Here is a 57,671-nt window from a genome sequence, read left to right as displayed (position 1 = left end):
GCTGTCCCCGCTCGCCGGCATGCTGGGCTCCTCCGAGGATGCCTCCCGCCTCGTCCGAGGCCTCGCCGAGGCCGTCGAGACGACGGTGCACAGCGACTGCCTGCGCGGCATGGGTCCGCCCGCACACCACTGACATGAGCGCCCCCGCCCGCACCGCGACGGGGGTCGCGGTGATCGCGGGGTCATGCGGGAGTCGTGTAAATCACACTATGAGGCGGGCTGGCGCAGACGGCGGCCGATGCGGACAAGGCGGGCAGCGGCACGGTGCTGACCCGGGTCGCCGACCTTCGCGAACCCGCGCAGTGCCGCGCCGCGGTGGCGGTGGCGGAGTTCGGCCGGCTCGGCGTCCTCGACAATGTCGCCGGCGTCCTGCGCATGGGTCACGTCACCGACGTCACCGAGGAAGAATACCGGCTGACGTTCACCGTCAACCCGGATGCGTACTTCTTCTGCGCGCAGGCCGCGACACCGCACCTGCTCGAAACCGGCGGCAACATCGTCAACGTCGCGTCCAACGCTGGGACGCAGGGCGGCGCGGGCAGGCACCCGCCCGCTTGTCCCGGGCATGTTCGACGTATCAGTGAACACCCGATGAAATGGTGGAGATCGGGCTGTGCCGGACACCACCTGTTCGTCGCTGACGCATACGGTGTCGCGATCACACCGGTTCGAGTCGCGTCCGCGGGGTCTGAGGTGGCAGGTGGGCTGGTTGAGCGCCGGCAACGTCATCGCGGTGCTCACCGCGCTGATCGGCCTGGTCGCGTCGTTCGCGGCGGTCTGGTACGAACGCCGGCCGCGCCGACGGCTGATCGGCTACCGCGTCCAGATGGCGATCCGGGTCGGCAACGGTAACCGACGCAGGCGGACGCAGGCGGCCTTCGGCCTGCTCAACGACCTTCCCGGAATCTCCGACGCCTCGCTTGTCCTGCTGCGCGTCGAGAACTACGGCGCGCAGAGCATCGTCGAGTCCGACTACACCAACAACGGGCCGTACGGACTCACCGTCGACGCCGCCGACATCTTCGTCCGCAGCGTCGTCGTCATTCCCGACGCCGGGCAGGAACACCTGCTCGGCCATTTCGCCGGCCCGGACAGCATCCGTTACCACGACAACAACATCTATCTGCCGCGCGTTCCGCTGAACCCGGGCCAGCACTACAAGCTGCTCGTCCTGCTCGACGGCGATGGGTCGGGCGACGACATGCGGGTGCGCGGCGGCATACGCGACGGCGGGATCGTCGAGACCGAAAGCATCTCGGTCGACGACCGGCCGTCGAAGTTCAGCCGGCCGGCCCGCCTGATCACGGTGCTGCTCACCGTCTGCGTCGTGGTGCTGGCCGCCATCATTCTCCTGCCCGGCCACGCCCGCAGACCCGTCGGTTGTGCCACCGGCGCGCTCACGGTGGCGGGCTCCACGGCCTTCGCCCCCGTGATGAGGACGGTCGCGGACCGGTATGAGGCGGACTGCCCCGACTCGACGATCACGGTGGCGGCGCAGGGCAGCGAGGCCGGTCTGCGCGACGTCGCCGCGTCCCCGTCGGCGAACCTGACAGCCATCTCCGACGGTCGCGTGAACGCGGGCGGGAGTCCGAACCTGTGGGGGCAGGCCGCGGCGCTGTCCACCTTCGCGCTTGTCGTCAACGACCGGGTTGGCGTGCGGAACCTCACCGCGGACCAGATACGGCGGATCTTCTCCGGCGGCGTGACCGACTGGAGCGGCATCGACCCGGGAGCCCGCGGCCCCATACAGGTCCTGAGCCGCACGACGGACTCGGGCAGCCGGATGGCCTTCGACCGGCTTTTCCTCGGCCAGTCGTCGGAACCCGCGAACAGTTCGCCGGGCTGCACCCTGGCGAGCTCCTCGGGCAGTGAGTTCTGCCTGCTGTCCAGCACGAACGAGGTCGTGGCGAAGGTCGCGGCATTCTCGGGCGCCATCGGTTTCGTCGACCTGCGCGCGGCCAGGAAGGCGCCGAACGCGCACACCGTCGCCATCGACGGGCACCAGCCGTCCATCCACGACAGCGCCTACCGTTTCACCGAGGTCGAGTACGCCTACACCCACGACCGGCCCGTCCCCCGCTCCCTGGTCGACTCGTTCCTCAACTACCTGATCACCGGCCCCGGCCGCAGCAACGTGATCACCGACGACGACCAGCCCTGCTACACCCCCGACAACCTCCTCCGCTGCCGCGGCTGAGCTCCCGGACGGAGCTGCCTGCCAGGCAGGTAGCTGAACAGGTGGACGCCGGCGGCCGCGAGCGCTGTTCCGTCGGGATGCCAGGCGATGCCGACGAGCGGACCGGTCACGCGCAGCGCGCAGCGGCAGCGTCCGTCGGTGACGTCCCAGATCCGGGCGTCTACCTGGCGCCGCTGCCGCCGGCGGCCGGCTGCGCGGGTGCGGGCGCAACCTTGCCGGCGGCGGGCGCGGGGACGATCTTGCGGCTTCCCGGTTGATGACTCCAGGCCGGCGATCCCGATGCTGACGACGGTGTCGGCGCCGCCGAGCCAGGGGATCCAGACCTTCTTCAGGTCGAAGTACGCGTCATGCCGGAAGTTGTGCGGGACCGCGTGAATGGTGGCCATGAAGATGGACGTGATGGCCAGGGTCATGTGGCCGCCGTACAGGCTCGCCCGGTCAACGTGCCTTGTCAGCCGGTCAGCTCACGCCGGGACGGTCCGGGAGGCAGGGGAAGGGGACCGTCGGGAGGAGTAGGTTCGTCCGGGGGAGGTGGCGGGACCGGACGCCGGCGTCCGACGCGCCCTCGCGCGATCCACAGCGGGACGAGGAGCAGGAGCAGCGCGACGGGCAGCAGGTTTCGATACCAGAAGCTGTCATACCAGGGCCGGGGACCTTCGCCGACGGGAAGATAGTCGGCGGAGGGAAAACCGGCGGCCTGGATCAGGCGATCGCCCATCACCCGCCTGGTATCCACCACGTGAGTGGTGACGCTGGGCCGGTCTCGCGCCGTCGCGGACAGGTAGGTCCCAGCCGTGTAGATGCCGTCATGTTTCCGCTGGTCGTGCTCGATGCCGTCGTCCACGAGCGTTACCTGGACCGATGTGTTTCCCGTCCTGACGTCGGCGACGACCTCGTGGTGTTCCGGCAGCTCCTGGTCCGGGACGGCCACGCCCCGCAGGTTGGTCAGCCGCGCCTGGATGACGTAGTACTCACCGGGGCTCGGTTGGCTGGGCACTGTCCGCGTGGTGTAGGTGAGCCGGGACTGCGAGACGAGGGTGACGGTCGCCGTTCGAGCCGCGGTTCCCGGCGGCATGGACAATTTCACCGTCCAGCTCCCGGCACGGGGTCTGGAAATCCGCAATGACTCGGTGCGCCCCGGCCCCGACACCAGTTCGAAGGTGGATCCGCCGCGCTGGTGGGCGGTGGTCACGTCGTGGTTGTCCGGGTCGATGAAGGAGACGTCCGTGTCGTCCACTGGCTTGATCACGTCGATGGAGGCGCTCGACGATGCAAGGGAGACGGGGACGGTGGCGGTGGCCTTCCCGGTGGCCGGGTTGATGGTTGCCTGGTATTGATCCACGGTGTTGCAGGTCGCCACCGCCAGGACGTCCGCGACGGTCTGGCTGAACTGCGCACTCCCGGCCGTCTGGGCGTTGCGCGCGACCGGCCTGGGGCAGCCCGAGTCGACGGGGGGCTGGTAGCCGCCGCTGGCCAGCGTGGCGAGCGTGGCCATTCCGTCCTTGTCGGCCGCGCCGCCGAAGCCGACCGGCCAGATCTGCGCGTGGACCCGCCTCGCCTTGGGCACCGTCACCGACGTGAGACGGGCGAGCGCCTCGGAATTGCGCTGTTCCGGCGTCGAACCGTACCCGGGGCTGTTGCTCACGTTCTGGTGACCGTCGGTCAGAAGAATGATGAGCCGGGGAATGTCGGCGCTGTCCGGACCGTCGAGGATACTGGTTGCTCGCCCCAGCGCGGCGACGAAGTCGGTGCCGTTCGCGTCGTGGTCGGTGGATTCCGCCGCATTCCTGGGACCGCGCCTTTCCAGGTTCGCGATGCAGGCGCCGAAGGCAGGATCACCTGGCGGCGATGGCTGGCAGAGGTCGTCGGTGGGATTCTGTCCGTCCGCATCGGAACTACCGAAGCCGACCACTGCGATTCTCGACCCGTCGTCCAGCGAGCTCGTACCCTGGGCGAGGCGCCGGACCGCGAGTTGTTCCTGGTAGACGTCCGCAGGGCTTAGGCTGCCCGACTCGTCGGCCAGCAGCACCATCCGGACGGGCCCCGTGCCGGACGGTTCCGGCACGGGATGCCGGCCTGGTGGGGTGACCAGAACGAGCGTCGGTGTCGCGGCGAGCAGGAGAATGACGAGTGCTATTCCGGCGGCCCAGCGCCACCGTCGACCGAACCGCGCTGCCAGCTGGTTGCGCCACAGCCAGGTCAGGCCGAGGTCCAGCAGGACATACGCGACGGTGAGGACGAGCGCCCAGTACAGACTGACCGCGCCCGGCACCAGCACTGCGGCGGCGGCCAGACTCACACCAAAGGCGGTGGCCAGCCGCGTGGCTCCCGCCGTCATGTCAGGCCTGGCTGGACACTGGTGCATTTCCCACGGTCGTCATCCGTCACGCGTAATCGCCCCCGAAGATAGCGTGATGATCGGTTGGAGATTACATCATTCGCTGTCGTCCGAACATTGACGAGACCTGCCGGATTGGCGACAGGGCGAAAACGTGTCCTGGCACGGTGCCCGCACGCCGATCATGCGCACCTCAGCCGGGAGTTCCGCCGGGCGTTCGGCGCCTCTCCGCAGGCCTACCGCGCGAGCTTCCCGCCCGCGCGGCGGCTCATCCGCGTCCCCGACTGCGTGGCCCGCGCCTTCGGCCGGCCGCGGAACCGCACGTTTCGAGAAGTCGAGGAGCCGCCCGGGTCATAGCGTCGCCTCGGCCACCGAGGAGAGGTTCAACGATGATCAAAATTGCCAACGCCCAGTTCTGGGTACACGACCAGGACGAGGCGCTCGCCTTCGCCCTACGGCATCGACACGTCGTTCCGTGACCCGTCCGGCAACAACATCCGCCTGACGCAGGTCCTCGAGTTCTCCATGGACCGCCGCTGGCCCACGAAGGCCGCCGGGTCGAGGTGGCGCAGCAGGTCCGGGTTGGTGTGGACGCTGATGGCCGCGATGCGTCCGCCATGGACCGTGAAGGCGAGGACCGCGACGACCGCCTCGCCGCCCGGCACGACGACGATGCCCGGCAGGCCGTCGACCAGCGCGGGGCGGCCGTGCGGCGCCATCGGTGCGAACGTCGACACCCGGGCGGCCACCGCCCGGGCCCCGCGCACCTCGCGCGCGGCCGGTGGACCCGCGTCCGCGCGCAGCACGACGTCGGGGTCGAGCACCGCGAGCAGTCGGGCGAGGTCGCCCTCCCGGGCGGCGGCCTGGAACGCCTCGACAACGCGGCGCTGCTGGGCGGGATCGGCCGCGGCCGCCCGCTGCGCGTCGGCGGCATGCGGCACGGAGTCCGTGGCCGCGCCGCCAGCGCGCAACCGGCGCCGTGCCCGGCTGGCGAGCTGCGCCGCGGCCGCCGGTGACCGTCCGACGATCGGCGCGATCTCGTCGAACGGCACGCCGAACGCGTCGTGCAGGACGAAGGCGATCCGCTCGGGCGGCCCGAGGGTGTCGAGCACGGCCAGCAGCGCCCGGCCGACGGCGTCGGCGAGCAGCGCCTGCGCCTCCGGGTCGGAGGCGCCGGTGGACCCCGGCAGGGGGGTGACCAGCGGCTCGGGCAGCTGGACGCCGGCCGGGTCCTCCCGGCGGGAGCGCCGCGCGCGCAGCTGGTCGAGGCAGATCCGGGCCAGCACCGTCGTCAGCCAGCCGGGCAGGTTCTCGACGTCCGACCGGTCGGCCCGGCCGAGGCGCAGCCACGTCTCCTGCACCGCGTCGTCGGCGTCGTGCGCCGAGCCCAGCATGCGCAGCGCGATGGTGCGCAGCCGGGCCCGCTGCTCCTCGAAGATCTCGACGAGGTCGTCGGTCATGGTTGTCCTCCCCGGTACGTCATACCGAATGACGAACGGCGACCGGCCGATCTGACGGCACCAGCCAGGATCGGTCGCCGCCCGACCCGGAAGGTGCATCGGATGAAACTGACGATCTTCGCCGCTACCGGCGGCATCGGCCGGCTGCTGCTCACGCGGGCGCTGGCGGCGGGGCACGACGTGACCGCCGTCGCCCGCCGGCCCGAGGCGGTGACGCCGTCCCCCGGCCGGGTGATCGCCGCCGACCTGGCGACCGTCGACCCGGACGCGCTCGTGCCGGCGGTCGTCGGCGCCGACGCCGTGCTGTCCGGCCTCGGTGGGCACAGCCGGGCGGACACCGACATCGCCACCCGCGGCACGGAGACGATCATCGCGGCGATGCGGGCCGCCGGCGTCACGCGGATCATCGTGGTCAGCGCCGCGCCGATCGCCACGGTCGCCTCTCCGGCGCGGCCGCACCCGCCGCGCCACGACCCCGGCGACGGCCCGCTCACCCGCCACCTGCTGGCCCCCGCCATCAAGTCGGTGCTTCGCGGCCACTACGCGGACCTGGCCAGGATGGAGGACGCGCTGCGCGCCAGCGACCTGGACTGGACGATCGTGCGCCCGCCGCGGCTGACCAACGGAAAGTACACCGGGTCCTACCGCACGGCCCACGGCCGCAACCTGCGCGGCGGCACGTCGGTCTCCCGCGCGGACGTCGCCCACCACATGCTGCGCGCCGCCGAGAACGGGACGGGCGTGGGGGAGACGGTCGGCATCGCCCGCTAGCGGAGGCACCGCCGCGGCGACGCGATCCTGGTCCGGACCCGGTCAGTCACCCGGGCATTCCGAAGATCCACCGCTGTGCTCCTGGCAGTGCACCGGGGCAGGCGCGGGACGCCGCGCCGGGCTCGGCGGGAAGGTGAGCCCCGCGTAGAGGAGGAACGCCTGGTCCGCAACCCCGCCACCTGCGGCACCGGCCGGGCCGCCCAGCGCGGAGCGTAGCCGGCGGGCGCGGCGCCCGGCCCAGGCGCGGCGGTGCGCGTCAGGTCAACGCGCGGACCTCATGCGGGTTCGGCGGTGTCCGGCGTTGGCGGACCTGGCGCCGGTCGTCCGTGTGCCTCGTCAGGAGCGGGGTCGGCGACGGCCATCTTTTTCGATGCCCGCGAGGCGCGGAAGTGATGCCGTTCCCGATCGGCCTTGGCGACGTCGGCATGAAAACGCCGGGCGATCCGCAGCGGGCTGTCCGCCACTGTCACCCGGCCCCACAGCACGCCGTCGAGCTCGCCGAAGCGCGTCTCGCGGGGCAGCCGCGCCAGTGGTTCGCCGCCGGCGGGTAGATAGGGCCACCAGTTGCGGGTGCGAAGCACCAGCACACCGCGATCGGTGACGACGACGATGCGGTGAATCCCGGTGTAGTAGAGGATCGGCATCAGCGCGACGAGATACTGCGAGAGCGTCTGCGCGGGGAAGACCTGCCGGATCTCCTCGCCGGGTTGCAGGTAAGGCTGTGCCCGGGAGGCGAGTTTCTCGCGAATGTTCATCTCGATGTATCAGGTTAGTGCTGGCGGTGCCCGGTGCGCACTGCCGAAAGTCCTTATGCTGGCGTTCCCGCCGTCGTGCGACAGGCCGGACGGACATGACCGCCGCCCGTCACCGGGAGGCGATGGCGGGCGGCGAAATCCATGCTGGCGACCCTGATCCGGGCCGGCACAGTCGGTCAGTAGCGGGCAGCGGACGTCGAGCGGTTCCGCGGCCGCCGGCGCAGCCGACGCAGACCCCGGGCCGCCGACCGGTCCGCGGCATTCACGTCACGGCGGGCCTCATGGCGCAGCCTCCGTAGCAACTTCATCGTTTCCTCCTCGGCTTCGTCGTGTCCCTGACCCGACCTGTCGTCCTGAGTCGATCATGCCCGCCGGTCCGGTGACAACACCTGCCCCGGCGAATCGCTCGTAGACTTCGCGCGGGCCGCCGATCCGCGGTGCCGTGTACCGGCCGTTCACGGGAAACCGAGACGTGTTCGCGGAAGTGAGGGACGTCTGACGATGGCTGGTGCACCGGCTGCCGTGCTCTTCGACATGGACGGTCTGCTTGTCGACACCGAGCGGCTGTGGAGCGTCGCGCAGTCCGAGCTCGCCGTGCGTCTCGGTGGCGTGCTCACACCGGAAATCAAGACGGCGATCCACGGCCTGGGCGGCGGCAACGGGCTGCGGACAATGCTGTCGATGATCGGCGCTCCGGCGTCGGCCTTCGACGAGTCGATCGTGTTCCTGCGGGCGCGCATCAGGGAGCTGTTCGCCGCGCCGGGCGCCGTCGTGACCCGGCCCGGCGCGCCGGAACTGCTGCGCGCGCTCGCCGCCGAGGGCATTCCCATGGCGCTGGTCTCCTCGTCGCCGCGGGCGCTGGTGGACCTTGTCCTGGCCGCGGTGGGGCACGAGTACTTCGCGGTCTCCCTCGCCGGAGACGAGGTGCTGCACGTCAAGCCGCATCCGGAGCCGTACGTGACCGCGGCGCGGCTGCTCGCCGTCGAACCCCATGAGTGCGTGGTACTGGAGGACAGCGAGTCCGGTGCGCGGGCGGGGCTCGCCGCGGGGTGCACCACCGTCCTCGTCCCGTCGATGGAGGTCACCTGCTCGCTTCCGGTCGCGGCGGTGGTGGCGAGCCTCCAGCTGCTGTCGATCACCTCGCTGCGAGGTCTGTTCCGGCCGGTTCCGGGGGTTCGGAGCGCCCCCTAGCCGGGGCCTCGCGGTGCGGGGAAGGCTTTGTGGCGGTTGGGTTTCCGCTGGTCCGCAGCGGCCGCGCCGGATTGTCGGTGGGGGCTGATAGGACGGTGGCGACGAAGGCCGCTGAAGGGAACCGGATGACGATCTACGAGCATCTCGCTGAACTGGCCGGCAAGCCGGTGGCTGAATTTGATCACGAGTCGGGCGGCGCGTCGGTGGGAGCCGGAGACGTCGCCTGGCGGGTCGAGACAGTGTTCGACGGGCCCGAGTTCGGCGAGGTCCTGAGGGAGTTCGTCGACCAGGTCGACGCGGCCGCCGTGACCCATCTGGTGATCGGCTACTGGGGCGCGTCCTACGACGACCACGGCAACGCCGACCCGGTGGACCTGCTGGTGGGCCTTGCCGGGCGGCTGCCCCGGCTGCGCGCGCTGTTCCTCGGCGACATCACCCCGGAGGAGGCGGAGATCTCGTGGATCGAGAACTCCGACATCACCCGCCTGTTCGACGCGTTCCCCGAGCTGGAGCACCTGGAGGTGCGCGGCGGCAAGGACCTGGCGCTGCGGCCCGTGCGCAGCCGGGTCCTGCGCACGCTGCGCTTCGAGTCCGGCGGGCTGCCCGCCGAGGTGGTCCGGGCGGTCGGTGCCAGCGACCTGCCGGCGCTGGAGCACCTTGACCTGTGGCTCGGCGTCGAGCTCTACGGCGGTGACACCACGGTGGACGACCTCGCCGGCATCCTCGGCGGCGAACGGCTGCCCGCGCTGCGCCACCTGGGCCTGGAGGACGCCGAGATCGCCGACGACCTGGCCGGGGCCGTCGCGGGCGCGGGCGCGCCGATCGTCGCGCGGCTGGAGTCGCTCAGCCTGGCGCTCGGCACGCTCACCGACACCGGCGCCGAGCTGCTGCTGGCCGGTCGGCCGCTGACCCATCTCAGCCACCTTGACCTGCATCATCACTATCTGAGCGACTTGATGATGGACCGGGTCCGGGCCGCGCTGCCCGGAGTCAACCTCGACCAGCAGGAAACCCCGGACGACGACTGCTTCTACGTCGCGGTCTCCGAATGAGCGCCTGATGTTCACGCTGGTCGGGGCGCCGCGGGATCGGCGCACGGCGCTGTTCGCCGGCGCGTGCGCCGCGGCGGGCCTGGCACCGCCCCGCGTCGTTGCCTGGACGGACGTGCTGCGCGGCGCCGAGCTGGCGATCGTGCCCGGCGCCCCGCTGCGGATCGACTCGCCCGGCGAGGACGCCGAGGTCGACGCGCTGCTGCGCGGCCCCGGCGAGCCGGCGCGGGTCGGCGGGGGCGCGCGGTGGTACGCGTCGTTCACCGCGGCGCTGGAGCGCGTCGCCGCCGCGGCCGCCCGGGTGGGTGCCCGCCCGCTCGCCGACGTGGACGAGATCGCCGTGATGTGCGACAAGCGGCGCTGCCACGCCCGCCTGCGCGCGGCGGGTGTCACCGTCCCCGAGGGGCTGGGGTCCGTGGGCGGCTACGCCGACCTGCGCGCGCGGATGGCGGCCGCGGGCCTGCACCAGGTGTTCGTCAAGCCGGCACACGGCTCGTCCGCCAGCGGCGTCGTGGCGCTGCGGGTCGCGCCCGGCGGGCGGGTCCGGGCCGTCACCTCCGCCGCGCCCGCCGGCGCTGGGTACGCCAACGCGCTGCGGGTGCGGACCTACGAGCGGGAGGCGGAGGTGGCCCGGCTGATCGACCTGCTGGCGCCGGACGGGCTGCACGTCGAGCGGTGGCTGCCCAAGGCCGCCCAGGGCGGGCGCGTCCTCGACCTGCGGGTCGTCGTGATCGCGGGGGAGCCGACGCACGTGGTCGTGCGGACCAGCCGTTCCCCGCTGACGAACCTGCACCTCGGCGGCGTGCGCGGCAGCGTGCCCGCGGTGCGCGACGCGCTCGGCGCCGCCGGCTGGGCGCGGGCCCTGGACACGTGCGCGCGGGCCGCCGCCTGCTTTCCCGGCAGCCTGATGGTCGGCGTCGACCTGCTCGTCGAGATCGGCTGGCGCCGCGTCGTGGTCGGCGAGGTCAACGCCTTCGGCGACCTGCTGCCCGGGATCACCGGGCTGCCCGGCACCTGGGCCGCGGGCCTGGACACCTACGCCGCCCAGGTCCGCGCGGCGCTGGCGGCACCGCTGGCCGGAGGGGTGCGATGAGCCGGGACATGCACGGCGTCGTCGGCAGCCACGACCTGCTGCTGATCACGCTCGACACGCTGCGCTACGACGTCGCCGCCGAGCTCGCCGCCGCCGGGCAGACCCCCACCCTGCGCGGCCTGCTGCCCGGCGGCCGCTGGGAACGCCGCCACACCCCCGGCAGCTTCACCTACGCGGCGCACACCGCCCTGCTCGCCGGCTTCCTGCCGACCCCGGCGAGTCCCGGGCCGCACCCGCGGCTGTTCGCCGCCCAGTTTCCCGGCAGCGCCAGCACCGCGCCCGGCACCTGGACGTTCGACGCCCCCGACCTGCCGTCCGGCCTGTCGGCCGTCGGCTACCACACGGTCTGCGTCGGCGGCGTCGGCTTCTTCAACAAGCTCTCGCCGCTCGGCTCCGCGCTGCCCGGGCTGTTCGCCGAGAGCCACTGGGAGCCGCGGTTCGGTGTCACCGACCCGGACTCGCTCGCCCACCAGATCGACCGGGTCGGCGAGGTGATCGCCCGCCTGCCCGCCGAGCGGCGGCTGTTCCTGCTGCTCAACGTCGCCGCCCTGCACCAGCCGAACTGGTTCTACCTGGCCGGCGCCAGCCGCGACCACGGCGACACCCGCGAGTCCCACGCCGCGGCGCTGCGCCACGTCGACGGGCACCTCGGCCGGCTGTTCGCGCTGATGCGCCGGCCCTGCTTCGTGATCGTCTGCTCGGACCACGGGACCGCATATGGCGAGGACGGCCACACCGGCCACCGCCTCGGCCACGAGGTCGTCTGGACCGTCCCCTACGGCGAGTTCGTGCTGTCATGACCGACAGCCCCTACCAGCACTACCTCTACGCCTACCCGCACAAGACGGCGTACCGCCCGCTGTCCCCGCCGCCGCGGCTGCGCGACGTGTGGGCGGGGGAGGACCGCTCCGCGCTCGCCCTCTACCTGCACGTGCCGTTCTGCGAGATGCGCTGCGGCTTCTGCAACCTGTTCACCCGCACCGGTGCGTCCGCGGACCTCACCGGCCGCTACCTCGACGCCCTGGACCGCCAGGCCACCGCCGTCGACGCCGCTCTCGCCGAGGCCGCGGCGGCCGACGCACACGGCGAGGTCTCCGTCGCCACGACCGCCATCGGCGGCGGCACTCCGACCTACCTGACCGCCGCCGAGCTGGACCGTCTCGGCGCCATCCTCGCCCGCTTCGCCGCGCCGGGCACCGTCCCGCTCAGCGTGGAGACCTCCCCGGCGACCGCGACCACCGACCGACTCGCCGTCCTGCGCGACCTCGGTACGACGCGCGTCTCGATGGGCGTGCAGAGCTTCCTCGACACCGAAGCCCGCGCCGCCGGTCGCCCGCAGAAACGCGCCGACGTCGAGTCGGCGCTCGACCGCATCCGCGTCGCCGGCTTCCCCACCCTGAACATCGACCTCATCTACGGCATCGGCGGCCAGACCGCCGACACGTGGCTGGCGTCCCTGACGGCCGCGCTCGCCTGGCGCCCCGAGGAGCTCTACCTCTACCCGCTGTACGTCCGACCGCTCACCGGCCTCACCGGCCTCGCCGGCCGCGACCTCGACTGGGACGACCAGCGCCTGCGGCTCTACCACCTCGGCCGCGACCACCTGCTGTCCCACGGCTACGAGCAGGTCTCGATGCGCATGTTCCGCCGCCCGACCGCCGACGCCGCCGACGCCGGCACACGGTACTGCTGCCAGACCGATGGCATGATCGGCCTCGGCTGCGGCGCCCGGTCCTACACCTCCGAGCTGCACTACTCGTTCGACTACGCGGTCGGCGCCCGCCACGTCCGCACGATCATCGACGACTACGTCCGCGAAACCGACTTCGACCACGCCCAGGTCGGCTTCACCCTCGACGCCGACGAGCGCCGTCGCCGCCACCTCATCCAGTCCCTTCTCCAGGCCGACGGCCTCGACCGCGCCGCCTACCGCGACCGCTTCCACACCGACGCCGCCGCCGACGTCGACCTCGCCGGCCTCGCCGAACGCGGCTGGCTGGCGGAGGAGTCCCCGAGCACGATCCGCCTGTCCCCGGAGGGCCTGGCCCACTCCGACGCCATCGGCCCGGCCCTCCTCTCAGCCCGGGTCCGCGCCCTCATGACCGACCACACCGCGCGCTGATGATGCCCACCGACGACAGTCGACGCGGCGCTGACGGCCGCGACGACCAGGGCCGCCGGGATGCTCCGGCCGTCCCGGCCGACGACGACCCTTCGCGGCAGCTGACGATCCTCTACCGCGGGCCGCTGGCCAGCTGCGACTACGACTGCCCGTACTGCCCGTTCGCGAAGCGGCGCGACACCCCGGAGCAGCTCCGGGCCGACCGGGCGGCCCTGGAACGCTTCGTCGACTGGGTCCGCGCCCAGCGCCACGGCGTGTCGGTGCTGTTCACCCCGTGGGGCGAGGCGCTGGTCCGCTCCTGGTACCGGCGGGCGCTGGTCGAACTCAGCCAGCTGCCGCACGTTGGGCGCGTCGCGATCCAGACCAACCTGAGCCACCGCGTCGACTGGACGTCCGACGCCGACCTGGGCCGCCTCGCGCTGTGGACGACCTACCATCCGAGCCAGGTACCCCACGAGCGTTTCCTCGGCAGGTGCCGCGACCTCGTCGACCGCGGTGTGCGCTTCAGCGTCGGCGTCGTCGGCCAGCCCGAGCATCTGCCCGCCGCGCGCCGCCTGCGCGCGGACCTGCCCGCCGAGGTGTACCTGTGGGTCAACGCCGCCGAAGGCCACACCTACACCGCCGCCGAGGCGACCGCCTGGACCGCGATCGACCCGCTGTTCGCCCACAGCCGCACCCCGCACCCCAGCCGCGGCCTGCCCTGCCGCACCGGTGACACCGTCGTGTCCGTCGACGGCGCGGGCACCGTCCGCCGCTGCCACTTCGTCCCGACGACCCTCGGCAACCTCTACGACGACTCGTTCCGCGCCGGGCTGCGTCCCCGGACCTGCCCACTGGACCGCTGCGACTGCCACATCGGCTACGTCCACCTCGCACCGCTCGGCCTCTACGACACCTTCGCCGGCGGCATCCTCGAACGCATCCCCGCGGACTGGCTCAGGACAGGTCGCCGTGCAGGTGCAGCGCCGGAAACACGTGGTCCTGCCAGATCTGGCGGGAGCTGTCCTCCGGATAGGCGGTGACGGTCGGGGTCGCGTCGAAGACCTGCGCGAGGCGCTGCTCAGGGTCGTAGGGCGGCCAGCCGGGCTCGCCGTGGGTGGCGAATGCCGTCCAGGCGGTCCGCATCCGCGCCGACAGTGCCGTCGCCTCGGCGGACGGGCTCTCGCCGAGGAGCATCGCGGGCTGGCCGCTGGTCAGGTTGCCGAACACGAGCGGCACGTCGAGGCCGTGGCAGGCGCCGAGCGCGCCACCCATCCCCGGGGCCGTCCAGGTCAGCTCGTAGAGGTACGCCCGGCCGCCGCCGGCCACCTGGGCCTGCGCCAGGTGCAGGGACGGCATCCGGAACAGCCAGTCCGAGTGCACCAGTTCGTAGAGCTTGTCGGGGCTCGCGTCGGCATAGGCGTCCCGGTAGCGGCGGGCGCCGTCCGCGCCGGGGGCGAAATCGCGCAGCGCGGTCTTGGCCTGGTCGGGCGTGACCTGGCCGAGCATCCCGGTGAAGACGGTGAACAGCCGATGCTCGTCACGGGTGTGCCCGGCGATCAGATCGACGTCGCGGGCGGCGCCGGCGGCGAGCGCCTGCCACGGCGTGGTCGGCAGGACGTCGCCGTCGACGACGGGCGAGAACAGGATCGACCGCAGCGCCGCCTGGCCCCAGCGGTCCGCGCGCGCCGGCATCGTCGCGGTGACGGAGTCTCCGGTGAGCGCCAGCAGGGCCGGGTCGACGGTGGCCAGGTCCGCGGCGGTGGGACGCAGCCCCAGCTCGTCCGCGCAGGCGGCGGCCAGGTCGGCGGCAAGCTGGGGGGAGAAGTAGGTGCCGGGCACGCTCTGGGCGATGGCGCGGCGGAACAGCCCAGCCGCGCGGGGCATCGCCAGCAGCGCGGCGACCGATCCGCCACCCGCGGACTCACCGAAGATCGTGACCTGGCCCGGGTCGCCGCCGAAGGCGCCGATGTTCTCCCGCACCCACTCCAGCGCGGCAACCTGATCGAGCAGCCCGCGGTTCGGCGGCGCACCGTCGATCTGGGCGAAGCCCTCCACGCCGAGGCGGTAGTTGAAGGTCACCACGACCACACCGCCGTCGCGAGCCAACCGGCCACCGTCGTACTCCGGCCAGCTCGACATCCCGACCGTGTAACCACCGCCGTAGATCCAGACCATGACCGGGAGCTTCGCCGCCGGGTCGGGCGCGGGCGACCAGACGTTGACCGTCAGCCAGACCTCAGTCGCCGCCGCGTCCGTGGCAGCCGGACCCCGCCCGAGCACATCGGTCTGCGGCACCGGGGGGCCGTAGGCCAGGGCCGGGCGCACGCCGTCCCAGCGCCCGGCCGGCTTCGGCGCGGCGAAGCGAAGGCCGCCGATCGGCGCCTCGGCGTAGGGGATGCCACGGAAGACCGCCACGCCCGACTCCAGGCTGCCACGCAGCGCCCCGCCCGCCGCGCGGACCTCGGGCTGTGACCCGGCGGACAGCGGTCCGGCGGCAGTGGCCGTCATGGTTCCTCCAGCGTGGGTGCCGTCCGCCCGGACGCGGACGCGGACGGCGGAATCATGCCGGAGGATCAAGCCGCCCGCGAACCATTTACCGGCGTCACCCGGTGGCGGCGCGCCACGCGCGGATGGGTTCTCCTCGCGGGCACAGCCACCACGGCTGTCCGTGGCGCACGTCCAACTGCATCGGGTGGGCGTGCCCAGGGCAGGGCGGGACCGGGTCCGAAATGCCGACGTCGGCCAGGAAATCCTGGAGCCAGTCGGCGATGTGGACCGACAACTCGGCCGGCTCGGTCGCCGGCAGCACCGGATGGGTCCCGACCAGGTCGGAGCCGCGCGCCGTGAGCGGCCACTCGCTGACCCAGCCCACGAGATCCGCCTCGGTCACCGGCTGCCCCAGGCGCCGGCCGACCTCGTCCGCGGCCAGCTCACCCTCGTCCAGCCAGGCTCGTGCCCGCGCCAGTTCAGGACCGTCCGGGGCGTTGATGGTGACGGTGATCAGTGCGGACGCCGGTGCCAGTTCCGCCATCGCCGCCGTCACGGCCTCCGCCACGCGCCGACGCGCGGGCAGCAGGTTGGCGATTGCCTCGGCTGCGAGGGGATGAGCTGGAGCTTCGGGCGGCGCGGGAACATCGGACACGGTCGCCCAGGCTGCGGACGGCCTGTCGGCCTCATAACGCTGCATCTCGAGAACCTCACTCAGTGACCTGGACCGGGTGGCGTGGTCGCTGCGTCCTGGTCCGTAGCGGACCCCGAGGGCGCGGGCGCCTGGCAGGTGAACATGTCCGGATCGGCCCCCGCCCTGGCGAGGAGCACGTGGAGGTGGTGCCGGTCGGCGGGCGAGAGCTGGGCGAACGGGGAGCCCGTGGTCAGAGTCCGAACGAGTCGGCTGCGGGCTTCCACTCCCTGGGGGGTGAGGCTGATGACCTTCTGTCGCCGGTTGGCGGGCACCGGTCGCCGCTGGATGAGGCCGCGCTGTTCCAGCCGGTCCGTGAGGAACGTGACGGTGGAAGGGTCGCAGTTCAGGGCGGACGCGAGCGCGCGCATCGAGGGCGGCGGCGCGTCGGGGTCCAGCCGCCACAGGGCGTTCGCGAGCGGCTCGGTGAGGTCGAGTTCCTTCAGCAGGTCCGCGCCGAGCGCGTTGATCGCGCCTGCGAGGAGGAACACCTGCTTGACGACGGCATGGGTCAACTCGTCGTCGGTGGGGCCCACGAGGTCGACCACCTGCCAACATTACCTGGACCCTCAAACACTTGGAGAATCCAACTATGGGGTGGATACTTGGACTCTCCAAGTGTTGATGAGTTGGAAGGGTATGCGACATGCACCTGGCGGTCTTCGGCGGCACCGGCCACATTGGGCGCCACCTGCTCGAGCAGGCACTCCTGCGGGGTGACACCCTCACGGCACTGACCCGTGACCCGAGTCGCCTCGCCGGCCACGAGCGCCTGCGCGTGGTGGCCGGCGACGTCCGCGACCCGGACATCGTGAAGCAGGTCGTGGCCGGCAGCGACGCCGTGCTCAGTGCCCTGGGCCAGCGCAGCTGGGGAAGCACGGTCTGCACGGACGGGATGCGCACGATCCTGCCGGCGATGGACGCCCATGGTGTGCGCCGCCTGGTGGCCGTCAGCGGCTACGGCGTCGCCGACAGCCGCCACCGCAACCTCTACGTCGCCCTCGCCCGGGTCGCGATCAGATCACTGATGCGGGACAAGGAGGGAATGGAAGAACTCATCCGCGCCAGCGACACCGCCTGGACGATTGCGCGACCAGCGATCCTCACGGGCGGTGAGCGCACCGGGCACTACCGCACCGGCACCGACCTGCACCTGACCGTCAGATCCACGATCTCCTACGCCGACGTCGCCGACTTCATGCTTGCCCAGCTCGCCAGTGACGCCTTCGTATGCCGAGCCGTCGCCATCACCTCGTAGCCGGCCAGCGCAGGTCCCCTCCATGAGCCGGACCTGCATGACGACGGGTCCGCAGCCTCGCGGTCGAGGCAGTCGCCGCCGGCCGAGATGTCACTGATCCGGCGGTACTCGACGATCCGGGCCTCGCCTGGCACCGCGACGAGCGGCTGGGGCGGGGACGTCGCCTGCCTGCCACAGCCTGCCCGGGCCTGCGGAGTTGGGCCGGACCGTGCGGATAGCATTATCCGTGATCACAACTACAGGATGTTGCTGGGCTGGGTAGGTCACATGTCCGAATCTCTGCGGCATCTCGTGGCAGACCGCGCGTCGGCGGCGCCCGGCAACCGATCTACCAGGGCTTTTGTCGGTTCTCGGGATGTACTACGGAACGGTGGTCATTCGTCGCTCGAGGCGCGGTAAGGACCACTGGTCGCCCTATGTCACGGATTGCGGCCCGGTCATCCAGGAAATGGGCTCGGTCGGGCTCGATCCGGTGGATGGGCCCGGATGCACGCATCCCGATGCGATAGCCTCATCGGCACTGTGCGAGGCGGCGATGGGGGCATCTGTTGGACGGGCGGCGATACGCGGTCATCGTAGGTACGAACACCTGCGGCACCGGCGTCAGGCTCCCGCTCCTGCGTCACGCCGAGGCTGATTCGCAGGCGATGTACAACGCCCTCACGGATGAAAAAACAGGCACGTTCGACTCCGTTGACGTCCAGCTTCTTCTCGGTCCGGCTGCGACCACGCGAAAAGTGAAGGAAGCCCTTCGTTCGGCGGCGTTGGACATGACGCCGTCGGACATACTCTTCGTGTATTTCGCCGGCCATGCCGTGATGTCGCGCTGGCGGCACCACAGTGATCCGTATCTTGTCACGACCGATCTCGATCTGAACTCGTTGCGGGAGGACCCGGACGGGGGCGTCCGCATGAGCTTTCTCTGGCGGGACGTCTTCCACGCGACAGCCGGTTCCTCCTTCCTCATCCTCGACTGCTGCCATGCCGGCGCCTACCTGATGGCGGCCGGGGCCGACCCGGTGCGCATCAGGCAGGAACTTCCGCAGGCCATCGAGGAGGCGCATGAGGGACACCGCCCTGCTCGACACTCCGCTCTTTTCGCCTGTGCGGCCAACCAGGCCGCTCGCGAGAACGATGATCTTCGTGGCGGGGTGGTCACCCACCACGTGCTGCGGGGGCTGCAGGGTAAGGCTGCGGACGCCCGGGGAGGCGTGACGTTCGGCAGTCTGGTCGAGTACGTCCGCGCCCAGGACATAGAGCCCGAACCCGGGTGCGTCGTCCAGGGGTGGGGCCCGGCGACAGCGCTCACCCGGCCGGTTTTCGGGGCCGGTGAGTCCGCCGGGAACGCGCGGCCGGTACCGCGCCCCGTCGCTGCCACCAGCATCACGGCCTGCCGGAATCCGCTGGAGTCCGAGCTTGGCCTCATCGAGAAACTGCTGGAGCGCATCTTTCGATCCGACAGCGGTCTGACGCGCCCGGAGGGCAGCGACCGGCTCGCGGCACTGGGCGCTCTGCGGTATGCCTTCGACGCGTCCGCCGTGCTCGAGCTCAAACTCTCCGGAGCCGAATCGGTGATTGTCGGCTCGTCGGGAAATCTGAGCCCGGAGCAGCTCTCGGAGACCTTCCCCGTCGTCGCCTCGGTGGTCCGGCAGGACCGCTCGGTCCTGGGACATGTGATCACGCCCGCGTCCGGACCCAGGCTGCTTGTGGTCCCGCTGACATCGACCGACACCGAGGCGATGTCGGCGCTCGTCGTGGTCGACCCGGCTCCTGCGTTTCTCGACATCGGCGAACCGCTGGTGGTGATTGCCAGCACCATGCTCACCAGATGGTCGCCGCGTGACCTGCTGAAGGTCGAGGTGGACGTGCTGACCGCTCTGCGCGCGGAGTTCGGCCGGCTACCACTGCGGCTCTACCGGCAGGGCCTGAGCGCATACAGCAGACTGCTCGACTCCCTGGTGATGGTGTTCGAGCCTGTGATGATCCTCAGTGATCGTGCGAATACGGTGGGAATTCAGAGCTGGGAGGCGCTCGCGCGCACGGACAGCAAGGCACGCCGAGCCCCGCTGGATGTGCTGTCCATTCCCGACGTCTGGGGGGACGAGTTCCTGATCGAACGGGACAAGAGTCTGGCGACGAAGGCAATCCGCTCCTTTGCCCTGGCCCACAGCCGCGGCCAGTGGAGTCACGACGCCCCGAAGCCAGTGTCCATCAACGTCTCGGTGCGGGCGCTGCTCAGCGCGGCCTACGCCCATGGGCTGGCCGATGCGATCCGCGAAGCCGGGCTGGCCCCGCATGCCGTCACGCTCGAAATCTCCGAGCGCGATCCGATCGAACCCCGCTCGGACGAGTGGGACCGGTGGAAGCCGAACCCCTCCGCCTACTTCCAGGCCCGGCTCGCGGCCCTCTCCCGAAACCTGCACGTCAACTTCGCCGTCGACGACTTCGGCGTGGGACACTCCTCGCTCGACCGCATATCCACACTGTCGCTCACCCAGATAAAGGTCGACCGCTCCATTCTCCATCACGCCCTCGCGCTCAAGGAGCTCGAACTCGTCGTCCAGCTTGCGAGGGCGGCAATGGACCGCGGCCATTCGGCGCAGCCCCGTGTGGTGGTGGTCGAGGGGTTCGACTCCGAGTGTCCGGTGCGACTCAGCGACATCTACAACCTGGGCATCCGTTACGTACAGGGCTACATCACCGAGGAGCCGGCCTCCGTTGATCTGCTGCCGTTGAATCTGGATCTGCGTGAGCGGATCGCAGCTTTTCTGCGGTAAGGGCTGCGCCGCGCACATCGTTGTCCGCGAAAACTGGAGTGAGTTCAATGGCGAGTGAACGTGTGGAGCTCTGTCTGCCTGAGGATGTGATCGCCGAGCTGGAACTGGGCGAGAGCGGAACTCGCGGCGCCCCCGAGCTGATGATCGCGGTGGAGGGCCTGAACCTGTTCGCCAGCTTCATCACGGTGGCGGGCCTGGCCGGCCAGCTTCCCACCCTGGCGCGGGCACTGCGCCGCTGGGTGGGACGCCAGCCCGCGACCGGCCAGCCCATCCGGCTGCTGGTCAAGGGCCCGGGCACGAACATGGAGCTCGACCTGCCGCCCAACGTGGATACGGCGCGCATCGTCGCGGCCCTCAGCCGGCTGCTGTCCGAGGAGTAGTCCGCTCAGACCGGCAGTGCCAGGGCGTCTCGGGAGGCGGTGGTCCGCTAGGTTGTGTCCGGCCGATCATGGTGAGGGCATCCGGACACCGACCCCTTCAAAGCGACCGGTCGGCAGCGCAGCGGACCCCTTTACACGGGCAAACCGGACACCGAGCCCCATCGGGCATCAATCAGAAGCGCGCCCGGTCCCGCCGAGGGGCAGCCAGACCCTTGATCGCTACTCCCCGCAGCGAGGCTGCGTGGCTGAGGAGCTTTGTGGTCGCTTGGTACAGACAAAACGGGCGCCGAACCCTACAGAACGACAATCGTGGTCCTTCTGAATCGCGGCGGTCCCTGATTATCGTCGCTTACCGTGACCTCCGAGCCCCCCGGCCGGCCGGGGGCGGCGGCGGGCGGCAGGGAGCCAGCCGCGGCGGTCGCGGGCACGCCGAACACCGAGCCCCAGCAACCAGCTGCCTGCCAACCCGGCCAGAGCACATGCAGAGACGACTCGCCCACCAGCAAGATCGCCCGGACACGAGCTAGCCGGCGACGGGAGCCATCAGCGCGGTGATCTGACTGCGGACCCAGGCGGTGACGTCGGCGGCGGTGGGGTCGTCGGCGAGCGAGGTGAACAGGACGGGGCGGTCGCCGCGGGCTACGGCGGCGTCGCGGGCCATCACGCCGAGGTCGGCGCCGACGAGGGGGGCCAGATCGGTCTTGTTGATGACGAGCAGGTCGCTGCTGGTCACGCCGGGGCCGCCCTTGCGGGGGACCTTGTCACCGCCGGCGACGTCGACGACGAAGATCTGCCGGTCGATGAGGCCGTAGCTGAACGTCGCGGTGAGATTGTCGCCGCCGGACTCGACGAGCACGAGGTCGAGCGGGCCGGTCTCGGCCTCCAGGTCCTCGACGGTGTCGAGGTTGGCGGTGATGTCGTCGCGGATCGCCGTGTGCGGGCAGCAGCCCGTCTCCACCGCGCGGATGCGGCCCGGGTCGAGGACGCCCGCGCGGCGCAGGAAGTCGGCGTCCTCGGTGGTGTAGATGTCGTTGGTCACGACGCCGAGGCGCAGGCTCGACGACAGCGACCGGCACAGCGCCGCGACCAGCGCCGTCTTGCCACTGCCGACGGGACCGCCGATCCCGATCCGCGGCGCCCGCCCGAGCGGCGCCACCGGCCCGCCGCCTGTCCCGCCGCCGGCGAGGTGCTGGGCATCGTTGAGGTCGTGACCGAGGTGCATCGGGGCTCGCTCTCCATCGCGTCGTGGTGGTCCCGGCACGGCGGCCGGGGTCCCCGAGGCGCCAGCGGCGGCGGTGACGGACGGGGTGGTTCGGGAACGGCGTGGTGCGGCGCGGGATGGCTCGGGGCGGTGTGGTCCGGGCTCGGACGGCGGGATCAGGCCGCGTGCAGGGCGGGCTCGGGGAGGCCGAGCTGGGCGCGGTCGAGGAAGGCGCCGGGCATCGCGGCGAGGTCGGGCGCGGACGGCGCGGCGCCGGAGCGCACCAGCAGGTCGCCGAGGGAGGCGATCATCACGCCGTTGTCGGTGCAGCGGCGCCGGGCCGGGATGCGCAGCCGGATGCCGGCGTCGGCGCAGCGCTGCGCGGCGAGTTCGCGCAGCCGGCTGTTCGCCGCGACGCCGCCGACGACGAGCAGGTCGTCGATGGCGTGGTCGCGACACGCCCGGATCGCCTTGGCGGTCAGCACGTCGACGACCGCCTCCTGGAACGAGGCGATCACATCGCCGGGCGGGATGGTCGTGTCGGGATGCGCCTCGGCCCAGCGGGCGACCGCGGTCTTCAGACCCGAGAAGGAGAACGTGTACGCCGCGTCGGTGCGCCCGGTCAGCGGGCGGGGGAACGCCAGCGCCGTCCGGTCGTGGCCGACGGCCTCGCGGTCCACCGCCGGGCCGCCGGGGTAGGGCAGGCCGAGGACCCGGGCGACCTTGTCGAAGCACTCGCCGGCGGCGTCGTCGAGGGTGTCGCCGAGGTGCACGATCGGGTCACGGGCGAGATCACCGACGCGCAGCAGTGAGGTGTGCCCACCGGAGACGATCAGCGCGATCAGCGGGTCGGGCAGCGGCTCGCCGTCGACGAGGTCGGCGGCGAGGTGGCCGGCGAGGTGGTGCACGCCGTAGAGCGGAACGCCGAGGGCGGTGGCGTACGCCTTGGCCGCCGCCACCCCGACGTGCAGGGCGGTGGCGAGGCCCGGACCGGCGGTCACGGCGATCGCGCCGATGTCGGCGGCGCGCAGCCCGGCGGACGCCAGCGCCGAGCGCACGCAGGGCACGAGGGCCTGCACATGGGCCCGCGCGGCGATCTCCGGCACCACCCCGCCGTAGCGGGCGTGCTGGTCCATGCTGGTCGACAGCGCCTCGCCGAGCAGCTCGCCGTCGCGGACGAGCGCGACCCCGGTCTCGTCGCAGGACGTCTCGATGCCCATGACGACCGGGCCCGTCACCATCGGGCCGTGCTGCGCCGGCATCCCCGCGCCCTCCTCATCCGGCGAGCGTCCGCTGCGCCCGTCCCCAGTCCGTCGGTGACCGGCCGTCCGACCCGCCCCGCGCCGAGTGACGGGCGGGCGCGCCCGCAACGGCCACACCGGTTCCGAGACTACGCCGGTCGGGGCCTCGCCCCGCGCCGCGGATCGCCGCCTCCACCTGCGCCGTTCGCACTCGCCGGGATCAGCGCAGGCCAGCGCCGCCCACGTCGTCGGCGACGGAGTCCGAGGACGCGGCGAACGGCGGGTCCGAGGCCTCCAGGGCGTCCGTGCAGGTGCGGCACAGGCCGGTGAGGGCCGCATGATCGGCCTGTAGGCGGAAGCCGACGGTGGCGGCGAGGCGTTCGGCGACGGCGTCGAGCAGGTCACCGGGGACGTCCTCGATCCGGCCGCAGGCCCGGCAGCGGACGTGCAGGTGCGCGCCGCCGGTCAGGCTGGCGGCGATGTGGTAGACCACCGGGCCGTGCGCCGGATGGACGTGGGTGAGCAGGCCGAGGTCGCCGAGGGTCTCCACCGCCCGGTAGATCGTGGTCCGGTGCAGGCCGGGGACGATCACCTCGGCGCGGGCGAGGACGTCCTCGACGCAGAGGTGTTCGCTGGTCTCGGCCAGCACGCGCAGCACGGCGCGCCGCGCCGGGGTCACCCGCTCGCCGCGCGCCCGCAGCCGCGCGATCCCGGCCGCGGCGAGCTCCGGCCCCACGGCGCGCGGCTCGTCCACGACATCCACCTCCTGACCGTGTGCCCTGACCGTGTGCCCTGACCGTGTGCCCTGACCGTGTGCCCTGACCGTGTGCCCTGACAACGTCCCCCTGACAACGTGCCCTGACAACGTGCCGATCCGCCGCGGCGCTCCCGCGGGGCGGACGGGCCGGGCGCTCGCGTGGTGAACGCCCGGTTGCGTGATGTGACCTGATCGTGATCTGCCCCGGTCATGCCGGGGCACGATTCTGTTGTGGCACAGTGTCCGGCATGGCCGTGCTCCCCATCCGCACCGTCGGCGATCCCGTGCTGCGCACTCCGGCCACCCTGGTCACGCAGTTCGACGCGGCACTGGCCCGGCTGGTCGCGGACATGATCGACACGATGTACGCCGCGCCCGGCGTCGGGCTCGCCGCGCCGCAGATCGGCGTCGGGCTGCGGGTGTTCGTGTTCGACGTCGACTACGACCCGCATGACCGCGCCGTGCCCCGGGTGCCCCTGGTGGTGGTCAACCCGATTCTGACCATCGTGGACGACGGCGAGTCGCAGCACGGCGGCGAGGGCTGCCTGTCCGTCCCCGGCCTGCACTACCCGACGTCACGGGCGATGCGGGCCGTCGTGCGTGGCGTGGATGCCGTCGGCGAGCCCGTCGAGTACGCCGGCGAGGGACTGCGGGCCCGCTGCTTCCAGCACGAGGTCGACCACCTCGACGGCACGCTCTTCCTCCAGCGGCTCACCGGCGAGGCCCGCACCGCCGCCGTGCGGGCGCTGCGTGAGCAGCCGCCGGCGACACCGCGGGTGACCGGCACCGAACGAACCGGCGCCGGCGCCCACCCGCTGCGCCGTACCGGCGGATGACCCGCGGCCCGCGCCGCGCCGGCGACGATCCCGGCGCCCGGACGGCGAGCTGCGCGGGTGTGTCGCCTCCGGCTGGGAACTCATGACATCCTTCCCCTCCTGGGGTGGGATTGCTTCTGGGGTGGGACGAGGTTCTCGGGTGGCACGAGATTCTCGGGTGGGACGACGTTCTCGGGTGGGCCGACGACGGTGAGTGGGGAGTGACGCGGTGACCGACATCTCCGGCGGGCCGTACAAGCGGCCGTTCCGGTTCAACATCCAGTGTTCCTCGCCGGAGCGGGTCGACCCGCGGTCGTGGGCCGAGCTTGCCCGCCAGGTCGAGGACCTGGGCTACGCGACGCTCACCGTCTCCGACCATCTCGACGAGCAGGTCGCCCCGATCGCCGCGCTGATGGCCGCCGCCGACGCGACGACCAGCCTGCGCATCGGCGCCATGGTCTTCAGCAACGACTACCGCCATCCCGTCGTGCTCGCGAAGGAGGCCGCGACGCTCGACGCGCTCTCCGGCGGCCGCTTCGAACTCGGCCTCGGCGCCGGCTGGATGACGTCGGACTACCAGCGCGCCGGGCTGACGCTCGACCCGCCCGGCGTGCGCATCGCCCGCCTCGCCGAGTCCCTCGCCGTCATCAAGGGCATGTTCGCCGACGCCCCGCTGCACCACAGCGGCGAGTTCTACCAGGTCAACGGCCTGAACGGGACACCCAAGCCGGTGCAGCGCCCGCACCCGCCGATCGTCATCGGCGGCGGCGGCCGCCGGCTGCTGTCCCTGGCCGCGCGCGAGGCCGACATCATCGGGCTGAACATGAACATGGCCGGTGGCGTCATCGACGCCTCCCTCGGCCCGAACGCCACCGTCGCCGCGACCGAGGAGAAGGTCGGCTGGATCCGCGACGCCGCCGGCGCCCGCTGGGACGACCTGACCCTGCAGGTCCGCATCCACCTGGCGATCGTCACCGACGACCGGCACGCCATCATCGAGCAGCTCGCCGCCGGGTTCGGGCTGACGCCGGAGCAGGCGTCGGCCACTCCGCACGCGCTGTGCGGATCCGTCGAGGAGATCTGCGATGATCTCATCGAGCGCCGCGAGCGGTTCGGCATCAGCACGGTCGGCCTCGGCCTGGACGCGCTGACCGACCTGGCCCCCGTCGTCGCCCGGCTCGCCGGCACCTAGCCGGACGGCGCCGGCGCCCGCCCGTCCCTCGTTTCACATCGTCAAGGAGCCATCGTGGTCGAGCACATGAAGTGGTGGGGCTGGGGCCGGGAGAGCGTCTCGTTCACCCACAACGACAAGCCCAAGCTCGCGCCGTTCGTGCGCACCCACATCGGGCTCGACATCACCCGCCCGCCGGCGCAGGCGCCGGCGTTCGCCGACCTGACGGTCGACCCGCCGAAGCTCCCCGAGGGCCTGCGCGCCGCGCTGGTCGACGCCGTCGGCGCCGAACACGTCAACATCGACGCGCTCGACCGGGTGGTCCACACCTACGGCAAGAGCCTGCGTGACCTGGTCCGGCTCCGTAACCAGGACTTCGGCCGGCTCCCCGACGCCGTCGTCTACCCGGCGGACGAGGAGGCGGTGCGCGCCGTGCTCGCCGCGGCGCTCGCGGCCGACGCGGTCGTCATCCCGTTCGGCGGCGGGTCGAACATCGCCGGCAGCCTCGAGGCCTCGCGCGGCGAGACCCGGCCGGTGATCTCCGTCGACCTGGGTCGGCTCGACCGGGTGCTGGAGATCGACGCCGACGCCCGGCTGGCCCGCATCCAGGCCGGCGCGCTCGGCCCGCACCTGGAGGAGCAGCTCAACGCCCAGGGCTGGACGCTCGGCCACTTCCCGGACAGCTTCAGCCACTCCACCCTCGGCGGCTGGATCGCCACCCGCTCGTCCGGCATGCAGTCGGACAAGTACGGCGACATCGCCGAGATCACCCGGGCGGTCCGGGTCGTCACCCCCGCCGGGGTGCTCGCCACCAGGCCGGTCCCGAGCCAGTCGACCGGACCGAGCGTGCGGGAGATGATCCTCGGCAGCGAGGGCCGGCTCGGCATCATCACCGAGGCCACCGTGCAGGTCCACCGGGTGCCCGAGGAGCGCGTCATCCTCGGCTACTTCTTCCCGACCTGGGACGACGGCCTGCTCGCCATGCGGGAGATCGCCGAGAGCGAGGCGACGGTGTCGGTCACCCGCGTCTCCGACGCGAACGAGACCCAGTTCTCCCTCGCGACCAGCAAGAAGGGCTCGCCGACCAACCAGCTGCTCTCCGCCGGCCTCAAGCAGTACCTGCGCCGCGTCCGCAAGTTCGACCTGGAAAAGATGTGCCTGTCGTTCATCGGTTTCGAGGGCACCGCCGGCCACGTGCGCACCCAGCGCAAGCTCGTCGGGGAGATCGTCAGCCGGCACGGCGGGCTCTGCGTCGGCACCGGCCCCGGCCAGCTCTACGACCAGAAGAAGTTCGACACCCCCTACATCCGTGACTTCCTGCTCGGCCAGGGCGCGGTCGCGGACGTGTCGGAGACCTCGACGTCCTGGTCGCAGCTCGCGCCGCTCTACCGGGGCGTGGTCGCCCGGGCGAACAAGGCGTTCGCCGAGCTCGGCGTGCAGGGCTGGATCATGTGCCACCTGTCGCACTCGTACCACTCCGGCGCCTGCCTGTACTTCACGTTCGCCTACTCCGCGCCGATCACGCTGGACGCGATCGAGGGGTACGACACGGTGAAGTCCGCGATCCAGCAGGGCTTCATCGACCTCGACGGCACCCTGTCGCACCACCACGCCGTCGGCCTGGAGCACGCCGGCTGGCTCGCCGAGGACATCTCCCCGGCCGGCGTCACCCTGATGACCGCCCTGTTCGACGGCATCGACCCCGGCCACAACCTCAACCCCGGCAAGATCATCCCTTCGGGGCCGGTCTCGGCCGAAGCCACCCCGGCCTCGGCGGTCGAGGCCACCCCGGCCGCGGCGGCCAGGCCGGACGCCGGCTAGGCGGGCGGTGCGGACGATCCTCGTGGTCGGGATCGGCGCGGGCGATCCCGACCAGCTCACCCTGCAGGCCGTGCGGGCGCTCGGCCGCGCGGAGGTCTTCTTCACCCTCGACAAGGGCGAGGCCGCCGCTGACCTGGTCGCGCTGCGGCGCGAGATCCTGGACCGCCATCTCGGCGACGGCGGCTACCGGCTCGTCGAGGCCGCCGACCCTCGCCGTGACCGCAGGCCCGCGGACACCGCCGCCTACGACGCGGCCGTCGACGACTGGCACGCGCGGCGCGCCGAGCTCTACGAGCGGATGATCGTCGACGAGCTGCCGGACGAGGGCTGTGGCGCGTTCCTGGTCTGGGGCGACCCGTCGCTCTACGACAGCACGCTGCGGATCCTCGACCGGGTCACCGCCCGCGACCAGGCGGCGTTCGACCTGGAGGTCATCCCCGGTATCACCAGTGTGCAGGCGCTGGCCGCCCGCCACCGCCTGGTCCTCAACCGCGTCGGCGGCCCGGTCACCATCACCACCGGCCGCCGCCTCGCCGCCGAGGGCTTCCCGGCGGGCGTCGACGACGCCGTGGTCATGCTCGACGCCGGCACCGCCTTCCGTGACCTCGACGAGCCCGATCTCGACATCTACTGGGGCGCCTACCTCGGCACCGATGACGAGATGCTCATCCACGGCCGCGGCGCCGACGTCGGCGACGCCATCGCCCGCACCCGCGCCGACGCCCGGCGCCGCAAGGGCTGGATCATGGACATCTACCTGCTGCGCCGCGCCAGGCGGTAGGTGAACCGGCGCCGGACCCGCGTGGAGACGGGACGGCACTCCAGCGTTGCCCGGCCGGTCTCGGCATTGTCTCCGCTGCCGTTCGAGTACCGCGGTCACCGACCGCATGGCCAGATCTGACCGTTTGGTCCGATATCTGCGTGACAGAGGGACCACGAAGACGTACGGGTCTGATCGCCTAGGTCGGCACCGACCACGCACGGTCATCCCAGCCGCCCGGCGGTGGCCCACGAACCCCCGCACGCCTGCGGACAGCACGCCGGCCGTCAGTTCTGCTCAGGTCAGACAGGCCGGGCCGGCGCGGCCGCCTGGCGAAGCGGGTTCTCGATCGTGGTGGCGACGGATGCGGCGACCTCGCGGTAGTGGTCGAGGACGGCGGGCTGCGGGTTGGCGGTGTGGACGACGCCCTCGGGGCGGGGCCAGCGCGGCGGGGCGTGGCCGCCGGCGCGGGCGAGGACGGTCGCGGCCTGGCGGGCCGCGCCGTTGGCGACGTACTCGGCGGGTGGGGGGACGGCGACGGGGACGCCGAGCAGCGCGGGCGCGAGCTGCTGGACGGCATGGGACCGAGCGCCGCCACCGATGAGGGCCACCCCGGCGATGGGCACGCCCTGCGCGCGCAGGGCGTCGGCGCAGCCCGCCATCAGGCACAGCACGCCTTCCACGGCGGCGCGAGCGAGGTTCGCCGGGGTCATCGACGCCGGGGTGAGGCCGTGCAGGGAGCCGGTGGCGGTGGGCAGGTTCGGGGTGCGCTCGCCCTCGAGGTAGGGCACGAACACCAGGCCCGCGGCGCCCGGCGGCGCGGTCAGGGCGAGCCGGCTGAGCTCGTCGTGGTCGACGCCGAGCAGCGTGCGCGCCGCGTCGAGCACCCGGCTGGCGTTGAGGGTGCAGGCCAGCGGCAGGTGGTGGCCCGTGGCGTCGGCGAAGCCGGCCACCAGGCCCGTCGCGTCGCGGGTGGCGACGGGGGAGCGGACGGTCACGACGCCGGAGGTGCCGAGGGACACCGCGGCCTCGCCGAGCCCGAGGCCCAGCCCCAGTGCCGCCGCCGCGTTGTCGCCGCAGCCCGGCCCGAGGACGAGATGCCCCCAGCCCAGCGCACCGTCGCCGCGGCCGACCGCCTCGTCGCCGGCCGCGACGACCGGTAGGACGAGGCCCTCGACGTCGCCAGGTCCGCGCCGCAGGGCCAGCGCGAGCAGGTCGCGGCGGTAGACGTCGGCGCTGGCGTCGAAGTAGCCGGTGCCGGAGGCGTCGGAACGGTCGGTTCGCAGCGTGTCCAGCGACCGGGCACCGGACAGCCGCCACGTCAGCCAGTCGTGCGGCAGCGCGATCGCGGCGATGCGGGCCGCCGCGTCGGGTTCGTGGTCGGCGAGCCAGCGCAGCTTCGTGACGGTGAACGAGGCGACTGGAACCGAGCCGACCGCGTCCGCCCAGCGCTTCGCCCCCCGCGTGCCCTCACCGTCGCCGAGCTCGACGACGAGGTCGGCCGCCGCCTGGGCGGACCGGGTGTCGTTCCACAGCAGCGCCGGCCGGATGACCCGGCCGTCGCGGTCCAGCGCAACAAGACCGTGCTGCTGGGCGCCGACGGACACGGCCTCGACGTCGTCGAGGCCACCCGCCCGCTCGACGGCGGCGAGCAACGCCGTCCACCAGCGTTCGGGGTCGACCTCAGTGCCGTCGGGATGCGGCGCGGCACCCTGGCGGACGAGCACGCCGGACTCGGCGTCCCGGATGACGACCTTGCACGACTGGGTGGACGAGTCGATGCCCCCGACGAGCGCCACGACGTCGGCCGGCTCAGCCGGTCGGGCGGCCCGCAGCCGCGCCCGGCGTGGGAGAGCCGATGAGGTGCTCGGTCGCGAGCTGCTGCAACCGGACGAAGCCGAAGTCCCGCTCGGCGGCCTTCACCGGGTCGAAGCCGTCGTCGGTGGCGAGCAGGTCCGCCGCCGTCTCACCGGCGGCGAGGGTCGGCTCGGCCAGCTCGAACACGCCGGCGTAGGCCATCGCCTCCTGGACGTTCGGGTCCGCGCGGAACGCCGCCGCCTTCTCGGCGAGCAGCAGGTAGGTGGACATGCAGGCCCGGGCCGACGCCCAGACGCCGGTCATCCCCTCCGTGCGCGACGGCTTGTAGTCGAAGTGGCGCGGGCCGGTGTAGCGGGGGGCATCCGGGTAGCCGGGGAAGCCGTTCTCGAGCAGGTCGACGGTGAAGAACGCCGAGACCAGATCGCCGTGCCCGAAGACGAGGTCCTGATCGTACTTCAGGCCCCGCTGGCCGTTGAGGTCGAGGTGGAACAGCTTCCCGCTCCACAGCGCCTGGCCGAGGGCGTGCGTGTAGTTGACGTTGGCCATCTGCTCGTGGCCGGTCTCCGGGTTGAGCCCGACGATGTCGCCGTGGTCGAGCTCGGCGATCAGCGCCAGCGCGTGCCCGACGGTGGGCAGGAAGATGTCGCCGCGCGGCTCGTTCGGCTTCGGTTCGAGCGCGATCCGCAGGTCGTAGCCCTGACTCTTGATGTAGCCGGCGACGGTGTCCAGGCCTTCCCGGTAGCGCTCCAGCGCCGCGTAGACGTCCTTCGACCCGTCGTACTCGCTGCCCTCGCGCCCGCCCCACATCACGAAGGTCGTCGCGCCGAGCCGCGCGGCGAGGTCGACCGCGCGCAGCACCTTGCGCAGACCGAACCGGCGCACCCCGCGGTCGTTCGACGTCAGGCCGCCGTCCTTGAACACCGGATGGGTGAAGGTGTTCGTGGTGACCATCTCGATGACCAGGCCAGAGGCGTCGGTCGCCGCCTTGAGCCGGCGCTCCGCCGCCGCGGCGGTGGCCTCGTCGGCGTCGAAGGGGAACAGGTCGTTGTCGTGCAGGGTGATGCCCCAGGCGCCGATCTCGGCCAGCTTGGCGGCGTACTCCCACGGGTCCAGCGCCGTGCGGGTCGGCAGGCCGAACGGGTCGGCGCCGAGCCAGCCGACCGTCCACAGCCCGAAGGAGAACCTGTCCGCGGGGGTGGGCTGTCGGGACATCACCGCTCCTGACGTGGTCGCTCGTGACGTGGTCGCTCGTGACGTGGTCGGGCGGCCGACGACTTAAGTATCGCCGTAAAACATAAGCCGGGGTGGCGGTAGCGTCAACGTGTGTCTTCGGAACTGTCCGGATCTCGTCCGCGTACGGCGTCCGTCGCGGCCGAGGCGGTAGGCAGCGCCCGGCGGGCGGGCGCGGCGCGGCAGGCCACCCTGCGGGAGAGCAACCTCGCGCTGGTCGCCCGTACCGTCGCCGCCGCGGCGCCGACGCACTACTCGCGGGCCGACGTCGCCGCGGCGACGTCGATGACGAGGGCCACGGCGTCCCGTCTCGTCGACGAACTCGTCGCCGGCGGCGTCGTGGACGAGCTGGACCGCCCCGCCCCCCGCCGCGGCCGTCCCGCGACACCGCTGACCCTGGGTTCCCGGATCGCGGCGCTGGGCCTGCAGATCGACGCCGGATTCCTGGCCGCCAGGGTGGTCAACCTGCGCGGCGAGGTTCTCGCCGAGTGGGTCGAGCGCGTCGATGTGGCCGCGCTCGGGCCGCTGACGGCGCTGCGTCGGCTCGACGCCGGTGGTGGCGACGTGCTGCGCCGGCTGCCACCCGGGACCGGCCTGGTCGGCGCACGGCTCGCCCTGCCCGGCATTGTCGCCGTGGCCGACGGGCTGCTGCTGCGGGCACCGAACCTCGGCTGGTCCGATGTCCGCCCGGCCGACGTCCTCGACACGGGCACGTTCGCGGACCTGACGCTGACGATCGGCAACGAGGCCGATCTGGCCGCGCGCACCGTCGCCGAGCGGGCCCCGGGCCAGCCCGGGGCGCTGCCGGACTTCATCTACCTGTCCGGTGAGATCGGCATCGGCGGCGCCGTCGTGCGCGACGGCACGGTCATCACCGGCCCGCACGGCTGGGCCGGCGAGATCGGCCATGTCTGCGTCGATCCGAACGGCCCGAGCTGCCCCTGCGGCTCGACCGGCTGCCTGGAGCGCTACGCCGGCCGGCACACGCTGCTCGCCGCCGCCGGCCTGCCCGCCACCGCACACCCCGAGCTGCTGCGCGATCGCGTCCGCGCCGGCGACCCCACCGCGGGTCACGCCGTCGCCGCGGCCGCCCGGGCCCTGGGCGTCGCGCTGGCCAGCGTGATCAACATGTTCGACGTCCCCACCGTCGTCCTCGGCGGTCACCTGGGCCAGATCGCCGACCTGCTGTGCGCGGACCTCGACGAGGCCCTGCGCACCCGCGTGCTGTCCGCCCGCTGGGTCATGCCGAAGATCATCGCGGCCGGGCCGGGCGCCGCCCCCGGCGCCTCGGGCGCCTCGGGCGCCGCCTTCGCCGAGCTGGCCACCGTGATCGCCGACCCGGCCCGCTGGACCAGCCGCGCCACCGACGTTCTCCCACCGGGCCGCGAGGAGAGCACCGGCGTCCACCGCGACCGGTGACCGGACGGCATCACGTGGTGGTACGTCGTCGGTAAGATCGGTGAAGTCGAGCTTCGCCGGGTGGGCGGGCGTGGGGAGCGCGGGTGTCGGAGGTCGGGGGCACGGCCAAGGAGCGGTCGCTTCGGCTTCTTGACTATCTGGTCGCGCTCGCGGGCCAGCTCTCCGGCAGGCCGCGGCGGCAACTGTCGGACCATGAGCCGCCGCTGATCCAGCCGCTCGACGTGCCGGACAGCCCCGCGGTGGCGCTCGGCGGGACGCCGTCGCGGCCGTTCTGGCTGCGGGTGGCCAAGGTCGCCGACCCGCGGCCGCCGACGCTGCCCGTCGCGCTGGCGCGCCATCTCGTCGGCGTGCCGGTCGGGGTGACCACGCCGCCGTCGCTGCCCGTCGACCTCGACGACAGGTGCGAGCGGGTCGGGGACGCTCCCGGCGAGCTGCGCGCGCGGCACGCCGACTGGGTCGAGCGGCACTGGGCGCCCTGGGCCGAGGCGGCGCGGGTCACGATGGCCGCGCGTCAGCTCTACCAGCAGCTCTACGATCTGCGCCTGCGCCTGGCCCGCGACAACGCGACGCACGAGCTGGTGTGGGGCCACGGGGTGCTGTCGTGGCTCACGGGCGGCCAGGCCGTGGAGCATCCCCTCGTCATCACCCGGGTCTCGATCGAGATGGACGCGGACAGCGGCGTGCTGACCGTCGTGCCGGACGGTCTGCCGGAGCTGGAGACCGCACCGCTGGACGACCTCGGGCTGTCCGCGATGGAGGAGCTCACGGCGCTGCGGGACCGGGTGCGCGCCAGCCCGCCGGACCCGTGGGACGGCGAGGGCCTGGCGGAGCTCTACGCCCAGGCCGTCGCCCCGCTCGGGCTCGACGCCGTCGTCGCGCCGGGCGACCACATCCCGCCGCCGGCGCAGCGCGCGGTGCTAGTGGACACCTGGGCGCTGTTCGTCCGCCCGCGGCCGGCGATGTTCCCCCGCTTCTATGCCGAACTGCGCGAGGTCCTGGCCGAGCGCGACTTCCTGCCCGACGCGTTCGCGACGATCGCCGACGACAGCTCCGACGCCGACACCGTTGGCGACCATATGCCCGCGGCGGTCGGCATGCCCGCGGCGGTCGGCGCGGCCCCGCCGGCCGGGGTGGTGGCCGACCTGCTCGGCGAGCGCCTGCTGCTGCCGTTGGCGAGCAACGAGGAGCAGGAACGCATCGCGGTGCAGCTGAGCCGCGCCCGCGGGGTCACCGTCCAGGGCCCGCCGGGCACCGGCAAGAGCCACACCATCGCGAACCTGGTCAGCCACCTCGTCGCCCACGGCCAGCGGGTGCTCGTGACGGCGCACAACGAGCAGGCCCTGGCCGTCCTGCGCGACAAGATCCCCGCCGAGCTGCGGGACCTGTCCGTCGCCGTCCTCGGCGGGAGCTCCGCGTCGCTCACCCAGCTGCACGCGTCCGTTCAGATGATCATGGAGGCGGTCGCTGGCGTCGACGTAGGCGCCGAACGGGCGGCGCTGGCCGGGCTGGTCCGCCAGCTCGACGCGGCCCGCGCGGAGCAGCGCCAGCTCGAACGACGGCTGCTCGAGCTGCTCGCCGACGAGGGCGCGGAGTTCACCCTCCCGGACGGGCGGGCGAAGGCGGCCCAGGTGGCCGACTGGCTGGCGCGCCACGAGCAGGACCACAACCGGATCCCGGACCCGCTGCGCGAGGACCAGATCGCGCCGCTGACCGTCGCCGAGCTCGACGAGCTGACCCGCCTCGCCGCCAGCCTCGCCGGCGACGCCGAGGCGGCGCGCCGCGACCTGCCGGAACCCGCGCGGCTGCCCTCGCCGGCCGAGCTCGCCCAGAGCCTGCGTGAACTCGACGAACTGCGCGACGACCTGGCGGACCTCGAGGCCCGGGGCGTCGGGTTCGCCGGCGTGGACCAGCTCGGCCCGGTGGCGCTGGCCGACCTCGCCGTCGCCGTGCGAACCGCGGCGCGGCGCGTCGAGTCCCTCGCGGAACCATGGCTGGACAGTGTGCGCACGCAGATCGCGCGGTCGGAGTCGCTCGCGGCGCTCTGGCGGGAGCAGACGGACGCGCTCGACGCCGCCAGCGCCGAGATCATCGACCTGCGCCGGCAGACCTTCGGCCGCGACGTCGACATTCCCGCCGGCGACCATCGCGTGCAGAGCCAGTTCCTCGACGACCTGGGCGACCGCTTCGCCGCCGGACGGGGCCTGCCCCGGCTCGGTGCCAGGGACCTGCGGGCCTTCCACGGCGCGGTCCGCGTCGACGGGCTCGACCTGCGCACGAGCACGGACGTCGACGTCGTCCGGGCGAAACTGCGGGAACGGGTCCGGACCGCCGCGGTCGCCCGGCAGAGCCAGGACCTGGCCGAGCAGGCCGGCGCGCCGCCGCTGCCCGGCGACTCGGCCGCCTTCCTGCCGCTGTTGGGGGAGCGGGTGGCCCGGCTGCGCGACGCGCTGCGCTGGGAGACCGCCGACGGCCCGGCGCTGGCCGCCCGCCTGCGGGCGCTGCTCGCGACCTTCCCCGCCCGCCCCACCAGCGCGGACCTGACCGAGGCGGCCGCCGTTCTCGACGCCGCCGCGGCACGCGAACGGGAGCGTCGCCTCACGGCCTCGCTCGACGAAGTACTCGGATACCTGGTCATCGGACGGCGCAGCCCGGCAGCGAGCCACCTGTGGGATGCCCTGCGCGATGCGGGGGAGCGGCGCGACATCGCCGCCTGGGCCGCCGCCCGCGATGAGGCCGCCCGCCTCGCCGGACTGCGCCCCGCCCTGCTGCGCCGCGACGCGCTGGCCGCCCAGCTCGCCACCCAGGCCCCGCTGTGGGCCGCCGCGATCATCGAGAGCGCCGCGGCACCGGCGGTGCGCGGCGAGGCCGTCGACCTGCCACGGCTGTGGTGCTGGCGGCAGGCCCAGACCTGGCTCACCGCCCTGCACGGCCGCGGCGACGTCGGCGTCCTGCAGCGGCGTCTCGACGAGGCTGGCAGCCGGGTCGGCGCCCTGGTGGTGGAGATCGCCGCCCGGTCGGCCCGGCTCGGCATGAAGGTCAACCTGCGCGAGGAGCAGCGCCGGGCGCTGATGGGCTGGCTGCAGTCACTGGCCCGCATCGGCAAGGGCACCGGCAGGTTCGCCCGCCGCTGGGAGGCCGAGGCCCGCAGCCAGATGCCGACGGCGATGGGCGCCGTGCCGATCTGGATCATGCCGATCCACCGGGTGCTGCAGAGCTTCGACCCGCGCCGCACCGACCTGTTCGACGTCGTCATCGTCGACGAGTCCAGCCAGTGCGACGTGCTGTCGCTCGGGGTCCTCGCGCTCGGCCGCAAGGTCGTCGTCGTCGGCGACGACAGGCAGATCAGCCCCGCCGCCGTCGGCGTCGAACGCACACGAGTCTTCCAGCTGATCGAGGCGCACCTGCCCGGCTTCGCGCAGCGCTCCCTTCTCGACCTGGAGGCGAGCCTCTACGACACCGCCACCAGGGTGTTCCCCGACGTGGTCCTGCTGCGTGAGCACTTCCGCTGCGTGCCGGACATCATCGAGTTCTCCAACCGCTTCTACGACGGCCGGATCCTGCCCGTCCGCGAGGAACGCGACCGCGGCATCGGCGCGTCCGTCCGGCCCGTCCTGGTGCCCACGGGCGTGCGGACCAGCGGACAGTACGGCGACACCAACGAACCCGAGGCGGCGGCGCTGGTCGAGCAGCTGGTCGCGTGCTGCCGGGACCCGGCCTACGACGGCCTGACATTCGGCGTGGTGACGCTGCTCGGCGCCGGCCAGGGCCGGCTGATCGAACAACGCCTGCTCGACAGGCTGGGCAGCGACGGCTTCGAGCGCCGCCGGCTGCGCGTCGGCGACGCCTACAACTTCCAGGGCGACGAACGCGACGTCATCTTCCTGTCCGTCGTCGCCGACGACGCGCGCTACGCGGCGGTCAAGCGGCTCGACCAGCAGCGCATCAACGTCGCGGCCAGCCGGGCCCGCGACCAGCTCTGGATCTTCCACTCGGTGGATCCCGGCATTCTGCATCCCGACGACATCCGCGGCCAGCTGCTCGTCTACGCCTACGGCGTGGACAACCCCCGGCAGCAGGTCACGTCGCTCGAGGAAAAATGCGACAGCGACTTCGAACGCCGGGTGCTGCGCGAACTGCTGTCCCGCGGCTACCGGGTCCGGCCGCAGCACCGGGTCGGACGATTCCGCATCGACCTCGTGGTCGAGAGCGACAGGGCCCGGCTGGCCGTGGAATGCGACGGCGACCAGTTCCACGGACCCGACCAGTGGGAATCCGACCTCCGCCGCCAACGGGTCCTGGAACGCCAGGGCTGGACGTTCTGGCGGGTACGCGGCTCGGCCTTCTACCGCCATCCCCAGACCGCACTCGCCTCCCTCTGGACCACCCTCGACGACCTCGGCATCCGACCGGTGGCGACTCTCCCCGCGACTGGTGATCCGTCCGAGGCGCATCTCGTGATGGCGAACCCCTCGCCGAGCGCGGCCTCCGGCGCATCCGCCGGAAGGCCAGCGAAGATGGGCGGGTTGGGCCTGGCAGCACCACCACCGGAGCGAAGAGAGCTCCCCGATGCCCACCATCTCGCCGAGTCACCGTGACCTGCTGGAGAACCACGCCACCGTAGCCCTCGCCACGGTCGGCTCCGATGGACAGCCGCAGGTCACCGCCATCTGGGCGCTGCTGGACGGCGACGTCGTCCGCACCTCCCTGACCAAGGCCCGGCAGAAACCTGGAGTCCTTCACCGGCCCGACGGAGGACCGCGTCGTGGTCACCCTGAACGCGACCCGCATCGTCGAAAACGGCTGAACCAGTTCGCCCACCGATGACAAGTACGAATCAGGGATGGCCTGCTAATTCTGTTGTGGCTCTGCGGAGTATCGGTGCGCAGATGCAGCGACAGGTCGATTTCGTCGGCGCCTGAAACAACCGCGAGGCGCGTTGCCTGGTCGGCATCACAGAAGTGCTCGGAGGCCCTCTGGGGTCAGTCCCGCGTCTGCGAGTATCTGGCGAAGTGTACCCTTGGGTATGTCGCGTCCGGCATGGACGGGAACAGTGATGTCGTGTCCGCGGGGGTCGGGGTTGCGGAGTCGGTGGTGGCTTCCGCTGACCCGGACCAGCTCAAATCCAGCCTTTTGCAGTGCCTTGACGACATCTTTCCCGGGTATGGACGGTACCGGCGGCATTCGACTCAGGCGACGTCGAGCATGATGGTGAATTCCTCCGGGGCGCCGTCGTCTTCAAGGATCATGAGGACGGCGTCCCGCAGATCTGCCAAGGCATCTTCGCGGGTATCACCGTTGCCGTTACATCCGACACGACCTACGTAGGCGTGGGCGCACCAGACTCCGTCTTCGTCCTGTTCCACCGTGTAGGGGACGTGCACCGCGAGACCCATACCAGTCAGGATAGCGGGCGCTGGTCCCTGGCCGGCCGCACGATCGTCCACGCGGTGGGTCCGTCCGTTGTCCCCCGCGTTCCTGCTGTGTAGTGCCTCGTCCACCAGCCCGGCGCACGAGGCCCCAGCTCGTCGCCACCTGACCGTCGCCTCGCCGGGAAGACGAGGCTGACACGTCTACCAGAGGGGTGCGGTCCCCGAGCTGGGCTCGTGCGGCGCCTGCGCCTGCCGGTGTGGGCCGGGGGTCTGTGCGCTGGGCGGCGTCGCTGGTGGGATCGCGCCGAGGGCGGCGGAGACCTCACGCGCGGGGTGTCCGCGGAGCAGGTCCATGCTCATGATCACGTCGATCTGCAGGGCGCTGTGGTGCCAGAAGCCGCGGTTGCGCCCGCGGGGCAGGCGCCAGGCCCGCCAGCCCTGGGCGACCCACGTCGTCCGCGGTACGACCGGGCGGACGGCGAGCACCTCGCGACGCCCGAGCCGGATGACGTCGGCCCTCGCGATCTGCTGCCAGCCGATGTCGACGCTGCGCCCGCCCGCTCGGGCGTGCAGGCCGTCCAGGCCGAGGACCAGCGACGGCCGGTGCAGGGCATAACGCAGGCGCCACCAGGCGGCCGACAGCGCGCCCACGCTCAGGACAAGGAACAGGAAAGCGACGAAAAACGCCGCGCCCCCTCCGGCGGCGGGTTCGAGGATCGCCACGATCAGACACATGACGAGGAACAGGCCGGCGAGGAGCAGCGGGACGCCGAGCGCCAGATGTCTACGCCAGTGCCCGGCGAAGACCGCCTCGTGCCCGACCGACGGCCGAGCCCGGGGGGTCGGCGACACGTCGGGCCGTGGTGAGGGCGGCGCCGGGGGCTGGTTGAAGACCGGCGGAGGGAAAGCGGGCGGGGTCGCGACCGGCGCGGTGGACGGCTGCCAGTCGACCGGCGGACTGACTGGCGAGACGCCCTGGACGGACCCGCGAGTGTCCGGGCGGTTGTCCGGTGTGGGGGCGAGGTTGCCCGCCGAGAGGGGAGCGGACAGGCGAGTGCCGACTTCGGCGGCCCGCTCGGAGAGCAGGGCGGTGACCCCGTCCGGCCAGCTGGGGCCGACGACCTGCACGCCATCGGCGAACCAGCCGAGCAGCGCCTGGGGTTCCGGTCGGGTACTCGGGTCCTTCGCCAGGCAGGAACGCAGGGTGTCCCGCAGGTCCTTGGGTACCCCGGCCAGATCCGGCTCGCCGTGCACGACGCGGAACAGCACGCCGGCGGGGGTGCCGTGGCCGAACGGGCTGTGGCCGGTCGCGGCGAAGGCCAGCACGGCGCCCAGCGCGAACACGTCGGCGGCCGGCCCGGCCTCCAGCCCGTTGGCCTGCTCCGGCGACATGTAGGCGGCCGTGCCCACGATGTCGCCGGCGCGGGTGAGGTCCGTGTGCTCGGCGGCACGGGCGATGCCGAAGTCGATCAGCCGCGGCCCGTCCGCGGCGAGAAGCACGTTGCTCGGTTTGAGATCGCGGTGCACCAGGCCGGCCCGGTGCACCGCGATGAGCGCCTCGAGCAGGCCCGCGGCAAGGCGGCGCAGGACGGACCGCGCGAACGGCCCGGCCTGCGTGACCGCCTCGTGCAGGGACGGCCCGGGCACGTACTGGGTGGCCAGCCACGGGCTGGCCGCGTCCGGGTCGGCGTCGATGACAGGTGCGGTGAACGCCCCGCTGACCAGCCGGGCGGCCGCGACCTCACGGCGGAAACGGCCGCGGAAAAGGGCGTCGTGCGCGAGCTCCGGCCGGATCACCTTGACGGCTGTCAGCCGCCCGGACCGCGAGTGCGCGAGGTACACCCGCCCCATCCCGCCCTCACCGAGGCGGGCGCGCAGCGTGTAGCCGCCGACGGACCGCGGATCGCCTGGTTCAAGGTCCTGCATGCCCGGCCGGGGGAGTCGCGGCGATCATCATGCTCCGTGATGGCTGGGAGGAACCGTCGAGACGAACTGGTACGACCCGGGACAGTAGTACATGCTTCCCAGCAGTCACCACCCTGGGTCGCAACGTCGTGGCACGCCGGCGTTGACCCCGGAGCACGACGGCACGCCTGTCACCAGTTCGGGTCGAGGGTGAGGGTCGCGGTGCGGTCGGCCATCCACTGGTCGAACTCGTCAACGGTGGACATGCTCGGCTTCGCGGCGAAGTTGGTGGTCAGCGTGGTGAGGCCGTCGACGCTGATGCCGGGCTGGCTGGAGCCGAGCGTCGTGGTGAGGGCGGCGAGCCGGGGGAGCATGTCGTCTGTGAACGCGGCGTGGTGGTCGACCGCGAGCTGATGGGTGAGGGCCCGCAGGGAGGCGGCGGTGGCCGTGGTGGTGATGGCTTCGGCCGCGAGGATGATCAGGCGATCGGGGTAGGTGCGTCTGCCGCGGGTGGCGCTGAGGGCGAGCTGGAATCCCTGGGTGACCAGGACAGCGGCGGCCTGGCCGGCGATGCCACCGAGAAGAGCACCGAGGACGGGGACGGGGATGACGGTCTGGCCGGCGAGGCCGCCGACCCAGACGAGGCTCGTCCGGGTGGTCGCGGACGCACTGCGGGCGGCGAGTTCGGGGGCGTCGATGGAGCCGCGGGCGTAGTCGATGCCGGCGGTGGCGATGGTCGTGACGGCGTCGGCGAGGACGGCGCCGATGGTCCCGGTGCCGAGAGCAGCGGGCAGGGCGCCGGCCTTCGCGGCCACCTGGATGCTCTGGGCGAGCGCGCCGACGGTGCCGGAGCGCACGGCGTTGCGGGCGATCGCGCCGGTAACGGTGATGACGGCGGCGCCGGCGGAGGTCTCGCCGGCGCGGGCGCGGGCCGTTTCGGCGGCGGTCGCGGTGAGTCCGGCGAACAGCGCTCCGCTGGCGGCGCTGGCCGCGGCGCCGGTGGCGATCTGACGCCCGGTGGAACGTGCGACCTGCAGGTTGGCCCAGCGGATCGGGTCGCGGGCAGCCTTGTGTGCCTGGCCGAGGGTGACCGGGTCACTGTGGATGCCGCCGAGGTCGAGCGTGTCGGTGAGGTGCGTGCTGGCGTCGGCGTACCCGGCGTAGTAGGTGCCGTCGGTGGAGCGTTTGAGGGCCTTGTCGAGGACGGTGTTGATGGCTTCGACCTGGTCGGCGGGCACGAGTCGCCGCATGCCGGCGTAGTCGGGTGAGGCGACGGCGCGCGCTGCCCGGACCGGGTCGCTGAGGAGTTTCGCCTGGACGTGACGGAACGTGGTGCCGTCCCGCAGCCTGATGTCGACCTTTCCCGTGGGGGAGCCGCCTTCCGTCCAGGCCTGGACGTAGGCGCGGACGCCGGCTCCGCGCAGGGCGGCGTTGCGGTTGAAGGTCGCGGCGTGCATCACCTCGAAGAGATGGCCGGCGCGCTGCGCGTTGCCCACCCCGGCCCAGCGTTGGGCGAGTTTGGCGACGTCGTCCTGGCTGGCCAGGGTGGTGACGACAGCGGCGGCGGCGCGACGGGTGGCGAGGTCACTGATCGTCCAGACGGCGGCATCGGCGCCCCCGGGCAGCACGGACAGGAACCGGCGCACGCCCTCGGGGACCGCCTCGCCATCAGCCGGGCCGGTTGCCGCCGAGTGCGCGGCGGCGTCCTCCCCGACGGGTCCGGGCTGGCTGGGCACGGTGGACCTGCCAGACACGGCGGCATCGTCGAGACCCGGGGTCCCGGGTGGCGCTGCGGACCGGGGCCGACCCGGTTGCGTCGGGACGTTCATCCCGGGTGGCCCAGGGCGTTGAGCTGCTGGCGGGCGTCGAGGACCGCGCGGCGGCACTGGGCGGACGGCTCACCGTCCTCGGTGGTGATCGCGGTGCTCATCACCGTGACCGCGGTCGTCGCGATGGCGACCAGGATCGAGATGGAATGCCGCTGGTCGACGGTCATCGCCGGGTAGTCGTCGGTGGTGTCGAGCAGGGCGGCGAGAACCGGTAAACGGCAGGTGATGGCCCGGCGCAGATCCTTCAGAATGTCGCGGACCTGGCGGCTCAGTCGGCGGACGGCCCGGCCGGTCCGTTCGGCCTGGTCCAGCCGCGCGGCGTCGTTCGTGAGCTCGTCGGCACGGCCCTGCTGGTGGCGCCGCACTCGGCGGGCCTGCCATGCGACGACGCCACCAAAGGCGAGCAGCGCTGGCGCGGCGGCAATCCCGGCCAGGACGGCCGTGCCGGCGGCGACGCCACCGCCCCCGGCAGCGATCGAGCCGCCGCCCAACCAGGCCAGGGTCGCGTTCGTCGCCGCGGCGCCGGACAGCCCGGAGATTGCGGTGCCCGTCGAGGCGGTGGCGAGGGCCCCGACGGTCGTGATCGTGGCCGCGCTGGCACCGGCGGCGACGGCCGTCCCGGCGACCGCGCCACCCGCGACGGCGCCGAGAGCATGTCCGACGCCGGCCCGGACCGCGCTTGGCGCCGGTTTGCGCAGGTCAACCCCGCACTGCAGGTCGATCGCGGCGAGTTCCGCCACGTCCACGGCCTTCAAACGCCCGAACAACTCCTGGAAAGGGAGCAGGCCTTCCGTAAATAGTTCTCGCCGGGCTTGTTCCTGCGCACTGACCTCGGCGGCCGTCCGACCGGCCAGTTGGCTTTCGCGGTCGCGCAGTTCTTCCTCCGCGCGTTTGTTGGTCTGGATCAGCCTGGCCGCGTCGACAACGGTGATACCCATGCCCGCCCCCCGACGTCGAACGTGACCTCTGTGCTTTTTATATCGTTGTCGACCGCTGCGGGGCGAGGTTTTGATCGTGTTTTCGGGTTCCGAGACCATGAAGCCTCGATGGCGCCGGGCCCGGCCAGGCACGACGCCATCGAGGCGACACTCCGAGCCGGTCAGCGGACGGGCGGCACCGGCTGGGGCAACGGTTGTGGCAGGGGCAACGGCCGCGGCCGCGGAAGCAGCAGCCGGATTCGGTTGACCTCCAGACGGTTGGAGTTCGCGACGGCGCCGGCAGGCGGCAGCGCGCTGCTGTAGGGCGCGATGAAGGCGATGAACGGAGTACTGCCGGAGCCGAGACTCACGGTGGCGACGCAGGATGTGCCCGTGCCGCAGATCGTCACCAGCGCGCCGGTCCGCTGGTTGAGGATCTCGATGAAGTAGGGCGTGGGTCCGACGTCGATCGTGGAGGTGGCGGTGAGGGTCGCGGTGGGCGAGATGATGCTGCGCGGAGCCACCGTGAGCGAGATCTGGTGTCCCAACGGCGACCACGTGATGTAGCTGGTGGTCGAGGTCGCGATGGCACCGGCAGGGGGAGCGGTCGTGCCGTAGGGGGCGACATGGGCGACGAAGCTGTGTGTCGTGGCCGTCGGCTGGCTGACGGTCGCGGTGCAGCTGGTGCCGAAGCCACAGTAGGTCAGCCGGCCACCGGTGGTCGTGTCGAAGATCTCGATGTAGAACGGCGACGGTCCGACGTCGTCGCCGGTGGTGGCGACCAGCGTCGCCGCGCGGCCCAGTGGCAGGGTCGTCGCGTTCGTGGACAGCGTGAGTGAGGTGGAGTGCCAGCTGACCGTCACGGGCTGGGACGTCGCCTGGACGGCGCCTGGAGGCACGATGCCGTCCGTCGGGTAGGCCGACACATAGGCCTGGTAGCTCGCGGCGGTGGCACTCGGACGCGTGACGCTCGCCGTGCAGACCGTTCCGCTGCCGCACCGGGCCAGGTAGGTGTGGGTTGCGACGTCGACGATACTGATCCAGTACGGGGTGGGCCCGACGTCACCTGAGGACCGCGCGGTCAACGTCGAGTACTGCGTCGGCCACAGCGAGCTTGGGCTGGCGGCGAGCGACACGTGGTAGGCGACCGCCGGCCCGACTGCATGTCGGGCCTTCGCGGTGACGAGGTCGGAGGGTGGGGCGGCCGTCCCCGATGTCAACGACGGAGGTGTTGGAGCCATCTTGACCTGTGATGGGGCGGCCTGGGCCGCATACGCACAGAAAAAGACCGCTGAAAGCATCACGCCGATGGCCAGCAACAGCCGTGCGGCGGTGCGGGATATATTCATGCGACGAGAATGGAGCCCTCGGTGTCGGGCGCCGCTCTCCGCTTCGATGCGCCGAGTCCACTTCATTCCTCCTGCTTCGGCTGATTAGCCAACAACAGGCGCCGAAGTGCCGATCCTGACTTGCCGACGATGAGAATCCGGTGCAAAGCGGCCCGCGTCGTAGCGCTGGCTCGCGGAGAACCGGCTGCACCGGCTCCGCGATGTCACCGTCGGTGAGGACCTCGGCCAGATCCGGACCGCAACACGAGTCAGGTCATGGCCAGCGTGCGCAACCTCGCTATCACGGTCCTACGCCTGACCGGCGACACGAACATCGCCGTAGGGATCCCCGTCACCAGGCCCGCCGCCCCGAACGCGCTGTGGCTCGCACCTGACGCTGTCGGGGCCGGTGACGAGGAGAGGCCGAGTTGCAGGTTTTGGTCCGAGAAAGGCATACCGGCATGGTTCGATGCGGAGGGCGATCGCAGCGTCACTCGGGCGATCTGGAGCGGTCGGGCTGCCGGAGGTTGGGGTATGGCGATCACGCCGCGGTTTCGTCGGGTTGCGGCCCTTCAGCGGGAGTTCGTGGATCGGGCACCGCTGCTGGAGGCGTTCGCGGGGGAGATCGATCAGGTTCGGGCCGCACTCACCGACAGCACCTCGTCCCCGCGGGTTTTCAACGTGACGGGCGTCGGGGGAATCGGGAAGTCGCGGCTGTTGCGGGAGCTGCGGGTTCGGGCGCCGGAGGGCTGGCGGACGGCATCATTGGATCTTCAGGTGCCGGCGATGCGGCAACAGGAGGACGCTCTCGCGGTGCTGCGCGCCGAGTTGGGCGGGCAGGGTGTGCGGTTTGATCGGTTCGACCTCGCCTACGCGGTGTTGTGGCAACGAATTCACCCGCACCTGCGGATCAGTCGGGAGACGTTGCCGTTCGTCGAGGAGAGCGGGATCCTCATGGAAATCGTCGACTCGGTCGCCGGGCTACCGGTGTTCGGCACGGCTCTCGGTCTGCTCAAGGCCGCTGAGAAGGCGACGTCCGATGCCCGCCGTCGGTACCGCATCCGCCACGACGAAACGTTGTCATCGCTCGACGACCTTCCGAACGCCGAGGTCGTCGACGCCGTGACCTTCCTGTTCGCCGAGGATCTGCGGGCCGCATCGGAGACCCGTCCCTACGTGCTGACGATCGACACCTACGAGGCGTTGGTCCCGGAACCGACGCGCTCGGGGCGCACCCAGCTCGCGGACGTCTGGCTGCGGGACCTGATAGCTCAGCTTGACCGCGGGCTGGTCGTGATCGCGGGGAGGGAGCCGCTGCGCTGGGACGTGTACGACGCCGACTGGCGCGGACTCATCGACACCTGCACCATCGGCGGGCTGCCGATGGAGGCGCGCATGGCGCTGCTCGGCTCATCCGGGATCGCCGAGGAGGACGAACGGCTGCGGCTGGCGGCGGCGAGCGCTGGGCTTCCGTTCTATCTGCACCTCGCGGTCGACACCAGTGGCTCTGGCACTGAAGGCGACGCCACCGGACGGCGCCTGGCACGGGCCGCAGCGACCCAGCGGGAGATCCTGCAACGCTTCCTCCAGCATGTCGGTCCCGACGAGGTCCGGACACTCGAGGTGCTCGGAGTGGCAAGGATCTTCGATCTGAAGGTCTTCCGGGCGTTGACGGCCGCGCTGCAGTTGCCAGGTCATGTGACGGCCTGGGAGTCGATCTCGTCGTACTCCTTCGTCTACCCGGCGGGTGAGCAGTTACGTTTCCATCAGCTCATGGCGGAGGCGCTGCGCGACCGGCTGTCGGAACCGGCCCGCCTCGAGCTGCACCGGCTCCTGCATGACACCTGGAGACAGCGGGCCTTCGAGGATCCCGAGGATGGCGACATCACCAGCCAGGAGTCTTCCCGGGCGGTGCACGGACGGATGTTGGCGGACCCGGTCGCGTTCCGGGAAATGGTCTTCCATGCGTTTCCCATCGGAGAGGTGACCGGGACGGAACTACTCGACCTGGTCGAAGTCGCGGTCCGCGGCGGTTCCGAGAGCGCTGCCGGAGGGGTGCTGGCCGACCTGCGCGAGTTCATGCGCGACCACCCAGCCAAAGCCACACCCGAGCTGACGCAGACCGCCCAGGTGCTCGACGTCGAGGCGGTGCTGCGCAGCGGCGAGGCCACCAAGGCGCTGGAACTGACGCCCGACGAGGCATGGAACACCAGCACCACAGTCGGCGCCCGATTCGCCGTCGCGGCTGGCCAGGCACGCCGCATCGCCGGACGTACGTCCGAAGCGCTGACGCTCTACAACGAGGTATGGAACGGCCACGACGACACCGCCCGGATGGGCGCCGGCCTGTGGGCGGCCGACCTGCACATGTGCCAGGGCCGTTTCGTCGACGCCGAACGGTTCGCGACCGAACTCGACACGATCGCCGCGCGGCGACACCCCGAGGCCCGCGGGGATGTCGCCCGGCTGCGCCACCTCGCCCACCGGTTCGCCTTCGACTTCGCCACCTCCGGGCGCCTCCTGGACGAGGCCGCGACCTACTACCAGACGGCCCGGTCGTACCTCGGCAACGCCAACATCAGAACCAACCGGGCCGAACTGCTCGCCTTCACCGACCCGGAGGCGGCACTCACCGAGGCGAGGGCTGCCATCGAGGTCCAGACCGAGATCGGCGCTCAGCACGAACTCGGCAAGTGCCACACGGCCATCGCCGTCGCATCGCTGCGGCTAGGCCGCCTTGACCACGCCGAGGCCGCCCTCAGCGACGCGGTCGAAGCGTTAACCCGGGCAAGCTACCGTTCCGGGCTTGCCCGCGCCAGGCTGTACCGGGCGGCACTGGAAGTCCGACGCGGCCGGCGTGACCTCGCTCAGACATCCGTGCGGTGGGCGGTGAGCGAGTTGGAGGCCGCGGAGGTGTATCCGACGCTGATACTGGCCGCCGGCATCACGCTGCGGGAACTGGGTATCGAGGACGAGGCCGTGACGCAGGCCTGCCAGCGCGCCGAGCGCGCCATCCAGCCGCTCACGACACTTGACGATGTGAAGGGCCGTATCGACGTGTTCGCCCGCGACCTGCTCGGCCTCGGCGAGGCCACCCGATGACCCTCCCCGAGTCCGCGAACCCGCCAGCCGGTGAGGCCCGCGCGGCCACGACCGGCGATCCTGACGGTCTGTACCGCATGGCTCTGGCCCGGACCGACCGAAGCGCCGGCTTCTACAACCACAACGTGCGGGTCGAGACCCGAGAAGGACCGGTCGTCGTCCGGATCCCGATCCCCGGCACGGACACCATGGATCTGACGATCTGGCCCGAGGCCGGCGTCGTCCAGGCGATCAGCCCTGCCGTCGCTCGGGTGCCGCGGCTGCTCCACGCCAACGCGGACCCCGCCTACCAGGTGGTCGAGTTCATCACCGGCGAGGTACTCGACGCGGTGGCACCGCGGAAGAAGCGGGTTCCGGACCATGTGATCCCGGATGTCGGCGAACTGTTCCGCCAGCTCGGCCAGGTTCCCCTCGACCAGCTACCGACGCTGCCAGAAGACTGGCCCACCGACAGTGACACGGCCACCTTCGCTCATCGGCTCTCCGCTGTCACCATCGACGTGTATACACGGTTCCGCGACGAGTTTGGCGACCTGTTCTCCTCCCTCGCCTTCCCCGCAGACCCATGTGAGCCCATCCTCGAACGCTGGCAGACCCTCTCTCCCAGACCATTCCGGCTCCTCCACACCGACATCCACCGCAAGAACATGATCATCTGTGCGGGTGCGACCTACTTCCTCGACTGGGAACTCGCCCTCTGGGGCGACCCCGTCTACGACCTCGCCGTGCACCTCCACAAGATGGCCTACCAACCCGACGAAGAAAACGCCGCCCGCACTGCCTGGCGCGCCGCCGTCCCCGCCGAGGCCGCCATCGAGTGGACCGCCGACCTCACGACGTACCTCGCCCACGAGCGGGTCAAGTCGGCGATCGTCGACACCGTCCGCTACACCAAACTGATTACCAGCCACACCGAATCCCCTGTCGCCGAGGCCGCACTCCTGGACAAGCTCACCACCAAACTGACCGCCGCCCACGCCGTCTGGCAGACCGGCCACACCCTCAATCGGCAAGGGGTCGAAAAGCGGGTACGAGCCTCTCGGTGAACTTTCTCCGCCAGCGGTCCGGGTGGTACCCCGCCGTTCTCCACCCGCCGCGCCACCGCCCAGGGGTGAAACCGCCGGCTGAGGCACCGCGTACGGCGCGGTGAGAATCGGCTGGTGGAGTTGTATTACCGCCCATCGCCTGCGCACGAAGTGGTGCGGCCCCAGCAACTGCCGGACGGGGCACTGCGGTTCGAGTGCCCGCGGACCACGGGGCACGTCGAACCGGGCCGCCGCGCTGACTGAAAGACGTTTGATTCGGACTGCTGACCTGCGAGTTCACCGCCAAGTGCGACGATACATGATCGCTGTTCACGGGCGGTCCGCTGGCCTGATGGCAACGCGCGGTTGAAGGCTTCTCCATGTCGGCCGTCGGCGGCGCGGACTGCGGATTTGCCGACCGGGAGACAAATATGAGCCCTGCTATCTTTAGCTCATCTCGGTGGCCGGATGCAGTCGGCCCCACTGCCTACGGGGGAGTGGTTTGGGCGAGGGAGCAACTTTAGGGAGTTCCGCGTCGAGACAGCGGTGCGTGTGATGACGCGTCTGGTGCTCGTCGAGTACTTCGTGACCGACGATGAGACATACATCGTCGCGGTGGCTCCGGAGTGGGAGGCCCCCGAGACGCTTGCCGTGGCTGTCGGTGCCGACGAGTTGGCGGAGCTCGCGCGGGCCGTTGCGGCGGGGGAGGTGGCCGCGGCTCTGGAGCACCGGGGGCTCGCCAGGCTGTTGGCGCCGGTGGCGCGGTGGGCGCGGCCGGAAGACGTGGTCTATCTGGTGCCGCATCAGGCCATGCACCGGCTTCCGCTGCAGGCGGTCCAGGTGGAGGGGACGGCGTTGATCGAGCGGAATCCGGTGATGACGGTGCCGAGCGCCTCGGTCCTGCGTTACTGCCGGGCCAAGCGCAAGGCGCGACGGGAGTCGGTCATGGTCGTCACCGGACCGGCAGAGAACCGTCCGTTGGCCCTCGGGCAGATGCAGAGCCTCCTGGTCGCGGACGTTTTCCGCAGCTCGCAGGTGGTCTCCGGCCGGGGTGCCTCGCGTGCATACCTGATGGACGTGCTGTCCGAGCCGGACGGCGGCGTCGACGTTCTGCACTTCACGGCCCACGGGGTGTTCGATCCTGACGATCCCATGCGTTCAGGCCTGGAACTGGTCGATGGCAGACTGACCGCAGCCGATGTGCTCAGCCTGTCCCTTGACGTCGATCTCGTCACGCTGGGAGCCTGTGACAGCGGGATCGGAGCCGACCTGCCCGGCGACAACATGCTCGGCCTGACCTGGGCCCTTCTCTACGCTGGCGCGCCCTCTGCGCTGGTGAGCCTGTGGCAGGTGGACGAGCTGGCCTCGAGCCTGCTGCTCACCCGTTTCTACACCGAGCTCAGGTCCGGCGTCTCCAAGGCGCAGGCCCTGCGCGCCGCTCAGCTCTGGCTGCGCACCCAGACCTTCCGCGACGTCCTGGCTCTGGTCGCTGCGAGCCGGGACCAGTTCGCGGGCGAACCGTTCCTGGAGGCGACTGTCCTGGAGCAGGAGGCGTGGCTTCACGCCGCCTCCGGCAATCCCGGAGCCGCGCTGGAGCGGTACCGTGCCGTGGCTGCGAGCCCGGCGGTGTCCTCGGCGCGCCGCGAGCGCGCCGAGTCACGTGTTCGGCAGATTCGCGTCACCGCTCAGTTGGGCGGTCTGCGGGCCGCCCCGGGCTGTCCCTTCGCCGACCCCCGCTTCTGGGCTCCCTTCTTCCTGTCAGGTGACTGGCTGTAGAAACGGAGGATGCCATGCTGATCAAGGATCTGATGTCCCCGGTTGAGGTGATGGCGAGTACTCTGAGCGACATCCGGGTAGTCCTGGCGCGGAATTCCGATGCTCTTGGTGTTCTCATCGACTCCTCGGGTGAGCCCGCGGGGCTTGTCGGTGCCAAAGGTGCGTGGCCGGCTGTCCTGGTCGATGCCGGACGCCAGGTCGAGGCAGCCGTGCTCGATGGCGTTCTGCTGGACGCGCTGGCAGGCGGGATACCGGCGTTGGTCGCCGTCCGTGGCGAGCGGGCGCGCACGGTGGGCCTGGTCCACGCTGACCGTCTACTTCCCGCGGTCGAGCGCAGCTTGCTGGATCGCGGCGCCTACACCCTGCACACCGACCACAAGCCACATGGTGATCGGCCTGGTGAACGGAGACCCAGCAGGGTCCAGTGCCATGTCTGTGGTACCCCGAACGTCTTCCCGCATGGCTTTCCTGAGGACCCGGGTGTCTGTCAGGGCGGCGACCACCTCTTTGTCGCGTTCTGGGAGTGACGTGGGCGGCCTCGTGGAAACCGTTACCGGGCTGATCAGCCGGCGGTGGCTGGTCGCGACCCTTTTGCCGGTCCTCGGGCTTGCCTCCGCGTTCGGGCTGGTAGTCCTGTGCGGTACGGGTTGGGCGGAGTCATGGCGGCACTGGCGGGGGCTGAGTCCCGAGGCCAAGACCGGCCTCCTGTGCGCTGCGATCGTCCTGGTGCTCGCGGGCAGCCAGCTCACCGCCGCCGTGCGGCCGGGGTTCATCAGGCTGTTGGAGGGCTACTGGGATGGGCTGCCGGGGGGCGGCTGGCTGGGAAGGCGCGGCGCGAGCAGGCAGCGGAACATGCGGAACCAGAACCCGGTGCGGTTCCGCGACTATCCGGTCGTTGACGCGTTCGTCATGCCGACGACGTTCGGTAACGTCCTGCGCGGAGCCGAGGTCCACCCCCGCGGCCGTTACCGTATCGACGGAGTGACGGCCTGGCCTCGCCTTTACCCGGTGCTTCCCGAGGCATTCCAGCAGGCCTTTGCCTCGGCGAACGCGGGACTGGAGCAGGCTGTCGCCCTCTGTGGGCTGGGCGCGGTCTTCACTCTTGCGGGCAGCGCGCTCGCCGTCTTCCTGTTGCCGTTGCCGTGGCCGCTGGTGTGCCTGGCGGCCGGCGTGGCCGTGATGGGCCTCGGGTACCGGGCCGCGGTGAGCGCGGCGACCGTCTACGGGCAGCTTTTCCGCGCGGCGTTCGACGTCCACCGCAGGACGCTGCTGGAGACCATGGGTCTGCATCCCGCGACTAGTTTCGCGGCCGAACGTAGGCAGTGGGAGGCACTGGACCAGCTCTGGGCGGAGGGCACGGTGGACACCGACCGGGCGTCCGCGCTCGGATACACCCCCATCGTCGCAGGCAACCCCGGCGCGAGTCCCGCGCCGGCTCCCGCGCCCGTTCCCCCGCCGAATGCCAACGCGGCCCCGTTGCACCCGGGGATTGTGCTGGTCGCGTTGTTCCTCGTCGTGGCGGTGGCGGTTACCGCGGTCGGGCTCCTCTCGCCGCCGCGGGACCCGGTCCGCGCCGGGCGCTCGCTGGCGGCCTACCACCAGATCGTCGTCGACGATCTGGTTGGTGACGGGCGAGCCGCCTTTGCCGGCCGCTATCTGCTGCGGCCGGTCGACCGCAATGCCCGGATCGCGTCCGTGGACCTCGGACCGGCTCTGCCGCCCCATGAGCTGGCCGGGCGATGGGTGCTCGTCCTGCCTGACCCGGACGGGACACTGGCCGCAGCCGTTGACCGGGGGGCCAGGACGACCGCCCTCCTCGAGCCGAGAGGAAACGCGCCGTCACGGGCGTTCACCGACGTCCTCGTCCTGAACGTGCTCGGTGGTGCCGTGGTGCTGGCCGTGGGCGGTGCCGATCCGGCGACCACGGTCGCGGCGCTCGCCAGGGGTGGCGGCGTGCTGCTGATCACTCCGGTCAGCTGACCGCGCTCTCACGTAGCAGGTCCTGGATCTCGGTGAAGGCGATCGGAGTGCCTCGCCTGACGTCAAGGTACTCCGCGCCCGCAGGGCCTGTTTCACGGATCTGTTGCTCTATGGCACGCAGCCGGTTCTCCGCCCGTCGGGCGGCGGTGACGGCCGGCAGGGCGGCGACGGCGGTGCCGTCGAGCGCCACGAGGTGGCGGCGACACTCCCGGAGCTCCACCAGGGCTCGCTGCTCGTCGGCCGCCAGCGCGTCCAGCCCCTCCGGCGCGGGGACACGTACCGTCTCGCCGAGCATGCTGAGCAAAGTCCGGGAGCGGGATCGTTCGATGTAGGACAGCGCCCTGGGAACGGCGTCGGGCGGCGGCCAGTCAGGCCCGGCACCGCTGCCGAGGAGCAGCAGCACCAGGAGGGTGACCGCCTGCTGGACGATGTCCTCTCGGGGGGAGCCGCGTTCGGGGTTCAGGCTCTGCTCTCTGAGCAGCTCACCGAAATCGATGATCATTGCTAGGGAGTCGTGTGCCTCGGTCCACCGGCCGTCCTGCACGGCCAGGAGCGCGAGGAGGAAGCTGGCGCTGAGGAGCACCTGGGAATCGCTGGACTCGGCCGCCTCCCGAAGCGCCGTGACTGCCAACCGCCCCGCCTCCTGGGGCCGACGGTCGTCGTAGGCCTTCTGGGCGCGCTCCAACGTGGCATAGTGGGCCCGCGCGACCTTCACCAGCCCGTTGAAGCCCGGTCCCCTGCCCGGTGTCGTCGTGTGGCCGGTGACGATGACCTCCTCGAGCTGCCGTACGGTCTGGGGAAGAGCCTTCGCCAGGACGACGCCGCCGAACCTGTACAGGCCGGGGGGCAGCTCCGCCGTTATCGTCCTGATGTCGTCCTCGACGTCAGGATAGGCGGCCTGCCTATGCGCCACCTCCTGCCGTAGGTCCGGGTCCGGTTCTCCAGCGCGCAGCAGACGGCCGACGTCGGCGGACGCGAGCGCGAATCGGAGCATCAGGCCGGTGTGACTCTCGTGCGCGATCGCCTGCAGGCTCTCGATGGCGCGCTCGGGTGCGTCGTAGCCCCGCAGGAGCGCACTGCCGACGTAGATTGCCGCCAGCGCGGCGTGCTCCGGCATCCCGGCGGACGTGAATGCCTGGGAAGCCGCGCGGTAGGCGGAGGCGGCGTCCTCTGGACGATTGAGCCGTTCAGCTCGGATTCCGCTGGTGAGGTTGAACGAGGCGCGGCAGAACTGGAGGGTGCGCTCGTTCGAGAGGTAGGCGAAATTCTCCTCCTGTGCCGCCAGGTGATCGATCATGGCCAGCATGGTCTCCGCCAGGTGCAGGTACCGCTCCCCCTCTTCCAACGGCATCTTGCGGACCAGCGGGACCCTGAAGTCGCCCTTGTCGGTGGCGAACATGAACGGCATTCCGCCGACCGCGACCAGGCAGTAAACCAGGGCGAAGTCGGGCCTGCCCGCGCGCAGGACCACCTGGTCCTCGAGCCAGAACGACAGCGCGGCCACGGCATCCTTTCTCGGGAGCTTGCCGACGGTGGTCGCGTCCGAGAGGCGGGCGAACACGCCGTCCTCGTGGCGGTCCTCGTAGGCCCAGCCGAGGAGCGCGCCGAAGGACGTGCAGAACGCGGCGACCATCAGCTCGCTGGAGGGCTGAGCGACCCCGGCGACCAGAAACGCGAGCACGCCGTCCGCGGCCAGCAGCCCAAACGGGGCCATGAGCACGGTGAGGAGGCAGCCAGACCAGCGCCCGGCGGCGCCGGACTCGGCGAGCAGGACGCTCCGGCGCCCGACGAAGAAGTGCATGAACAGTGTGCCCACCACCGGAACCAGGATCGTCCCGGTGGTGGGCAGGGCGAGCCACAGGCTGGAGATCCATCCACTGACGGGTCCCACCAGGGCGACGAGCAGCGTCACAAGATACCGGAGCTCGATGCGGTCACGGATCCTGCGTCTGGTGGGCAGTGTGTACTTGAGGACTGCCCGGTACTGTCCATAAAGGCGGAGTGAGATGAGGGCAGCACAGGCGATCCTGGCCTCCCAGAAAATGTCGCCGACTCCGTCCGGACGGCGAGCGAACAGAGCGAACATGAGCGGCGAGAGAATCGTAGACCAGAATGTGCCTTTTGAGATGATCTCGCGGTGGGTCATCCTACGGGAGGCGATCTCGATCTCGTGGTCGTTCGTCGTCGCGTCCTCGCCCTGTTTGCTTTCCCTCAGCCTTCGGCCAGGGACGCTGTCGGGCGCCTCTGTGCTCATAACCTCACAGCCTGCCATGCTTACCATGGAAACGGGCCCGCAAAACGATTTCTCGCACCGTGGGGCGCCTACGGCCAGGCGCGGTGGGGCCCGGCCTCGCCGCTGGTGCGACCTCTGATCAGCCCTTGGCGAGGTGGCGGGCGATTACCATGCGCTGGATCTGGTTGGTGCCTTCGAAGATCTGCATGACCTTCGTTCCCGAAGATCAACATATGCTGTGAGCTGCGGTGATGTCTCGGGAGTCGGCGGAGTAGTTCCGCTCATCCACGCCCTGTCCACGGCGACCCGTCGGCAGCCGCCTCGAGGTAGGCGCCTGGACCGCAAGCGCTGCCGGGTCGCCGGAGGAACCGGCCGGAGATCCGGGCGCATCAGATCAAGTAGACCGCCGCCATGGCCGACGCTTCTGTAACGGTCGCGGACCCGGCGAGCCGGGGAAAACGTGGGCCACGGAAAAATCGGTGGGGTACTCGACCTATCGGGTCGCTGATCATCCCTGGAGGGATCGCAAGCGCGCAGCTGGTTGGCGACCGCGACCCGGTGGGCGACGAGGTCCCGGCGGGCGCGGACACTGCGGCGCAGTGCGGTGGTGGCCGCGCTGTCGCTCACGAGCGGGCGCAACCGGCGCCGGTCGGTGCGCACCACGTCGGCCAGGACGTAGGCGTCGAACCGGTCGTCCTTGTTCCCCGCCGACCCGGAGCGGGACCGCAGGTTCTTCAACTGGCCGGGTGGGATCACGAACACCGTCAGCCCGGCCTGGCGCAGCGCCGCGACGACCGGCCCGTCGGGGCGTTCGATCCCGACCTCGGTCACGCCGCGTCTGAGCAGCCGCTTGACCATGTTCCTCGGCCCGGCGGCGTCGTGGGAGACCGCGAACCGGTCGAGGACCTCGCCGTCGGCGTCCACGACCGCCACCGCGTGGTCGCCTTTGGCCCAGTCCACTCCGGCGCAGACACGCGGCGCCGGGATCGGGTCGATACTCACGTGTGTCTCCTCGCTGCTCCACCAGTGGGAAGACACCCGGTGGTCCCGGGACACCGCAGCCGGTCGCTCACTGATCGGCGCTCTCCGGCGCGCAGCCCTGTAGCCAGTCGGGGTGTCCTGGGCCACCGGGCCTCGCGGAACTCATGCCGGACCTTGACGGTCGAGCGAGCAGGGCGATGGCCCGGTGGGGACCAGGGGCGTGTCCGAACTCTCCCATTTACGAGTTCCGACACGAGGATGGTGCACCAGTGAGCAGGCCGGATGGAATAATGGCGGGCGGCAACGGACCAGCCCCTGCGGCCTCCCTCCTTGGACAGGTATGAGCGGACAAGTCAGACGCCGGACCGGCACCCGTGACGCCGCACCGCGGCTGAAGCGTGAGCTCTACGAGAAGGAACTCCTCCGGCTCCAGGCTGAGCTGGTGACCATGCAGGAGTGGATCCGCGAGACTGGCGGACGCCTGGTCGTGATATTCGAGGGCAGAGACGCCGCCGGGAAGGGCAGCGCCATCAAACGCGTCACCGAATATCTGAACCCGCGGGTCGCCCGGATCGTCGCCCTCCCGGTGCCAACGGAGCGGGAAAAAACTCAGTGGTACTTCCAGCGCTATATCGAGCAACTGCCCGCCGCCGGCGAGATCGTCCTGATGGACCGGTCGTGGTACAACCGCGCCGGCGTCGAGCGGGTCATGGGGTTCTGCACGCCAGCCGAGCACCGACGTTTCCTCGCACAGTGCCCGGTGATCGAGCGGCTCCTCATCGACGACGGCATCATGCTGCGCAAGTACTGGTTCTCGGTCAGCGACGCCGAGCAGGACGACCGCTTCCGCGACCGGCTGGATGACCCGATGCGCCGCTGGAAGCTCTCACCGATGGACCTGGAGTCCATCCGCCGCTGGGAGGACTACTCCCGCGCCAAGGACGACATGTTCGTCCACACCGACACAACGGAATCGCCCTGGTTCGAGGTCGAGGCGGACGACAAGCGCCGAGCCCGCATAAACATGATCAGCCACCTGCTGTCGACCATTCCGTACCAGGAGGTCGAGCGACCCTCGCTTGTCATTCCGGACCGGCCAAAGGCCCAGAACTATGTCAGGCCGCCCCGAGACCTCTACACGTGGGTGCCCGACCGCAGCCGCGACCTGGAGTAGTCTGCTCGGCCGCACCCTGCGCACGCCGGGATGCTCGAGCACCGCACGGAAGCCGCTGGTTGCGGGCGCGGCGACGGCGTCGGGGTCGAAAATCGTGAACAGGTCCGCCGGCGGTAGCGGGGAGCTCAGCGTCTCGGCTGGCACATTCGACCTCGGCGACGACCAAGCCGCACGCGGTTTCCTCTCGCTGGCCAGCCAACACGCCGACGAAACCGGCGAACAAAAGACGCACCCATACTTCCCCGTTACCTTGCTTGCAGGCCCGAAACCGTCAGGTATGCGGAACATCTGTTCGATTGGGTAGATGATTTTCCGATCGACCCGATCCGCTAGTTGTCAAGTCAACTGCGACAGTTGGTCGTCGCTCGGTTGGCTTGGAATGGGTTGGTTGATCCACACGATCTTGGGTAGGCGGGGTGGTCGTGGCCGGCGGGCGAACCGCTCGGGGTGGGCCGCGTGGGCGCGGTCGAGGGTGGCCTGCCGGTGGGTCTGGACCTGGCCTGCGGTGCCGAAGTGGACCGAGGCAGGGGTGTGGAACCCGATCCCGGAATGACGATGGTCATGGTTGTAGGCGGTGAAGAAGCCCTCGCAGTAGGCGCGGGCATCGGCCAGCGACCCGAACCGGTCCGGAAAATCATAACTGTACTTGAGAGTCTTGTTGTGAACACGAACGCGGAAGGTAGGAAGAGATGACGTCCTGCGGACCGCGGTGCTGTATGGGAGATGGAGGTTTGTTGGCCCTCCAGAGCCGCTCTGCGGGGAGAGGCTCTAAACCACCCCGAGCCGCATTGGCTGAAGACCGTTGTGGTGAGCGTCGCGGGAAAAGGCGCGACTGGATCGCGTCAGGTGAGGCCCGGAAAGATGAGCGATGGGTGAACAGCCCTCTGCCGTTGACGTGTCGAAATGAAGTCAGGCGAGATCAAAACCGGAGTCGCAAAACTACTCCGGGACAAGTCTGGGAGATACCCGTTTACTGCCCAGGCGGTCTCCGGCATATAGGCCAATGGCGCTTAGTTAAGCGGTCCGGGCAAGGATGATCTTCGGTGGCTGATCATGTCGGGTGCCGGTGTCTGTTGGGCGTTTGACCCGGTAGGCGTTGTGTCGGCCTCGTCTGATGGTGCGTGGGTATGTGCGGTGGCGGCGCGCAGGGTTGAGCCTTTCGGTGATCTCTGTGAAGGTTTCCCGGAGCGTGTGTGTGTGGTCGTCAGGGGGAAAAATCCGCCTGGTCGGTGACCTGGCGGCGGATGACGCGTAGTGATCGCATGAAG

The 57,671-nt window shown here is 71.3% G+C and carries 46 protein-coding genes and 3 pseudogenes (1 of these 49 running past the window's edge); 26 read left to right on the top strand and 23 right to left on the bottom strand.

Going from position 1 to position 57,671, the window contains the following annotated elements; genetic code table 11:
• The 3 genes from MXD60_RS03405 to MXD60_RS03395 form a co-directional block, all read left to right on the top strand.
• Positions 1-133, top strand: partial view of a hypothetical protein gene (locus MXD60_RS03405; protein ID WP_248817459.1) — the end only. Its footprint begins 602 nt before the window's first position; 133 of the gene's 735 nt are visible here — the last part of the coding sequence; its start codon lies beyond the left edge, outside the window; the stop codon is at positions 131-133.
• 131 nt (positions 134-264) lie between these two features.
• The gene (locus MXD60_RS03400) at positions 265-852 is read left to right on the top strand and encodes an SDR family NAD(P)-dependent oxidoreductase (protein WP_248817458.1); all 588 of its coding nucleotides are present in this window, start codon (positions 265-267) and stop codon (positions 850-852) included.
• The gene (locus MXD60_RS03395; protein WP_248817506.1) at positions 734-2,197 is read left to right on the top strand and encodes a PstS family phosphate ABC transporter substrate-binding protein; all 1,464 of its coding nucleotides are present in this window, start codon (positions 734-736) and stop codon (positions 2,195-2,197) included. Before MXD60_RS03400 ends, MXD60_RS03395 begins: the two co-directional genes overlap by 119 nt.
• On the opposite strand, the gene MXD60_RS03390 is transcribed toward MXD60_RS03395, so the two are convergent.
• From MXD60_RS03390 to MXD60_RS03380, 3 genes are all read right to left on the bottom strand, one after another.
• Positions 2,161-2,610, bottom strand: a complete 450-nt coding sequence (locus MXD60_RS03390; protein WP_248817457.1) for a hypothetical protein — start codon at positions 2,608-2,610, stop codon at positions 2,161-2,163. The genes MXD60_RS03395 and MXD60_RS03390 overlap by 37 nt on opposite strands.
• A 38-nt stretch (positions 2,611-2,648) precedes the next feature.
• Positions 2,649-4,535 (bottom strand): vWA domain-containing protein, encoded by a 1,887-nt coding sequence (locus tag MXD60_RS03385; protein ID WP_248817456.1) that lies wholly within the window; start codon positions 4,533-4,535, stop codon positions 2,649-2,651.
• A gap of 452 nt (positions 4,536-4,987) precedes the next feature.
• The gene (locus MXD60_RS03380) at positions 4,988-5,995 is read right to left on the bottom strand and encodes a sigma-70 family RNA polymerase sigma factor (protein WP_248817455.1); all 1,008 of its coding nucleotides are present in this window, start codon (positions 5,993-5,995) and stop codon (positions 4,988-4,990) included.
• 102 nt (positions 5,996-6,097) lie between these two features.
• Here MXD60_RS03380 and MXD60_RS03375 point away from each other — a divergent pair, with 102 nt between their 5' ends.
• Positions 6,098-6,766, top strand: coding sequence for an NAD(P)-dependent oxidoreductase (locus MXD60_RS03375; protein WP_248817454.1), 669 nt, complete (start codon positions 6,098-6,100; stop codon positions 6,764-6,766).
• Positions 6,767-7,041: 275 nt separating this feature from the next.
• Here the strand turns inward: MXD60_RS03375 and MXD60_RS03370 are convergent, their stop codons facing one another.
• Entirely contained in the window at positions 7,042-7,521 is a 480-nt protein-coding gene (locus MXD60_RS03370; protein WP_248817453.1) for a hypothetical protein, read from the bottom strand.
• Positions 7,522-7,697: 176 nt separating this feature from the next.
• The gene (locus tag MXD60_RS28520; protein WP_283097708.1) at positions 7,698-7,829 is read right to left on the bottom strand and encodes a hypothetical protein; all 132 of its coding nucleotides are present in this window, start codon (positions 7,827-7,829) and stop codon (positions 7,698-7,700) included.
• Between the two features lie 193 nt (positions 7,830-8,022).
• Here MXD60_RS28520 and MXD60_RS03365 point away from each other — a divergent pair, with 193 nt between their 5' ends.
• From MXD60_RS03365 to MXD60_RS03340, 6 genes are all read left to right on the top strand, one after another.
• Positions 8,023-8,712, top strand: coding sequence for an HAD family hydrolase (locus MXD60_RS03365; RefSeq protein ID WP_248817452.1), 690 nt, complete (start codon positions 8,023-8,025; stop codon positions 8,710-8,712).
• Positions 8,713-8,807: 95 nt separating this feature from the next.
• Positions 8,808-9,764: an STM4015 family protein gene (locus MXD60_RS03360; protein ID WP_248817451.1), complete on the top strand. Its 957-nt coding sequence runs from the start codon at positions 8,808-8,810 to the stop codon at positions 9,762-9,764.
• Positions 9,765-9,771: 7 nt separating this feature from the next.
• A complete protein-coding gene (locus tag MXD60_RS03355) occupies positions 9,772-10,854 on the top strand; it encodes an STM4014 family protein (RefSeq protein WP_248817450.1) in 1,083 nt (360 codons plus the stop codon).
• Positions 10,851-11,654: an STM4013/SEN3800 family hydrolase gene (locus tag MXD60_RS03350; RefSeq protein WP_248817449.1), complete on the top strand. Its 804-nt coding sequence runs from the start codon at positions 10,851-10,853 to the stop codon at positions 11,652-11,654. Before MXD60_RS03355 ends, MXD60_RS03350 begins: the two co-directional genes overlap by 4 nt.
• Positions 11,651-12,976 carry an STM4012 family radical SAM protein gene (locus MXD60_RS03345; RefSeq protein WP_248817448.1) on the top strand — a complete coding sequence of 442 codons (1,326 nt, stop codon included), beginning with the start codon at positions 11,651-11,653 and terminating at the stop codon, positions 12,974-12,976. The genes MXD60_RS03350 and MXD60_RS03345 overlap by 4 nt, the downstream gene beginning before the upstream one ends.
• Positions 12,976-13,998: an STM4011 family radical SAM protein gene (locus tag MXD60_RS03340; protein WP_248817447.1), complete on the top strand. Its 1,023-nt coding sequence runs from the start codon at positions 12,976-12,978 to the stop codon at positions 13,996-13,998. Before MXD60_RS03345 ends, MXD60_RS03340 begins: the two co-directional genes overlap by 1 nt.
• Here the strand turns inward: MXD60_RS03340 and MXD60_RS03335 are convergent.
• From MXD60_RS03335 to MXD60_RS03325, 3 genes are all read right to left on the bottom strand, one after another.
• Positions 13,913-15,466: a carboxylesterase/lipase family protein gene (locus MXD60_RS03335; RefSeq protein WP_248817446.1), complete on the bottom strand. Its 1,554-nt coding sequence runs from the start codon at positions 15,464-15,466 to the stop codon at positions 13,913-13,915. The genes MXD60_RS03340 and MXD60_RS03335 overlap by 86 nt on opposite strands.
• Before the next feature lie 94 nt (positions 15,467-15,560).
• Complete coding sequence (locus MXD60_RS03330) at positions 15,561-16,145, bottom strand: hypothetical protein (RefSeq protein ID WP_248817445.1); 585 nt, start codon at positions 16,143-16,145, stop codon at positions 15,561-15,563.
• A gap of 14 nt (positions 16,146-16,159) precedes the next feature.
• Positions 16,160-16,684: a MarR family winged helix-turn-helix transcriptional regulator gene (locus tag MXD60_RS03325; RefSeq protein ID WP_248817444.1), complete on the bottom strand. Its 525-nt coding sequence runs from the start codon at positions 16,682-16,684 to the stop codon at positions 16,160-16,162.
• Between the two features lie 98 nt (positions 16,685-16,782).
• On the opposite strand from MXD60_RS03325, the gene MXD60_RS03320 reads away from it, so the two are divergent.
• From MXD60_RS03320 to MXD60_RS03310, 3 genes are all read left to right on the top strand, one after another.
• The gene (locus MXD60_RS03320) at positions 16,783-17,394 is read left to right on the top strand and encodes an NAD(P)-dependent oxidoreductase (protein WP_248817443.1); all 612 of its coding nucleotides are present in this window, start codon (positions 16,783-16,785) and stop codon (positions 17,392-17,394) included.
• A 647-nt stretch (positions 17,395-18,041) separates the two neighbouring features.
• Positions 18,042-20,171 (top strand): EAL domain-containing protein, encoded by a 2,130-nt coding sequence (locus MXD60_RS03315; protein WP_518467257.1) that lies wholly within the window; start codon positions 18,042-18,044, stop codon positions 20,169-20,171.
• Between the two features lie 47 nt (positions 20,172-20,218).
• Entirely contained in the window at positions 20,219-20,551 is a 333-nt protein-coding gene (locus MXD60_RS03310; protein WP_248817441.1) for a type 2 periplasmic-binding domain-containing protein, read from the top strand.
• 523 nt (positions 20,552-21,074) lie between these two features.
• Here the strand turns inward: MXD60_RS03310 and ureG are convergent.
• From ureG to MXD60_RS03295, 3 genes are all read right to left on the bottom strand, one after another.
• Complete coding sequence (gene ureG, locus MXD60_RS03305) at positions 21,075-21,773, bottom strand: urease accessory protein UreG (protein WP_248817440.1); 699 nt, start codon at positions 21,771-21,773, stop codon at positions 21,075-21,077.
• 155 nt (positions 21,774-21,928) lie between these two features.
• The gene (gene tsaD, locus MXD60_RS03300; protein WP_248817439.1) at positions 21,929-23,014 is read right to left on the bottom strand and encodes a tRNA (adenosine(37)-N6)-threonylcarbamoyltransferase complex transferase subunit TsaD; all 1,086 of its coding nucleotides are present in this window, start codon (positions 23,012-23,014) and stop codon (positions 21,929-21,931) included.
• A gap of 199 nt (positions 23,015-23,213) precedes the next feature.
• Positions 23,214-23,747 carry a Fur family transcriptional regulator gene (locus tag MXD60_RS03295; RefSeq protein WP_248817438.1) on the bottom strand — a complete coding sequence of 178 codons (534 nt, stop codon included), beginning with the start codon at positions 23,745-23,747 and terminating at the stop codon, positions 23,214-23,216.
• 251 nt (positions 23,748-23,998) lie between these two features.
• On the opposite strand from MXD60_RS03295, the gene def reads away from it, so the two are divergent.
• From def to cobF, 4 genes are all read left to right on the top strand, one after another.
• Positions 23,999-24,586: a peptide deformylase gene (def, locus tag MXD60_RS03290; RefSeq protein ID WP_248817437.1), complete on the top strand. Its 588-nt coding sequence runs from the start codon at positions 23,999-24,001 to the stop codon at positions 24,584-24,586.
• Between the two features lie 208 nt (positions 24,587-24,794).
• Positions 24,795-25,757 carry an LLM class F420-dependent oxidoreductase gene (locus MXD60_RS03285; RefSeq protein ID WP_248817436.1) on the top strand — a complete coding sequence of 321 codons (963 nt, stop codon included), beginning with the start codon at positions 24,795-24,797 and terminating at the stop codon, positions 25,755-25,757.
• 54 nt (positions 25,758-25,811) lie between these two features.
• Complete coding sequence (locus MXD60_RS03280; protein ID WP_248817435.1) at positions 25,812-27,557, top strand: FAD-binding oxidoreductase; 1,746 nt, start codon at positions 25,812-25,814, stop codon at positions 27,555-27,557.
• 7 nt (positions 27,558-27,564) lie between these two features.
• The gene (cobF, locus tag MXD60_RS03275) at positions 27,565-28,338 is read left to right on the top strand and encodes a precorrin-6A synthase (deacetylating) (RefSeq protein WP_248817434.1); all 774 of its coding nucleotides are present in this window, start codon (positions 27,565-27,567) and stop codon (positions 28,336-28,338) included.
• A gap of 281 nt (positions 28,339-28,619) precedes the next feature.
• Here the strand turns inward: cobF and MXD60_RS03270 are convergent, their stop codons facing one another.
• Together MXD60_RS03270 and xylA are read right to left on the bottom strand one after the other, a co-directional pair.
• Complete coding sequence (locus tag MXD60_RS03270; protein ID WP_248817433.1) at positions 28,620-30,116, bottom strand: xylulokinase; 1,497 nt, start codon at positions 30,114-30,116, stop codon at positions 28,620-28,622.
• 13 nt (positions 30,117-30,129) lie between these two features.
• A complete protein-coding gene (xylA, locus tag MXD60_RS03265; RefSeq protein ID WP_248817432.1) occupies positions 30,130-31,347 on the bottom strand; it encodes a xylose isomerase in 1,218 nt (405 codons plus the stop codon).
• A gap of 111 nt (positions 31,348-31,458) precedes the next feature.
• Between xylA and MXD60_RS03260 the strand changes: the two genes are divergently transcribed.
• From MXD60_RS03260 to MXD60_RS03250, 3 genes are all read left to right on the top strand, one after another.
• Positions 31,459-32,784: an ROK family protein gene (locus MXD60_RS03260; RefSeq protein ID WP_248817431.1), complete on the top strand. Its 1,326-nt coding sequence runs from the start codon at positions 31,459-31,461 to the stop codon at positions 32,782-32,784.
• An 83-nt stretch (positions 32,785-32,867) separates the two neighbouring features.
• Positions 32,868-37,379: a PDDEXK-like endonuclease domain-containing protein gene (locus MXD60_RS03255; RefSeq protein ID WP_248817430.1), complete on the top strand. Its 4,512-nt coding sequence runs from the start codon at positions 32,868-32,870 to the stop codon at positions 37,377-37,379.
• Entirely contained in the window at positions 37,351-37,608 is a 258-nt protein-coding gene (locus MXD60_RS03250) for a pyridoxamine 5'-phosphate oxidase family protein (RefSeq protein WP_248817429.1), read from the top strand. The genes MXD60_RS03255 and MXD60_RS03250 overlap by 29 nt, the downstream gene beginning before the upstream one ends.
• A gap of 126 nt (positions 37,609-37,734) precedes the next feature.
• Here MXD60_RS03250 and MXD60_RS03245 read toward each other — a convergent pair whose 3' ends face one another.
• From MXD60_RS03245 to MXD60_RS03220, 6 genes are all read right to left on the bottom strand, one after another.
• Positions 37,735-37,965 carry a type II toxin-antitoxin system HicA family toxin gene (locus MXD60_RS03245; RefSeq protein WP_248817428.1) on the bottom strand — a complete coding sequence of 77 codons (231 nt, stop codon included), beginning with the start codon at positions 37,963-37,965 and terminating at the stop codon, positions 37,735-37,737.
• A gap of 5 nt (positions 37,966-37,970) precedes the next feature.
• Entirely contained in the window at positions 37,971-38,228 is a 258-nt protein-coding gene (locus MXD60_RS03240; protein ID WP_248817427.1) for a type II toxin-antitoxin system HicB family antitoxin, read from the bottom strand.
• Between the two features lie 126 nt (positions 38,229-38,354).
• Positions 38,355-40,079, bottom strand: a complete 1,725-nt coding sequence (locus MXD60_RS03235) for a serine/threonine-protein kinase (protein ID WP_248817426.1) — start codon at positions 40,077-40,079, stop codon at positions 38,355-38,357.
• Positions 40,080-40,249: 170 nt separating this feature from the next.
• A complete protein-coding gene (locus tag MXD60_RS03230) occupies positions 40,250-41,812 on the bottom strand; it encodes a hypothetical protein (RefSeq protein WP_248817425.1) in 1,563 nt (520 codons plus the stop codon).
• A gap of 71 nt (positions 41,813-41,883) precedes the next feature.
• Positions 41,884-42,825 carry a hypothetical protein gene (locus tag MXD60_RS03225; protein WP_248817424.1) on the bottom strand — a complete coding sequence of 314 codons (942 nt, stop codon included), beginning with the start codon at positions 42,823-42,825 and terminating at the stop codon, positions 41,884-41,886.
• 161 nt (positions 42,826-42,986) lie between these two features.
• Positions 42,987-44,045, bottom strand: a complete 1,059-nt coding sequence (locus tag MXD60_RS03220) for a hypothetical protein (RefSeq protein ID WP_248817423.1) — start codon at positions 44,043-44,045, stop codon at positions 42,987-42,989.
• A gap of 621 nt (positions 44,046-44,666) precedes the next feature.
• Here MXD60_RS03220 and MXD60_RS03215 point away from each other — a divergent pair.
• The 5 genes from MXD60_RS03215 to MXD60_RS03195 all read left to right on the top strand — a co-directional run bounded on the left by MXD60_RS03215 (position 44,667) and on the right by MXD60_RS03195 (position 52,015).
• Complete coding sequence (locus MXD60_RS03215) at positions 44,667-47,234, top strand: aminoglycoside phosphotransferase family protein (protein WP_248817422.1); 2,568 nt, start codon at positions 44,667-44,669, stop codon at positions 47,232-47,234.
• Positions 47,231-48,280, top strand: a complete 1,050-nt coding sequence (locus MXD60_RS03210; RefSeq protein ID WP_248817421.1) for an aminoglycoside phosphotransferase family protein — start codon at positions 47,231-47,233, stop codon at positions 48,278-48,280. Before MXD60_RS03215 ends, MXD60_RS03210 begins: the two co-directional genes overlap by 4 nt.
• 546 nt (positions 48,281-48,826) lie before the next feature.
• Entirely contained in the window at positions 48,827-50,035 is a 1,209-nt protein-coding gene (locus MXD60_RS03205) for a CHAT domain-containing protein (RefSeq protein ID WP_248817420.1), read from the top strand.
• Positions 50,036-50,049: 14 nt separating this feature from the next.
• Complete coding sequence (locus MXD60_RS03200) at positions 50,050-50,562, top strand: hypothetical protein (RefSeq protein ID WP_248817419.1); 513 nt, start codon at positions 50,050-50,052, stop codon at positions 50,560-50,562.
• Between the two features lie 13 nt (positions 50,563-50,575).
• Positions 50,576-52,015 carry a hypothetical protein gene (locus tag MXD60_RS03195; protein ID WP_248817418.1) on the top strand — a complete coding sequence of 480 codons (1,440 nt, stop codon included), beginning with the start codon at positions 50,576-50,578 and terminating at the stop codon, positions 52,013-52,015.
• On the opposite strand, the gene MXD60_RS03190 is transcribed toward MXD60_RS03195, so the two are convergent.
• The 3 genes and pseudogenes from MXD60_RS03190 to MXD60_RS03180 all read right to left on the bottom strand — a co-directional run.
• A complete protein-coding gene (locus MXD60_RS03190) occupies positions 52,008-54,269 on the bottom strand; it encodes a hypothetical protein (protein WP_248817417.1) in 2,262 nt (753 codons plus the stop codon). The two genes, MXD60_RS03195 and MXD60_RS03190, sit on opposite strands and share 8 nt — an antisense overlap.
• A 118-nt stretch (positions 54,270-54,387) precedes the next feature.
• A pseudogene (locus MXD60_RS03185) lies at positions 54,388-54,462 on the bottom strand (acyl-CoA dehydrogenase family protein); the annotation flags it as partial.
• 326 nt (positions 54,463-54,788) lie between these two features.
• Positions 54,789-55,208: pseudogene (locus MXD60_RS03180) on the bottom strand (IS110 family transposase); the annotation flags it as partial.
• Positions 55,209-55,677: 469 nt separating this feature from the next.
• Here MXD60_RS03180 and ppk2 point away from each other — a divergent pair.
• Positions 55,678-56,403 (top strand): polyphosphate kinase 2, encoded by a 726-nt coding sequence (gene ppk2 / locus MXD60_RS03175; protein ID WP_248817505.1) that lies wholly within the window; start codon positions 55,678-55,680, stop codon positions 56,401-56,403.
• Between the two features lie 336 nt (positions 56,404-56,739).
• Here the strand turns inward: ppk2 and MXD60_RS29685 are convergent.
• Positions 56,740-57,051 (bottom strand): annotated as a pseudogene (locus MXD60_RS29685) (integrase core domain-containing protein); the annotation flags it as partial.
• Positions 57,052-57,671: the final 620 nt, after the last annotated feature.

Source organism: Frankia sp. AgB32 (assembly GCF_023243045.1).
Taxonomy (GTDB): domain Bacteria; phylum Actinomycetota; class Actinomycetes; order Frankiales; family Frankiaceae; genus Frankia.
The sequence above is the reverse complement of the archived record's forward strand: the minus strand, read 5'-3'. Positions and strand labels throughout refer to the sequence as shown.

Coding starts and splice junctions, on each gene's coding strand:
- MXD60_RS03390 (WP_248817457.1), bottom strand. CDS start 2,610: ATGACCCTGGCCATCACGTCCATCTTCATGGCCACCATTCACGCGGTC.
- MXD60_RS03385 (WP_248817456.1), bottom strand. CDS start 4,535: ATGACGGCGGGAGCCACGCGGCTGGCCACCGCCTTTGGTGTGAGTCTG.
- MXD60_RS03380 (WP_248817455.1), bottom strand. CDS start 5,995: ATGACCGACGACCTCGTCGAGATCTTCGAGGAGCAGCGGGCCCGGCTG.
- MXD60_RS03375 (WP_248817454.1), top strand. CDS start 6,098: ATGAAACTGACGATCTTCGCCGCTACCGGCGGCATCGGCCGGCTGCTG.
- MXD60_RS03370 (WP_248817453.1), bottom strand. CDS start 7,521: ATGAACATTCGCGAGAAACTCGCCTCCCGGGCACAGCCTTACCTGCAA.
- MXD60_RS28520 (WP_283097708.1), bottom strand. CDS start 7,829: ATGAAGTTGCTACGGAGGCTGCGCCATGAGGCCCGCCGTGACGTGAAT.
- MXD60_RS03365 (WP_248817452.1), top strand. CDS start 8,023: ATGGCTGGTGCACCGGCTGCCGTGCTCTTCGACATGGACGGTCTGCTT.
- MXD60_RS03355 (WP_248817450.1), top strand. CDS start 9,772: ATGTTCACGCTGGTCGGGGCGCCGCGGGATCGGCGCACGGCGCTGTTC.
- MXD60_RS03350 (WP_248817449.1), top strand. CDS start 10,851: ATGAGCCGGGACATGCACGGCGTCGTCGGCAGCCACGACCTGCTGCTG.
- MXD60_RS03345 (WP_248817448.1), top strand. CDS start 11,651: ATGACCGACAGCCCCTACCAGCACTACCTCTACGCCTACCCGCACAAG.
- MXD60_RS03340 (WP_248817447.1), top strand. CDS start 12,976: ATGATGCCCACCGACGACAGTCGACGCGGCGCTGACGGCCGCGACGAC.
- MXD60_RS03335 (WP_248817446.1), bottom strand. CDS start 15,466: ATGACGGCCACTGCCGCCGGACCGCTGTCCGCCGGGTCACAGCCCGAG.
- MXD60_RS03330 (WP_248817445.1), bottom strand. CDS start 16,145: ATGCAGCGTTATGAGGCCGACAGGCCGTCCGCAGCCTGGGCGACCGTG.
- MXD60_RS03320 (WP_248817443.1), top strand. CDS start 16,783: ATGCACCTGGCGGTCTTCGGCGGCACCGGCCACATTGGGCGCCACCTG.
- MXD60_RS03315 (WP_518467257.1), top strand. CDS start 18,042: ATGTACAACGCCCTCACGGATGAAAAAACAGGCACGTTCGACTCCGTT.
- MXD60_RS03310 (WP_248817441.1), top strand. CDS start 20,219: ATGGCGAGTGAACGTGTGGAGCTCTGTCTGCCTGAGGATGTGATCGCC.
- ureG (WP_248817440.1), bottom strand. CDS start 21,773: ATGCACCTCGGTCACGACCTCAACGATGCCCAGCACCTCGCCGGCGGC.
- tsaD (WP_248817439.1), bottom strand. CDS start 23,014: ATGCCGGCGCAGCACGGCCCGATGGTGACGGGCCCGGTCGTCATGGGC.
- def (WP_248817437.1), top strand. CDS start 23,999: ATGGCCGTGCTCCCCATCCGCACCGTCGGCGATCCCGTGCTGCGCACT.
- xylA (WP_248817432.1), bottom strand. CDS start 31,347: ATGTCCCGACAGCCCACCCCCGCGGACAGGTTCTCCTTCGGGCTGTGG.
- MXD60_RS03250 (WP_248817429.1), top strand. CDS start 37,351: ATGCCCACCATCTCGCCGAGTCACCGTGACCTGCTGGAGAACCACGCC.
- MXD60_RS03245 (WP_248817428.1), bottom strand. CDS start 37,965: ATGCCGCCGGTACCGTCCATACCCGGGAAAGATGTCGTCAAGGCACTG.
- MXD60_RS03235 (WP_248817426.1), bottom strand. CDS start 40,079: ATGCAGGACCTTGAACCAGGCGATCCGCGGTCCGTCGGCGGCTACACG.
- MXD60_RS03225 (WP_248817424.1), bottom strand. CDS start 42,825: ATGGGTATCACCGTTGTCGACGCGGCCAGGCTGATCCAGACCAACAAA.
- MXD60_RS03220 (WP_248817423.1), bottom strand. CDS start 44,045: ATGGCTCCAACACCTCCGTCGTTGACATCGGGGACGGCCGCCCCACCC.
- MXD60_RS03215 (WP_248817422.1), top strand. CDS start 44,667: ATGGCGATCACGCCGCGGTTTCGTCGGGTTGCGGCCCTTCAGCGGGAG.
- MXD60_RS03210 (WP_248817421.1), top strand. CDS start 47,231: ATGACCCTCCCCGAGTCCGCGAACCCGCCAGCCGGTGAGGCCCGCGCG.
- MXD60_RS03200 (WP_248817419.1), top strand. CDS start 50,050: ATGCTGATCAAGGATCTGATGTCCCCGGTTGAGGTGATGGCGAGTACT.
- MXD60_RS03190 (WP_248817417.1), bottom strand. CDS start 54,269: ATGAGCACAGAGGCGCCCGACAGCGTCCCTGGCCGAAGGCTGAGGGAA.
- ppk2 (WP_248817505.1), top strand. CDS start 55,678: ATGCAGGAGTGGATCCGCGAGACTGGCGGACGCCTGGTCGTGATATTC.